We start from the raw sequence: 42,503 nt of genomic DNA, 5'->3' as shown, positions 1-42,503 counted from the left end.
GTGGGGGCCCCGGGGGGGCCTCGTGGGGGGGGGGGGCCCCGCGGGGGGGGTGCGGCGCCGGGGGGGGGGCGGGGGTCCCCCCCCCCCCCCGCCCGAAGTTCCGTCAGCGGTCAGGACCGAGGTCGATCCATGCGAGGGACGACACCGAATCCAGATACTCGAGGAGCGATGGCTCGATACCGGCGACGCGCACGGCAGCATAGCCGTCTCTGTTCCGCCAGGGAGCTTGAGGATCTACCGCCGGACCAACATTCGCGGCCAGGGAATCGTTCAGGAAAATGCGTTGATCTGGGCGAGGCCACTTCCAGCCTCTGAAACCGACTTCCTCCATCGGCGCGAGGATCTCGGGCAGAAATTCATCGGGCACCTGGGCACACAATCTGCCGAATTGTGTCAGTACGATCGTTTCACGCACTGTCGCATGGGCCAGGAACTCCGCAAGATTCTCGGGCGCCTGACTCCACGCGCCACCCGGCTCGCCCTCGTAGACGCGGTCCGGTTCCGCGGAGTCGAAAGCCCAGACCCAGTCGCCGGTCGAATCCTCCATGAATACTGCTTTTCCCCGATCGGGCTGGATATGGGAAGGCCTGTACATTCGATTGCCGCCCGACTGTAGCTCGGGCCAGCGCGACGCCAGGCCGTACCACTGCCTGAGTGGCTCGGGAAGCCAGGAGGCTTCGGGCGGCAACTGCTCCGAGGAGGCAGTCGGCGGGCCGTACCAGCGAGTCAGGAAATCGGGGATGTCGATGTCGGCTGGATCAATCACTTCGCCATTATGTCATACCGGGACTTTCCCAATCTTCGTAATCTACGAGGGCCTTGAGAACTCTTGGCCGCCGGAACGACGAAGCTCCTGGCCGAGTGGCTGTCGGCCAGGAGCTTCACTTTCGGAGGTTAGTTGTCGGGGCCGCCGATGAACATTCTGTTCCTGACGGCACCGCTTTCATTGCGCCAGATCATCAAAAGCCTGCCGCCGTCCGGAAGCATGGATCGCATGGATGACATGCAGTACCTGCACGCCCCATAGGTGCCCGTGATGTAAAGAGTGGCGTTCCTTGCGCCGGTAAGCCGCATAAGGGCAGCGGTCTGGTTCTCCAGATGGTGGAAGTTCTCCGCCGTCGTGCCGGGAGGCGCGACATGATCCGGCCGGAGATTCCGTCCGTCGCCCCCGGACGAAAGGTCGAAGGTCCGGCCGTTGCCGAGGTCGGCGTACCCGGACATCCCACCGGGGCTGCCGAAGCTGTTGGCTGCCTGCTGGGCCCTGTTGAGGCCATCCTCTATGTCTGGGCCGCAGGGGAGCTCGTTGTGGACCAGGATTGGCGTCCGCCCCGCCATCACCTGGTAGGTGTGCAGGCCCTCGACGGTCAGGTTGTGCACCGTTGCCCGCGTCGTCCGGACCTTCACCGCCGTGATCCGGACCCAGCTGCCACTGCCCGTGCTCAGCCACTGACCGGGTTGCAGGTCTTCTGCGTCGACCCAGCTGGCCAGGTCCGGCAGCCAGAAGCGGTGGCCGTCGGTGGCCGTGATCGTGGACGTCTTGCCACCCGCCTTGCCGTCGGTGTCGACAGTCAGGGTGACCAGGTGCTTGGTGCCCTTTCCAGTGATGGTGTGGGTGACGCCGCGGGTCTGGACGTCGTCGGTCTCCACGTCGGACGCGGCGACCTTGTCCCCGACCTTGACGTCCTCGATCGCCCTGGTGCTGCCGTCGGCCATCAGCACCTTGGTACCCGGCACGAAGCTGTTGCCGACCCTGCAGGCACCGCTGGCCGGCGGTGCGTCCGGGACCTTCGGCGCGGCCGGAGCCGGTGCCGGGGCGGGGGCAGGTGCCGGGTCCGCCGCCGGCGGGTTGCCGTTCGTGGACGGTGCGTCGGGGGTGTTGGTCGACGGCGGGTTGCCCGTGGACGGCGTCGTCGCGCTCGGCGGCGTCGCGTTGTCCACCTGGCGGCCGACATCGCTCGCCGTGTCCAGCGCCTCCAGCGCCTCGTCCCCGTACTTCGCGGCCTTCGCCGCCGTCGCCCCGTACCCCGCGAACGGGATCGCGGAGGCGCAGGACAGGGCCGCGTCCACGTACTCGCCCTCGGCGGCGTACCAGCCGCAGTTGGCGAGGTCGGCAACCTCGCCGACGACCGGGATGAGGCCGACGACATCCAGTGCCGCGTGCCCGATGTCGGACCAGGACAGACCGAACAGGTGGCCGTCGATCTCGATGAAGGAGATCGGGTTGCCGCCCGCGAAGGCGTAGCGGTTGCCGGTGAACGGGTCGGTCGACAGGCCCATGTCGGCGAGTGCCCCGCCGTACATGTCCCGGGTCAGGAAGCGGTTGAGGCCGGGGTCGTAGGTCCGGAAGCCCATGTCGTACGTGCCCGACGTGGTGTCGTAGCGCTTTCCGTTGAAGCGGTACGAGTTGTACGGATCCTCTGATTCCCCGCCGCCCGCACCCGGCTTGTCGGCACCCGTGAACTGGGCCGCGTCGTTCTTGCCGTACGCCGTGTACCCGTACGTCGTCTTGGTGTTGCCGTCCTTGTCGGTCAGCGCCTCGACGTCGCCGTGCGGGTGGTACAGGTACTGCGTGGTCTCGGGGTCCTTGTCCTCCTCGTCCTTGATCTGGGTCAGCTTCTGGCCCCAGGACGCGTACTGGAAGGACGTGACTCCCTCGTCCGTCACCTCCTCCTTCAAGGAGTGCGAGGTGATGCCCAGGTAGGTGAAGAGGGTCGTCTTGGCGTCGTCGCCGCTGCCGACCGCCTCCTTCACCGTGCGGTCGAAGGCGTCGTACGTCATGCGGGTCGTCTTCGCCGCGTCTCCGCTGCCCGCCGTGATCGACTCCGGGCGGTCGAAGCCGTCGTAACGGTACTTCTGGATCGTCTCGCCGCCGAAGGAGACGGTGTCGAGGCGGCCCAGCGGGTCGTAGTTGTAGGTGGAGGACGCGCCGTCCGCGGTGGAGGTCAGCAGGCGGTTGCGGTCGTAGCGGTGCGTCGTGGTCGTGTCGTCCACGTTCTGCCAGACCACGTTGCCGGCCGCGTCGTGCCGGTACTCCTCCGTCGCCTCGTCGTCGCCGGTCTTGGTGACCTTGGCGATGCGGTCCCGCGGGTCGTAGGCGTAGGCGTAGGTGTTGTCGATGGTGTCGCCGTGGTCGTCGGCGTCCATCAGCTTCAGGACGTCCTCGACCTTGTGCCCGTTGGCGTTGTACTTCAGGGCGTGTTCGGCGACGAGCGTGTCGTCGGACTGCTTCTCGGTGGTCTTCTTCGTCGACCCGTCGCGGTAGTAGTCGACGGAGAGGATGTTGCCGTTGGGTTTGGTCTGCTCGGCCAGTTCGCCGCGGGGCGTGTACTCCAGCTTGGTGATCTGCTGGTCCCCGGCCGTCGGCGAGGCGGCGTTGGTGATGCGCTCGACCCGGTCCAGGGGGTCGTAGTCCAGCTTGCTCCAGGTCAGGTCGTGCTGCGTGGTGAGCGTGTTGCCGTTCGCGTCGTACGTCAGCTCAGTGGTGTTGCGCACGGCGTCACCGTCGTGCTCCATGACCTTGCTGAGCTGGTTGAGCTCGTTGTACTCCAGGGCGTAGCGGTCGACCTCGACGCCGGGGCTGCGGTCGGTGATCTCGATCTGGTTGCCGTTGGCGTCGTAGCGGTAGGAGAAGTCCTTCTCCTCGTTGTCGGCGTCCCCTTCGTTGTCACGGACCAGGCGGACCGCGTCCGCGACGACCGTGCCGGTCGCCTTGTCGGTCAGGGTGATGGCCTGGCCGGTGTCCTCGGTGAAGGCGTACTTGCCCAACGACCGCCACTCACCGGGGAGTTCGGTCTGGTCGAGGGTTTTGGTCTCCGTGCCGTCCTTGTGCTTGATCTCGTACGTGGCGTCCTTGGCCGCCCCGTCGACCTTCGGGTAGTGGACGTAGACCGTGTAGTCACCGCTCTGCGGGATCGTCAGCTGCCAGACGAAGCGGTTCTCGCCCGAACCGGCCGCGTGCGTCTGCGTGTTGTAGCCGTACGAGCCCGCTGCGGCCGCCTCGTCCCAGGTGCCCTGGGTCGCCGTGTTGTTGATGTCGGAGTTGTCGACGAGCGCGACCTGGAGGCCGACCGGGACCCCGTTGTCCGAGCGGGACTTCAGGGCGCCGCTCGGGTAGAACGAGGAGTTGAGCGTCCGGGTGACCGAACCGCCTGCGCTGCTCAGGGTGTTCTGGATCTGCTGGCCGAGATCGTTGTACTCGTAGGTGTTCTCGATGTCGTAGGCGTCGGTGGACGTCCGGATCCAGCCGGTGTCGAAGTAGGTGTACTCGGTCTCGTTGCGGACGCTCTGGCCCTCCGACGGCGGCGCGCTGATCTTCTTCACCCGGCTCAGCGCGTCGTACTCGTACGTCGTCCGGTCCGGGGTGTTGTAGCGGCCGTCGTCCGGGTCGTAGGGGCTCAGGGTCTCCTTGACCCGGTTCAGCTCGTCGTAGACCGTCTCGGCGGCGAAGTCCTGCGGGTCGTCGCCGGTCTCCACACCGCGCGGGGTGATGACACGGGTCTGGTTGCCGGCCTCGTCGTACTCGAAGCGGGTCGTGCGGACGACCGCGTCGTCGCCGTCCCCGTCGTGCGGGACGCGTGCCTCGACCAGGGCCGCCCGGGCGTCCAGGACCATCTCGGTGCGGTTGCCCTCGGCGTCCGTGGTCGCGGTGGTCAGACCGTCCCAGTCGTACGTGCTGGTCGTCGACTCGCCGGCCGCGTCGGTGGTCTCCAGCAGACGGTGGTCGAGGTCGTAGCGGAACTTGGTGGTGTAGTCGTCCGGGTCCTCGGTCTCGTTCTTGCGGGCGTCGACGACCTTCACCAGGTCACCGACGTCGTTGTAGAACGCGGTGGCCCGCTTGCCCGCCGCGTTGACCGCCTCGATCGGCTGGTAGATCTCGTCGTACTTCGTCGTCGAGGTGAAGTCCCCGGGCGTCTGGGTCAGGTTGCCCTTCGGTTCGGTCGAGGTGAGCTGGTTGCCGACCTTGTCGTAGGTGAAGGTCGACACCCGTTCCGGCGAGCCTTCTTCGTCGCCCGGCTGGACGGACTTCACGAGCTGGTCCGCCGCGTCGAACTCGCTGGTGCTCTTCACCCCGTTCGGGGCGGTGAACTCGGTCGTGTTGTCGTTCTCGTCGTACTCCGGTGCGGGCGTGACGATGAAGACGCCGGCCTTCTGGTCCTTGGGCCGGCGGTTCTCCAGGGGACGCGCGAAGACGTCGTACGTCTGCGTGGTCGTCGCCCCGTCGGCTTCCTGGAGCTTGGTGACGTTGCCGCGTACGTCGTACGTGGTCACCGTGCGGTTGCCGAGCGCGTCGAGGATGACCTGCGGGTAGCCGGAGGGATCGTAGTCCTCGAACTTCGTGGTGTGTTCGTTGGCGTCGGTGGCGGCGGTGATCCGGCCCCGGTCGTCGTAGGTGTTGGTGGAGGTGTAGTCGCCCTCGGGCTCGCTCTGCACGCCCTTGGGGTCGGTGACCGACGTCAGGTTGCCGCGCGCGTCGTAGCCGAGGGTCCAGGCGCGCCCCTCCGGGGTGACGCGCCGGACCAGGTCGGCGATGTAGCCGTTCTCGCCAGTGGCGTAGGCGAAGGTGGCGGCGGGCCGGTCGTTCTTCACCGACTCCGCGTCCTTCGACTCCAGCGGATAGCCCGTCTTCGGGTCGTACTTCCAGGTGCGGGCCGCGCCGTTGTTCTCCTCCAGGCGCGTGACGTTGTTGTCCGCGTCCCAGGCCAGCTTGGTGGTCTGCTTCTTGGCGTCGGTGAGCTTCACCGGGCGGCCGTAGCCGTCCATCAGCTGGGTGGCCGGGTGGTTCTCGGCGTCCGTGACGACGGTCTGGATCGCCCTGCCGTCGTGGCCGTCGGCGTCCTCGTAGCGGTAGCGGGTGAGGCCGCCGAGCCGGTCGGTGACCGTCTTGGTGTACCCCAGGTAGTGCAGCTGGTCCTTGTCGTCGTGCGGACCGACGTAGTCCAGTTTGGTGGCGCTGCCCTTCGGGTCGGTGACCTGGGCCAGCTTCAGTCCCGGGTGGTCGAACTCCTTGCCGTAGCCGAACTTGAAGACCTTGCGCTGATCCGCGGGGGCGTTCGCGCCGTCGGTCAGATGCGCCAGCAGGCCCTTCTCGGTGAAGGTGAAGTCGATCCGCCGCCCCGAGATGTCGGTGACGGAGCGGACCTTGTCGATGATGAACGGGTTGAGGAGGTGCTTGCCCTCGCGGACCTTGCCGTCCTCGTCGACATAGGTGTACGCCTTGCCCTTCTCCCAGTAGTCGACGGTGAGCGTGCGCCGGCCCTCGGCGTCGGTGACGTGCTTCAGCAGCTTGGGCCCGAGCAGCCGGTCCTCGTACGTGAACTCCATCCGGTTGCCGTTCTTGTCCACCTGGGCGCTCGGATAGCCCTGGCAGTCGAAGAGGAACCGGGTGCGGTCCGGGCGCAGGAACTCCCAGGCCTCCCGCTCGTGCGGGTGGAGCAGACAGGACTTCTCCAGCTGCTTGACCCGGAAGTGGACCCCGGCCGGGGAGTCCCACTCGCCCTTCTTGTTCTTGCTGAAGACGTGGCTGGTGCCGTCACCGTCGGTCAGCGTGATCTGCTTGGGCAGCAGGGCGGCCGGGTGGAAGTCCAGCGGGGTGCCCAGCCGTACCGGCGAGGAGGCCTGCAGCGACCAGCCGGGACCGGCCGGAGTGCTGGAGGCGTCCTGCGAGTTGTAGGCCAGACGCAGGAAGGTCGAGAAGCCGAGCGACGGGTTCGTGAAGGCGTTGTACGACCAGACCGCGTTGCCGGCGTACAGGTTGTTCATCACGGACGAACCCGCGCCGGTGTTCTTGCCCGCGTAGGAGTAGAAGTCCTCCAGTCCCAGCTGGTCGGAGGTCGGGTACTCGGCGGTCACCTCGTGCTTGGACGGCGGCACGCCGTCGGTCTCGGAGAGCCACTTGCCGGTGGCCTTCTCCCGCAGGTCCCACTCCAGGCCGAAGGTCAGCCGCTTGTCGAGCGGGTCGATCAGCACCGGGGCCTTCAGCTGCGCGTCGAAGGTGACGGTGTCGCCGGGCGGCACGTCCCTCGGCAGCGGGGTGGCGTCCTTGTTGAGAAGGTTGGTGATGTCCTTGCCGTCCAGCGTCCAGCGGTACGACAGGACGCGCTCGCCCTTCTTCCACACCTTGGCGGTGGTGTTGGTGAGGGTGGCCTCGACGGTGGCCGTCTCGCCCGGGATCATCCGCGCGGGCGTGTACGGCAGGAAGTACGTCTCGCCCTCGGGCGCCGCGAGCAACTTGGCGCCCTGGGAGACCTGGCCGACGGCGGGCAGTTCGACCGTGCGCGCCGGACCGGTGAGCAGTTTGCCCTGCTTGGTGCGTACGGCGATCCGGTAGTGGTAGGTGCTGCCGTCTCCGTCCAGCGCCGGGGGCGCGGTGCGGTCCGTGAAGGTGCGGGTGTCGCGGTCGAGGGGCGCGACGAGGGTCTCGGCGGTCGGGGTGAAGTTCTTCGCCGTGGAGCGGTGGACCTCGTATTCCAGCAGGTCCTTGCCCTCGTACGCGGTCCAGGCGAGGTCGGCGCCGGTGGCGTGCGCGGTGCGGGGCGCGCTGATACGGACGCCGTCGGCCTTGCCCGCGATGCGCGGGTGGGTGAGGGAGGCGGCGCCGCGGGTGCGGTCGAGGGTGAGGCGGGGCGGCTTCTCGCCCTCGTCGCGCTGGTTGTCGTCCTTGTCGTCGTCGCCGAAGAGGTCGCTCCAGAAGCCGTCGTCGTCCTTCGCGCGTTCGCTGTGGGGACGCCAGCCCTCGCGCGGGTCGCTGGTGTCGGGTCCGGAGGCGGCCGCGGGTCTCGCCTCGCCCGAGCGGGCGGGGGTCGCTGGGGCCGTGCTCATGATCAAGGCCGTGGCCAGGGCACCGACCACGGCGGCGCGGAGGCGGAGGCTGCGGAGGCGGATATGGCGCAGGCGGTTGCGGGTGGGGCCTAAGGCTGCCATGAAGGGCTCCTTGGAAGGGCTCCTGCCCCCGTGGGGGTTTCTTGTTCCCATTGGCACAGGTGTCGCACAGGAATCGCCGGGCACACTCTTGTACCAAGGTCCTTCAAAGGCGTGTCAATGACATGCCAAAGTGCAAGGGCGAGTTCCGGACTGTGTGCGACATCTCGAAAACGTGCACGGATGCGCCACGATCGTGTGAACTCCCTTGGGGTTACTGCCGGTTGCCCCCCGGTGCGACATCCTTTCCGGGTCCCGACGCTTGTTCTCCCCGGGAGTCCCACCCTTGAACGGCAACACCTTCCGTATGCCCGCACGCCGCCTCGCCGTCATCGCCACGGCCACCGCGCTGGCCGCCGGTCCAGCGGCCCTGGCCGCCGCGGGCTCCGCCCACGCGACCGATGACCAAGGCCGTGCGAACGCCGTCGTCCTGCGCACCGGGATCGACGTGTCCCTGCTCAACAAGACCGTGAACGTCCCGCTCGCGGTCTCCCTCAACGAGGTCCAGGCGCCGCGGAGCGCCCAGGAGACCGTGCTGACAGCCCAGTTGGACGGGGTCGACGGCGGAAAGCCCTTCAACGTGCTGCGCGCGAACGCGGCGGACGCGAAGGCGACGGTCTCCGCGACCGGGGCCGAGGCCTCCACCAGCCTCGCCCACGCCAAGCTGCACGTCCCCGGCCTGCCACTGCTCTCGCTCATCGAGCTCGACCAGGTCACGTCCAAGGCGACCTGCGAGGCCGGCCGGGCCCCGGTCGCCTCCTCGAACCTGCTGGGGGCGGTGACCGTACTCGGCAAGAAGGTCACGCTGACGGCCGGCGGCACGACCGACGTCAAGGTGCCCGGTGTCGGCGAGGTGCGCCTCGACCTGTCGAAGGAGGAGACCGCCTCGCGCACGGCCGCCGCCACCGCCCTCGAACTCAAGGTCTCCATCAACCCGTTGAAGCTCAACGTCGCCGAAGTGGAGGGAACGCTGACCCTGGCCGAGGCCACCTGCGAGGCGCCGGCGGCGACGGTAGGGGAGCCGGCCGCGCCGAGTGAAGGTCCGGCGGGCGATGTGAAGCCCCAAGGCGCCCCGGGCGAGTCAGGGTTGGCCGATACCGGTGGCAGCTCGACGACGCCGTACATCGCCGGCGGTGCGATCGCGCTGGTCGTCGCGGGCGGGGGAGCGCTGGCCCTGGCGCGGCGCCGCAGGAGCTGACCCGTCGAGGCGCTCCTTCCGGTTCGGCGGTCAACAGCCCATCTGTGTCAGGGCTGTTGACTGCCGAATGAAAGCGTTTTAACTTCCCCTCACTCCGACTTCGAGATGTGAGGGGGCCCCGTGGCCGCTGTACTACGGGAACGTGCAGGTGCAGAGGAGGTCGGCACCGCTCGTCCACGGACGAGTAACCCTCGTTCACGGCGAAAACGCTTCCAAAGCCGAGGGCGAAGCCGGACGCTGGGCCTGCTCATGCTGCCCGGCCTCGCCTACTTCCTGCTCTTCCACTACGGCGCGCTGGCCGGCAACGTCATCGCCTTCAAGGAGTACGTGCCCTTCGACGGCCTCTGGGGCAGCCCCTGGGTCGGCATGGGCAACTTCCAGCGGATGTTCGAGGACGGAGCCTTCTGGGACTCCGTGCTCAACACCGTCTGGATCGCCGTCCTCCAGCTCGTCTTCTACTTCCCGGTGCCGCTCGCCCTCGCCCTGCTGCTGCACAGCCTCGCCTGGAGCTCGGTGCGCCGGTTCGTGCAGTCGGTGGCGTATCTGCCGCACTTCATCTCGTGGGTGATCGTCGTCGCCCTCTTCCAGCAGGTGCTCGGCGACACCGGTCTGCTCAACTCCTCGCTGGACGGCATGGGGCTGCACACCGTCGACATCATCGGCAACCCGGACGCCTTCAAGCCGCTCGTCGTCGCCCAGGTCATCTGGAAGGACGCCGGCTGGGGCACGATCATCTTCCTCGCCGCGCTGGCCCAGGTCGACGAGCAGCAGTACGAGGCCGCCGCGATCGACGGCGCGGGCCCCTGGCGGCGCTTCTGGCACGTCACCCTGCCCGCCATCCGTCCGGTGGTCATCCTGCTGCTCATCATGCGGCTCGGTGACATCCTCTCCGTCGGCTTCGAGCAGATGCTGCTCCAGCGCGACGCGGTCGGCCCGGAGGCCGCCGAGATCATCGACACCTTCGTCTACTACCAGGGCATCGTCGGCGGCGACTACGGATTCGCCGCAGCGGCGGGCCTGTTCAAGGGCGTCATCGGCGCCCTCCTCGTCTACGCCGCCAACAAGGCCGCCCACCGCCTCGGCGAACAGGGGGTCTACAAGTGAGCACCCAGGTACGTCCGGGTTGGATGGAGAAGCCGAGGCCGGTGACGCAGGTCGGCAAGGTCCTGGCCCTCGCCACCGTCGTCCTCCTGGTCTGCGTGCCGTTCCTCGTCATCGTCTCGACCTCGCTGGCCTCCACCGACGAGGTCGTCGAGAACGGCGGCTGGGTGCTGTGGCCGACCGAGCCGACCCTCGACGCCTACCGCGACATCCTCGACGGCGGCATCGTCACCCACGCCCTCGGCGTCAGCGCGGGCGTCACGATCATCGGCACGCTGCTCAGCCTCGTCTGCACGGTCACTCTCGCCTACGCCCTCTCCCGCCCCGGCGTCTTCGGCGGCAAACCCGTCCTGCTCCTCATCCTCTTCACGTTCCTCTTCCCGCCCGGCATGATCCCGAGCTTCCTGCTGGTCAAGGAGCTGGGCCTGCTGGACAACTACGCCTCGATCGTCCTGCCCGTCCTGGTGAACGTCTTCAACCTCGTCGTCCTGCGCGGCTTCTTCCAGGGCATCCCGGAGGAGCTGTACGAGGCCGCGCGCCTGGACGGGGCGGGGGACTGGCGGGTGCTGTGGTCGGTCGTCCTGCCTCTGTCGAAGGCCGCGCTCGCCGTCGTAGGCCTCTTCTACGCGGTGGCGTACTGGAACTCCTGGTTCTACGCCTCGCTGTACCTGGAGAGCGACCACTGGCCCCTGCAACAGGTCCTGCGCACCTACGTGGTGGCCGGCTCCGGACTCACCGACGCGACCACCGGCGAGGGCACGATCACCGCCCCGCAGACCGTGCAGATGGCGGTGCTGGTGATCGCCACCGTGCCGATCCTGCTCGTCTATCCGTTCCTGCAGAAGTACTTCACGAAGGGCGTGCTCACGGGCGCCATCAAGAGCTGACGAACCATCGAGAGCTGACCGAACCGAAGCTGACAAGTCGTCAAGAAACGTGCTCAGAAAGGTCTTCCGCTCATGCCCAGCATTTCCCGCCGTACCCTGCTGCGGTCCGCGGCCGCGGTCGGCGCCGCCGCATCCGCCCCCACCCTGCTGACCGCCTGCTCCACGAGCTCCGGCGACAGCGACGTCTCCAACGCCGGCAAGAAGCTCGCCCCCTGGCCCACCCATCGCCCCGCCACCGGCCCCAAGCCGGACCTCGCCCCCACCGAGGCAGGAGTCCAGGCCGGATACACCAGCTACCCCTCCGACCTGGTCAAGTCCGTCTCCCGTACCCCGGGCGACGGATCGACCGTCAAGGTCATGTCGATGTCCTTCGGCACGCCACCGAAGCCCGCCTCGGCCAACCGGTTCTGGGCCGCCGTGGAGAAGGCCCTCGGCGTGAAGATCGAGTACACGATCATCTCCCAGGCCGACTACCAGAAGAAGATGGCCACCGTGATGGCCGGCGACGCCGACACCCTGCCGGACATCATCAACATCTTCTCCGGGTTCGTCCTGCCCCGCGAGGCCGAGTTCGTGCAGCGGCGCGCCGAGGACCTCACGCCGTACCTCTCCGGTGAGGCGATCGCCGACTACCCCAACCTCGCGAACATCCCCACCCACGCCTGGCGCGACATGGGCCGCATCGGCGGCCGTATCTTCGGCATCCCCCTGGAGCGCCCGCTGCCCGGCTCCACCCTCTGGCTCAACCAGGACATGTTCACGGACGCGGGCATGAAGGAGGGCTGGACGTCCGAGGACTTCGCGGCCGTCGCCAAGAAGGCCACCAGCGGCCGCACCTACGCCCTCGGTGCCGCTCAGGGCTCCCTGTTCGGCAACGGCGTCCACTCCGCCGCCCATCGCGCGCCCCAGGAGTGGGCCGTCACCGACGACGGCACCTTCCAGCCGGGCTGGGCCGACGAACGCTTCAAGGCCGCCATCGCCTTCCAGGCGCAGCTGCGCAAGAACGGCTCGTACCACCCCGACGCCACGTCCATCTCCCAGATCGACCTGACCACCCTCTACTACAACGGCACGGTCGGCTCCATGCAGGACGGCTTCGGCGCCTACCTGCCCAAGTACCGTGAATCGCAGGGCAAGTTGACCCCGGCCGCGGCGCTGCCGTACAGCGTCGGCGGCGAGGCGGGCGGAATCGTCGCGGCCCGCCGCTCCTTCGGCTACACCGTGCTGAAGAAGGCGAAGAAGGAACGCATAGAGCTGCTCCTGCGCATCCTCGACTACCTCGCCGCCCCCTTCGGCAGCCAGGAGTGGGAACTCGTCCACTACGGCGTCGAGGGCACCCACTTCACCCGCGGCAAGGACGGCTCCCCGCAGCCCACCAAGCTCGGCGAGGTGGAGAACAACACCAACCTGCCGCTGAAGTACCTCGCCGAAGGCCCCCAGGTGCTGTTCGTGCCGGGCATGCCCGACGCCGTACGGGCCCTGCACGCCTGGCAGCAGAAGACGGTCCCGCACGCCATCCGCAACGCCTCCTGGGGCCTGCAGTCCCGGACGAAGAACTCCCAGGGCACCACGCTCAAGGCGCTCCTGGACGACACCGTCACCGGCATCGTCGCCGGCCGCATCCCGCTGTCGGAGTGGGACGGCGCGGTGAAGAAGTGGCGGGCCCGGGGCGGCGACAGAATGGCCGACGAGTTCGCGAAGGACTACGCGGCCAACACGTGAGCGGCCGCCGGGCGGAAGAGAACAGGAGACGCGGGGGATGGGGAACGACATGGAGTCCAAGCGGCGGGTCACGATCCGCGAGGTCGCCGAGCGGGCGGGCGTGTCGATGGCCACGGCGTCGCGTGCGCTCAGCGGCAACCATCCTGTGCCCGCCGCGACCCGGGCTCGCGTGCTGCGTGCCGCGCGTGACCTCGACTACGTCGCCAACGCCCACGCGCGTGCCCTTGTGGGCGGCGGCCGAAAGATGGCCGCCGTCGTCGTCCGCCAGGTCACCAGCCCTTTCTACGCCCAGGTCGCCGAGGGAGTGGAGGCGGAGGCCGCCGACCGGGGCTGGCTGTGCGTGGTCGGGGCGACCGGCGGGGATCCGCAGCGCGAGATGGAGTTCGTGCAGCTCATGCGGGAGGAGGGCGCGCGGCTGGTGATCCTGGTCGGCGGGGTCGTCGAGGACGACGCGTATCGCTCGCGCGTGGCCCACTACGCGCAGGCCCTGGACTCCTCCGGGGCCCGGCTCGTGCTGTGCGGGCGGCCGGCTCCTGATCCTGAGATCCCGGCGCTGGTCGTCGAGTTCGACAACGAGGCCGGCGCCCGGGCCATCACCGGGCACCTGCTTTCCGCCGGACACCGGCGGATCGTGTTCCTCGGTGGACTGCCCGGCAACACGGCTCTGGATGCCCGCGTCGTCGGTTACCGGGCCGCGCTCGCCGAACACGGGTTGCCGCCGACCGCTGCCCGCGTGGTCGACTGCGGCCTCGGACGCGCGGCGGGTTTGCGTGCGATGGGCGAGCTTCTCAAGGAGACGCGGGAGTTCACCGCCGTGTTCGCCGGGGACGACATGGTCGCCGCGGGTGCGCTGCGCGCTATCGCAGACGCGGGGCTGGGTGTCCCTGACGACATCTCGGTCGTCGGGTACAACGACATTCCGCTCGCCGAGGACTTCAATCCGCCGCTCACCACTGTTCGGACTCCCGCGGAGGAGCTTGGTCGCGCCGCCGTGCGGATCGCTCTGCGGGATCCCGACAGCGCCGCCGGGAGCCATCATCTGCTGGGCACGCACATCGTTGTTCGTCGCAGTGTCGCCGCGCCGGCCAGGCCGACTGGCGACTGCGGGTGATTCGTGGCTGGTCGCGCCCACGCGGCGGAGCCGCATACCGATGCAGCCCCGCGCCCCTGAGGCATGCTGCCCGACCGCCCCTTGACCGACACGGAGGATTCAGCCCCGTATGACCGCGCCGCATGTGTCGCTCCCCGACGACTCGACGCACCTTCCCGACCTGCCCGCACCCGACCCGGTGCTCTCGCCGATCACCGGCTGGACCCGCGCCCACTGGGAGGCGCTGGCCGACCGGCTCCTCGACGGGCTGCTGCCGTACGCCTCCCCGGGCTTCGCCCAGTACCGGCTGCCCGGCCCACCCAGCCACTCCGGCCCCTTGTCCGACGGCCTGGAAGGCTTCGCACGCTCCTTCCTCCTCGCCGCCTTCCGCATCGCGGGCTCGAACGGTCGCGTCGGCCCCGCCCTCATCGAGCGGTACGCCGCCGGACTCGCCGCCGGCACCGACCCGCACGGTGCCGAACGCTGGCCGCCCATCACCGACCGCGCCCAGCCCATGGTGGAGGCCGCGTCGATCGCCATCGCCCTGCACGAGTCCCGGCCGTGGCTGTGGGACCACCTCGACGACGGCGTGCGCGGGCGGGTCGCCGACTGGCTGGGCGGGTTCGTCGGCGCGGACGTCAACGACTCCAACTGGCGGCTCTTCCAGGTCATTTCGGAGGAGTTCCTGGCCTCCGTCGGCGCCCCGCACAGCCGTACCGAGATCGACGCGGGGCTCGCCCGCCTGGACGACTGGTATCGGGGCGGCGGCTGGTACACCGACGGCGACGGCCGCAAGTTCGACTACTACAACGCCTGGGCTCTGCACCTGTACCCGGTGCTGTGGCAGCGCATCGCGGGCCCCCGGGCGGACGGGGTGACCGTGGCCCGGCACCGGGCGCGACTGCGCGAATTCCTCGCCGTCCACCAGCACTTCTTCGGCTCCGACGGCGCCCCGGTCCACCAGGGCCGCTCCCTCACCTACCGCTTCGCGACGACCGCCCCGCTGTGGGCGGGCGCCCTCGCCGACGCCACCCCGCTGCCGCCCGGCCGCACCCGCCGCCTCGCCTCGGGCGCCCTGAAGCACTTCGCCGAGCACGGCGCGCCCGACGAGCGGGGCCTGCTCACGCTCGGCTGGTACCGCCCCTTCCTCCCCGTCACCCAGCGCTACTCGGGCCCCGCCTCCCCGTACTGGGCGAGCAAGGCGTTCCTGGGGCTGCTCCTGCCGGCCGACCACCCCGTCTGGGCGGCAACCGAGGAGCCCGCGCCCGTGGACAAGGAGGACGTCTGTCTGGCCCTGCCCGCACCGGGCTGGCTGCTGCACTCCACCTCGGCCGACGGGATCGTACGGCTGGTCAACCACGGCAGTGACCGCCTCCCGCCCCCGCCCGCGACCGCCGACGACAGTCCGCACTACGCGCGCTTCGCCTACTCCAGCGCCACAGCCCCCGAAACCCCCGGGACGACGGCGGGGGCCGACAACCACATCGCCCTGCTCACCCCCGACGGCACGCCGTCCCCGCGCGGCCGTATCCACCCCCTCGGCGCCTCGGGCGGCCGTGCCGCCTCCTGGCACCGGGCACTGGGGCATCGCATCGAAACGGTGAGCGTGGTGCGCGGGCCCTGGGAGGTGCGCGTGCACCGCCTCGACGTACCGCCCGGCACACCGGTGCGGGAAGGCGGCTGGGCCGTCGCCGACGACCTCGCGCCGCCGGTCGCCGGGACCGGACCGGGCCGGGCGTCGGCCCGCCGCGCGGACGGACTGACCAGCGCGATCATCGGCCTCCACGGCTGGGGCGACACCGAGGGCAGGGTCGTACCGGCCCTCGGCGCCAACGCCGTCGGACACCACTCCGCCACGCCCGTGCTCGAACTGGGCGCCGACGCCCGCCTGCTGGTCACCCTCGTGGTGCTCAGCGCCGACCCGCACGCGCTGTGCGCGGGAGCGAGCGCGTCGGTCGCCGCCGACGGCACCGTGGAGATCCGCTTCCCGGACGGCACCCGGGAGCGGGTGGCGCCCCGGCTCAGCGATGCGCCAGAGCCAGCGCCCGGTCCAGCGCCTGAAGGAAGGAGTTGACCGTCACCCGGTCCCGCACCGCCAGCCGCAGCCACTCCTCGCCCAGGCCCGGGAAGGTGTCCCCGCGCCGCACCGCGAAACCGAGGTCGCGCAGATGCCGGCGTACGGCGGTCGCGCGTGGCAGCCGTACGAGGACGAAGGGGCCCTCGGCCGGCTGGACCACCCGCAGCCCGTCGGAGGCGAACTCCTCCAACCCGGCGACGAGATGGGCCCGGTCCGCGGCGACACGGTGCGCCGCGTGCGCCGCCTCCGCCAGTGCCCGCGGCTCCACGCACGCCTCGGCGGCGGTGAGCGCCGGCGTGGACACCGGCCACAGCGGCTGGGCCCGCTCCAGGGCGGCGATCGTCTCCGGGGCGGCCAGCACGTACCCGATCCGCAGCCCGGCCAGCCCCCAGGTCTTCGTCAGGCTGCGCAGGACGACCAGCCCGGGCACGTCCGTCCGGCCGGCCAGCGCCTCCCGCTCGTCCGGCACCGCGTCCATGAACGCCTCGTCCACCACCAGGGTCCGCCCGCAACGGGCGAGTTGGGCGATCGCGGCGGCCGGGTGGAGGACGGAGGTGGGATTCGTCGGGTTGCCGACCACCACCAGGTCCGCGTCCTCCGGTACCGCGGCCGGGTCCAGCCGGAAGCCGTCCTGCTCGCGCAGCAGGACCCGGTCGACCGTGTGGCCCGCGTCCCGCAGCGCCGCCTCCGGCTCCGTGAACTGCGGGTGCACGACGACCGGTTGACGGACTTTCAAGGCGCGTGCGAGCAGAACGAACGCCTCCGCGGCACCCGCCGTCAGCAGCACCCGATCCGCCGGCAGCCCGTGCCGCGCCGCCACCGCAGCGCGCGCGGACCGCCCGTCCGGATAGGCGGCCAGTCCGGTCAGCGACCCGGCGATCCGCTCCCGCAGCCACGCGGGTGGGGTGTCCGCGCGGACGTTCACGGCGAGGTCGACCAGCGCCGACCCGTCGTCCCGCACCTCGGCGTCCCCGTGGTGCCGCAGGTCGTGGGCGTCCGGGCCGGCTTCGGTGCCGGTGTCGTCAGTGGGCATGGGTGTGTGCGCCATGGTGGTGGTGTCCGTGGTGGTGATGGTGGCCGTCGTCGTCCGGGTGGAAGTGCGGCTGCTGCGGCAGCCCCACCTTGTCCTCGAACCCGGGCAGCGCGATCCGGTACACGCACGAGTCGCAGTTCATCCGCAGATCGCCCTTGACGGCCTCCTCGTACCGCTCCATCACCAGGTCGAGCAGCTCCGGCTCCGGACCGATCACGTCCGCCGAACGCACCTCGACCTCCGGGTGTGCCTCCGCCCAGCCCTCCGTCTGCTGCCGCACCCGCTCCGGGAGGATCCCCGTGAACAGGAAGTACGGGAGTACGACGATCCGCCGCGCCCCCAGCTTCACGCACCGGTCCAGCCCGCTGGGCACGTCCGGCGCCGCCAGCGACACGAACGCCGTCTCCACGCCCGCGTACCCGCGCCCCTCCCACAGCAGCCGGGCCGCCTTGTGCACCTCGGCGTTGGCGTCCGGGTCGGTCGAGCCGCGCCCGACCAGCAGCACGGTCACGTCGGCCCGGTCGGCGGGCGTGCGTGCCGTCCCGCCGAGGGCCTCGTCCAGCCGCCGCTCCAGGACCGACAGCAGTGCCGGGTGCGGGCCCAGCGGACGGCCGTAGGCGTACGAGATCCCGGGGTGCCGCTCCTTCTCACGGGCCAGCGCCGCCGGGATGTCCCCCTTGGCGTGCCCGGCGGACACCAGCATCAGCGGTACGGCGGCGAAACGGCGCACGCCCCGCTCCACCAGCTCGGTGACCGCATCGCCCAGCGGCGGCGGGGACAACTCGATGAAGCCGCCCGCGACGGGCAGTTCGGGATGACGGTCGCCCAACTCCCGTACGAAGTCGCGGAACGCCTCGGCTCCGGCATCGTCCCGGGTGCCATGGCCGGCGATGAGCAGGGCGGGCGGCGGGGTGGTCACGATTTCTCCTCGGGCATCGAAAGGGGGTGGTACAGCAGGGCGTTGAGTGCGGCGGCGGCCACCGCCGACCCGCCCTTCTCGGACACGTTGCTCACGGCGGGCAGCCCGCTCTCGCGCAACGCGGCCTTGGACTCGGCCGCCCCGACGAAACCGACGGGCAGCCCGATGACGAGCGCGGGCGAGGCGTCCAGGGTCAGCAACTCCTCCAGCGCGGTGGGGGCACAGCCGATCACCCAGAGGGCGCCGGGCCCGACCCGTTCGTAGGCGAGTCGTATGGCGTGGGCCGAACGGGTCAGCCCGGGCCCGGACTTGGCCTCCTTGAGGCGACAGACGGTCTCCCGCCGGGTGATCCCCGCGGCCACCATCTCCACGTCCACGACCACCGGCGCCCCGGCGTGCAGCACGTTATGCGCCTTCGCCAACTCGCCCTCGTCCATGACGAGATCGCTCGCGTACTCCAGGTCGGCCGCGGAGTGGATGACCCGCTCCACCACCGCCCGGGTCAGCGGCGGGAAATGCGAGGTGTCCAGGCGGGCGCGCAGCCGCCGGAAGGACTCCTGCTCGATGGGATGCACCACGCGGTTCACCGGGCCTCCTCCTTCTCCGCCTGGTTCGGCTGGTTCTCCTGCCAGCGGTAGCCGCGCGGGGTCACCATGCGCCCCGCGATCCGCCGGGTCGCGGTGTTGCCCACGGTCACGACCGTCATCATGTCGACCGTCGCCGGGTCGAGGGCGGCCAGCGTCGTCAGCCTGCTGGACTCGTCCGGCCGCGACGCGTTCCGTACGACACCGACCGGCGTCGACGGCTCCCGGTGCTCCGCGAGGATCGCCAGCGCCTTCGGCAGCTGCCAGTCCCGGCCCCTGCTGCGCGGGTTGTAGAAGGTCACGACGATGTCCGCCTCGGCAGCCGCGCGCACACGTCGCTCGATGACCTCCCAGGGCGTGTGAAGATCGGACAGGCTGATGGACACGTGGTCGTGGCCCAGCGGCGCCCCGAGGATCGCGGCCGCGGCGAGGGCGGCGGTCACGCCGGGCACACCGATCACGTCGATGTCGTCGGAGGCCTCGGCGAGCGCGGGAGAGGCCATGGCGTACACACCGGCGTCCCCACTGCCGATCAGCGCGACGGCCTGCCCCTTCCGGGCCTCCTCCACGGCCGTCCGCGCCCGCTCCTCCTCGGCGCCGAGCCCCGACTCCAGGATCCGGGTCCCGGGCCGCAGCAGGTCGCGGATCTGGTCGACGTACTGGTCGAGCCCGACGAGCACGGAAGCGCGTCGCAGTTCGGCCTTGGCACGCGGCGTGAGCAGATCCCGGGCACCCGGCCCGAGCCCGACCACCGCGAGCCGCCCGCGCGCGGGCCGCCGTACGACGGCACAGGTCGCCATGGCGGGGGCGGCAGCCGATTTCCGCTTGGGGACGAGGAGTTCACCACCGCGTACCAGCGCGGCGGCCTCGGCGACGGAAGGGGTGCCGACGGCGGCGAGCGGGGCGTCGGAGGGGTTGGGCACGTCCACGGCGGCCAACTCCTCGGCGGAGTGGGTGACGAGGGGGACGCCGAGATGTTCGGCGGCCTCGACGATGCCGGGTTCGTCGGCCTTGGCGTCGACGGTGGCGAGTTCGGCGACGCTACGGGCGGACAGTCCCGCATCGCGCAACGCCGCCTCGATCAGCTCCAGCACCTCGTCGACGGGGGCACCCTTGGAGGCGCCGACGCCGACGACGAGGGACGGGGGCCGGAGGACGACCTCGTGCTCGGCGGGTCCGACGAGGCGATCCGTCAGCCGGATCACGTACGCCCCTTCCTCGGCGACCCGGAGCGCCGGAAGGGGCCAGGCGAAGTCCGCCTTCAGCGCCACCGGCTCACCGTCGAGCACAGCCCGGGAAACCCCGGCGACATCCCCCTCCGCCGGGAACCCGAGCGTATCCAGCCCGGGCACCCCCACCGCATCCGTGGCCGTGGTCACCACGGGCTCCGCGCCCAGCAACTCCCCGACCTCGCGGGCGAGCTCATTGGCACCGCCCCCATGCCCGCCCACCAGCGACACGGCGAACCGCCCGCCCTCGTCGACGCACACCACACCCGGGTCGGACGCCTTGTCACCCAGCAGCGGGGCGGTCAGCCGTACGACCGCCCCCGTGGCCAGAAAACACACGAGCTGCTCGCACTCGGCGAACGCCCGCCGTACGGCGTCCCCGACGGGCCCGTCGTACACCCGGACCCGGGAGGGCCACGCCGCGGCCAGCCGGTCCCGCGCCGCCGCGCCCGCCGCGGTGGCGGAAATGAGGCCGATCACTGGGCAACTCCTTCATCGGTACGTACTGGAGACCGGACGCCCCACAGCAGGAAAACGGGGTTCGTCGCCGCGAGCCGGGTCACGTCCCCCGGCAGCGGCGCGAGCCGGGACGACTGCAACAGCACCCCGTCGCAGTCGAACCCGGCGCCGGTGAGGGCGGCCCGCGCGGCCGGTACCCGGTCGAGCGCGGCCATCGCGACGACGACGGTCCGCCGGGCCCGCCGCGCGCACGCCGTGACGACGTCGGGCAGTTCACGCCCGCCACCGCCGACGAACACGGCGTCGGGATCGTCGGAAGCGTCGAGCTCGGACAGCACCGCGGGCGCCGCCCCGTGCACCACCCGTACGTCGACCCCGTGCGCGGCGGCGTTCGCGCGGATCCGCTCGACCCCGTCCAGGCTCTTCTCGACCGCCGTCACGGCGGCGCCGAGCCGCGCGCACTCCACGGCCACGGACCCGGATCCCGCGCCGACGTCCCAGACCAGGTCGCCCAGCCGCGGCCCGAGCCGGGCCAGGGCCAGCGCCCGCACCTCGAACTTGGTGATCATCGAGTCGCGGTGGCTGAACTCGCCCTCGTCCAGAGCCCATTGGGCAGGACCGGGCGGAGACCCGGCCACCGAGCGCACACCGCCCACCGCCCGCGACGCGTCCAGGCACAGCACCACGCTCACCGCCGGCCCCCAGTCACGGACGGCGGCCTCGGCCGGAGTCACCCGCTCCACGCGCTCGTCCGCGGAACCCAGCGCGCAGGCGACGACCAGGACACGTGAGTCGTCCCCGAGCGCGGCCCCCAGCTCCGCCGGACCCGCCCCCGGCCCCGTCAGCACGGCGACCTTCGGCCGCGCCCGGCACACATTCACCGCCGTACGCAGGTCACGCCCGTGCGCGCTGACGACGACGGCGTCGTCCCACGGCAGCCCGAGCCGCGCGAAGGCGGCGGCGACGGACGACACTCCCGGCCGGACATCCAGCCGCTCCGCACCGAACCGCTCGGCCAGCACCCGCACGATCCCGAAGAACCCGGGATCCCCCGAGGCCAGCACGACGACACGGCTCTGCTTGTCCAGGTGCCGCTCGATGACGTCCAGCGCCGGCGCCAACGCACCGAGGACGACCTGCTCGGCACCCTCCGGAACCGGCGCGGCGGACAGATGCCGCCGACCGCCCACGACCAGCCGGGCACCGGCCAGCACGTCCGCCGGCACCGGCGCCCCCGTCCCCGCCCCGACAACGGTGATCACGTGCTCGCACCCCGTGAGCGCAGCGCCTTCCGGGCCTCCGGGTCGGCCCTGCGGTAGCCGTGGAAGTGGCCGGGGTGGTAGAGGTGCGAACGGGTGCCGTGCGCGTCGAGGGCCGGGCCGACCAGGAACAGCGTGTGCTTCCAGAGCTTGTGCTCCTTGACCGTCTCCTCCAGCGTGCCGATCGTGCACCTCACCACCAGCTCCTCCGGCCAGGTCGCCTGGTAGGCGACGACGACCGGCGTGGTCGTCGGATAGCCGCCCTCCAGCAGCTCCCGTACGAGCTGCCCGCTGCGGGCGGCGGACAGGAAGATCGCCATGGTGGTGCCGTGCTTGGCGAACTCCCGCACCTCCTCCCCGGGCGGCATCGGCGTCTTGCCGCCGCCGAGCCGGGTGAGTACGACGGACTGCGCGACCTCGGGGATCGTCAGCTCGCGCTGCGCGAGCGCGGCGACGGCGGAGAAGGCGGAGACACCGGGAACGACCTCGGTCTCGACGCCGATCCGGGCACACCGGTCGAGCTGCTCCTGCGTACCGCCCCACAGGGCGGGATCGCCGGAGTGAATCCGGGCCACCTTCAGCCCTTCTTCACGCGCCCGCTCGTACACGGCGACGACGTCCTCCAGCGACATCGTCGCCGAGTCGAGGATCTCCGCGCCCTCGCGCGCGTGCTGGAGGACCTCCGCCTGGACCAGGCTGGCCGCCCAGATCACCACGTCGGCCTCCGCGATGGCACGCGCGGCACGGAACGTCAGCAGATCGGCGGCGCCGGGGCCGGCACCGACGAAGGTCACCTTGCCGGTGGGGGCATCGGCCATGGGAAATCGGTCCTCTCCTACGAAGTACTACGGACAGAGCCGCGCTGTGTGCTCAGGGCCATGCGGCGCTGCCGGATGTGCGTGAACGGGGCGGCTTGATCGGATACCAAGGGCACATGGCGGTCTTCGTCGCGCTCGGCGCGTTCCTGATGACGCTGGCCGGCGGCTGGACGGCACTGCGCGTGACCGACCGCCGCCATCTGGTGCTGGGCCTGGCAGGCGGCCTGATGCTCGGCGTGGTCGGCCTGGACCTGCTGCCGGAGGCGCTGGAGGCGGCGGACGCCGAGGTCTTCGCAGTACCCGCGGCCCTGCTCCTGTTCGTGGCCGGCTTCCTGCTGGCCCATCTGGTGGAACGTCTGCTGGCCGTGCGGCAGGCGGCCCACGGCGCCGAAGAGCACGACGGCCGTACGCCCGAAGTCGGCCTGACGGCGGCCGCCGCGATGGTCGGCCACAGCGCCATGGACGGCGTGGCGATCGGCGCGGCCTTCCAGGTGGGCGGCGGCATGGGCACCGCGGTCGCGCTGGCCGTCGTCGCCCACGACTTCGCCGACGGCTTCAACACGTACACGATCACGAGCCTGTACGGGAACGCGCGGCGCCGGGCACTCGCCATGCTGTTCGCGGATGCCCTGGCCCCCGTGGCGGGTGCGGCGTCCACGCTCCTGTTCACGATCCCGGAGCCGATGCTCGGCGGCTATCTCGGCCTCTTCGGCGGCGCGCTGCTGTATCTGGCGGCGGCCGAGATCCTCCCGGAAGCCCACCACGAACACCCCGCCCGCTCGACCGTGCTGTGCACGGTCGCGGGCGCGGCGTTCATCTGGCTGGTGGTGGCCGTGGCCGAATGATCCGGGGGTCGTCACAGCTTGCCGCCCCGCCCGCCGTCCCGCCGCGCGGGCGCGATGAGCGTGGAGAGGTAGGGGAGAGGAGCACCGTCGAGCTCGGCGGCCGACCGGACGGACTCCTCGGGCAACCCGAGCGCCGACCCCCACACGGCATCGTCGATCCGCCCGGTCTCCCGCAACACCTCGGCCACCTCCCGCGCATGCCGCCCGAACTTGTAGGCGACGACGGTCCCGGGCCCGTTCAGGGCGTCCTTGAGCACGGCGGCCCCCGCGGTCACGGGCACCAGCGTGAGCGGCTCGGTGCCTTCCGTCAGCACGGCCCCCGACCGCGCCGCGAGGTCCTGCATGGCGGTGATCCCGGGCACGGTCTCCACGACGACACCGGGCACCACCTCGCCGATGGTCTGCGCGAGATAGGTGAACGTGGAGTACACGTTCGGGTCGCCGATGGTCGCGAAGGCGACGCTGCCGTACTGCTTCAGCAGCCCGGCGACCCGCTCACCCGCCGCGTCCCACGCGGCCTCCCGCCGCGCCCGGTCGCTGCGCTCGTTGAGCGCGAACACGACCCGGACGACCTTCTCCTCGGGCACGTAGTGCAACACGGTCGCCTCGGCGCGCCCCCGCTCACCGGTGTCCATGACCGGTACGACGACCACGTCTGCCGCCCGCAGAGCATTGACGCCCTTGACGGTCACCAGCTCGGGATCACCGGGCCCGACCCCGACTCCGATCAGCCTGCTGCTCATGACGTCCGGCACCTCTCCACGAACCGACGGGCGACACCGGGCTCCGAGGCCCAGTGCGTGTGCAGATAACTCGCGTGCACACCTCGCTGTACGAAACCTTCGACCCGCCGCCGCGGTGCCAGCACACCCCAGGCGGGAGCGGCCCCCGAGCCGGGCTCGACGACCGTCCGATGAAACTCGTGCCCCCGCATCCGAATCCCGGCCACCGCGAGCACACTGTCACTCACGGCCACGGCGTCCCGGTACCCGAGGGTGAGCCGCTCGCCCATACGGGCCGTGGCGTCGAGCACGCCGCACATGGGCCGCCCGTCGAGCTCACGGCACAGGTACAGCAGCCCGGCACATTCGGCGGCGACGGGAGCACCGTCCTCCGCGAGGGCGGCAACGGCCTTGCGGAGAGGCTCGTTGGCGGACAGCTCGCCGGCATACACCTCGGGAAACCCGCCACCGATCACCAACCCCCGTGTACCGTCCGGCAGTCGCTCGTCACGCAGTGGATCGAAGGGAATGACCTCGGCACCGGCGGCGGTGAGCAGCTCGGTGTGCTCGGCGTAGGAGAAGGTGAACGCGGCCCCACCGGCAACGGCAATGACGGGAGCTTCCATGCCCGGCCCGACATCATCCAGCCCGTCCGGCACCTTCGAGCGCCGGTCCGCATCATCCAGCCCGTCCGGCGTTTGAGGACGAGGCCCGTTCAGGGCCGACAGCGGGGGTCTGGGGGCGCCAGCCCCCAGGGACGGGACGGGAAGGGGCGGAGGGGGCGAAGAAGCCAGCACCTCAGCCGCATCCCAACCCGCACACGACAACGCCCCCGCACTCCGCGCCAACGCGACCAGCGCCTCCAGATCACACCCGGAACGCACCTGCTCCGCCATCGCGGCAACAGCCTCCACGGCCTCGCCCCGCCGCTCGGCAACCGGCACCAACCCCAGATGCCGAGAAGGCGTATCCACCCGAGCCGCCCGCCGCAACACCCCCAACACAGGCACCCCGGCCGACCCCAACGCCTCCCGCAGCAACTCCTCATGCCGATCCGAGGCGACCTTGTTCAGAATCACGCCCCCGACCCGCACCTCCGGATCCCAGGACGCGAACCCGTGCACCAGCGCCGCCACCGACCGGGACTGCGACGAGGCGTCCACGACCAGCACCACCGGCGCCCGCAGCAACTTCGCCACATGAGCGGTGGACGCCAGTTCACCCTCCCCGGCAGCCCCGTCGTACAGCCCCATCACGCCCTCGACCACGGCGATGTCACACCCACGCGCCCCATGCAGAAACAGCGGCCCGACCAACTCCGGCCCACACAGATACGCGTCGAGATTCCGCCCCACCCGCCCGGTGGCGAGCGCGTGGTACCCGGGATCGATGTAGTCCGGCCCCACCTTGTGCGGAGACACGGCAAGTCCCCGCGCGGCGAACGCGGCCATCAACCCCGTGGCGACGGTGGTCTTGCCGCTGCCCGACGAGGGCGCGGCAATGACCAGCCGAGGGACGGAGGAGCTCACCACTCGATGCCCCTCTGCCCCTTCTGCCCGACGTCCATCGGATGCTTGACCTTGGACATGTCGGTGACGAGATCCGCGAAGTCGACGAGCTTCTCGGGCGCGTTCCGCCCGGTGATCACGACATGCTGGGTCCCGGGCCGATCGCGCAGCACGGAGACGACCTCATCGGTGTCGACCCACCCCCAGTGCATGGGGTAGGCGAACTCGTCCAGCACGTACAGCTGGTACGTCTCGGCGGCCAGATCCCGCTTGACCTGCTCCCAGCCCTCCCGGGCCTTGTCCTCGTTGTCCATCTGATCGTCGCGCTGCACCCACGACCAGCCCTCGCCCATCTTGTGCCAGTCGACGGTGCCGCCCTGCCCGGACGCCCCCAGCACCCGCAGCGCGTTCTCCTCGCCGACCTTCCACTTCGCCGACTTGACGAACTGGAACACCCCGATCGGCCACCCCTGGTTCCAGGCGCGCAGCGCGAGCCCGAAGGCGGCGGTGGACTTGCCCTTCCCGATGCCCGTGTGCACCACGACAAGAGGCCGATTCCTCCGCTGACGAGTCGTCAGCCCGTCGTCCGGAATCACACTCGGCTGTCCCTGCGGCATTACGCGGCCCTCCTCGAATTCCCCTGAACTTCCTTGACCAGCCCGGCGATCGAGTCCGCGCGCAGTTCGTCCAGCGTCACCGCCGTACCGCCCAGCTCACCCGCGAGCTGCCCGGCGAGCCCCAGCCGCACCGGCCCCGACTCACAGTCGACCACCACGGAGGCGACCCCCTCGGCGGCGAACAACCGGGCCGCCCGTCCGGCGAGCGCGACCGGCTCCGGGCCACCCGTGGCCCGCCCGTCGGTCACGACCACGACGAGCGCCCGCCGGGCCGGGTCCCGCAGCCGCTCCACCCGCAGCACGTCATGCGCCTTGAGCAGCCCGGCGGCCAGCGGTGTCCGACCACCGGTCGGCAACGACTCGAGCCGAGCGGCCGCCGCGTCGACGGACGAGGTCGGCGGCAATGCCACATCGGCGGCCGACCCCCGAAACGTCACCAGCCCCACCTTGTCCCGCCGCTGATACGCATCCAGCAACAGCGACAACACGGCCCCCTTCACGGCACTCATCCGCTGCCGGGCCGCCATCGACCCGGAGGCGTCCACGACGAACAGCACGAGATTCCCCTCGCGCCCTTCCCTGGTCGCCTGCCGCAGATCGTCCCGCCGCACCACCAGCCCCCGCCCGGACCGCCCCCGCGCCCGCTGATGCGGCGCCGCCGCCTGCACGGTCGCCGCCAGATGCAGCTTGGTCAGCGCCCCTCGGGGCCGCCGAGCCCCGGTCGTCCGCCCATGCTCGGTCCGCGCCCGCGACCGCCGCCCGGCGGCACCCTCACCGAGCCCCGGCACGCTCAGCACCTTCGTCCGGAAGGGCTCAGCGGCTCGCGCGGCCTGCTGCTCACCCGAGCCGGCACCGGAAGGCTGCGGCTCGTCACCCTCCCCGGCCTCGGGCCGTGCACCGGTGTCGCCCCCTTCAGGTTCAGGCCCCTCCGAAGGCGGCTGCCCACCACCCCCACCGGGCCCGTCCGGATCCGGATCGTCGTCGCCCTCGCCCTGCCCCCCGAACTCCTCCAGCGTCTCGTCGAGCTTGTCCTCGTCCAGCCCCGGTGCGTCGAAGGGATTACGACGCCTGCGGTGCGGCAGCGCGAGCAGGGCCGCCTGCCGCACATCCTCGGCGAGCACATCGGTCCGCCCTGCCCAGGCGGCCAGCGCGGTGGCCGTCCGGGCCATCACGATGTCGGCCCGCATCCCGTCCACCTCGAAGGCAGCACAGGTCGCGGCGATCTGCCGCAGCGCCCCGTCGCCCAGCCGCACCGACGGCAACAGCTCCCGCGCCGCCACGATCCGCGCCCGTACGGCGGCCTCTTCGTCCGCCCACCGCGCCGCGAAACCCGCCGGATCGTCGTCGTACGCGAGCCGCCGCCGTACGACCTCCACCCGCTGGTCCGGCTCCCGCGAGGCCGCGACCTCGACGGTCAGCCCGAACCGGTCGAGCAACTGCGGCCGCAGTTCGCCCTCTTCGGGATTCATGGTCCCGACGAGGAGGAACTTCGAGGCGTGCCGTACGGAGACGCCTTCCCGCTCCACATACGACGCGCCCATCGCGGCCGCGTCCAGCAGCAGGTCGACCAGGTGGTCGTGGAGGAGGTTGACCTCGTCGACGTAGAGGATCCCGCGGTGGGCGTCGGCGAGCAGGCCGGGTTCGAAGGCCTTCACGCCCTCGGACAGAGCACGCTCGATGTCCAGCGCACCCACGAGCCGGTCCTCGGAGGCGCCGACCGGCAACTCGACCATGCGCGCGGGCCGTTGGACACCAGCCCCCGGCTCGTGCGGACCGTCCGGGCACGCGGGGTCGGGCGATTCGGGGTCGCACGAGAAACGGCACCCGGGGACGACAGGCACCTCCGGCACGAGCGCCGAAAGCGCGCGTACGGCCGTCGACTTGGCGGTGCCCTTCTCGCCGCGCACCAGCACACCACCGACCGCCGGGGACACGGCGTTCAGCAGCAGCGCGAGCCGCAGGTCGTCCTGGCCCACGACGGCTGTGAACGGAAACGGGGTACTCACTTGTCGTCGCCCTCCAAGTCGCCTTCCAGCTCCAGGTAGGTGGCCCGCAGCCGCTCCAACGTGTCCGCGTCCGGCTCGGCCCACAGACCGCGGTCGGCGGCCTCGAGCAGCCGTTCGGTGATGCCGCGCAGTGCCCACGGGTTGGACTTCTTCATGAAGTCCCGGTTCTCCGGGTCGAAGACGTACTCCGCGCTGAGCTTCTCGTACATCCAGTCGTCCACGACCCCGGCCGTGGCGTCGTATCCGAAGAGGTAGTCGACGGTCGCCGCCATCTCGAAGGCGCCCTTGTAGCCGTGCCGCCGCATCGCCGCCATCCAGCGCGGGTTGACCACGCGGGCGCGGAAGACGCGGTGTGTCTCCTCGCCGAGGGTGCGCGTCTTCACCTGGTCGGGGGTTGCCGAATCACCCACGTACGCCTCGGGGCTCGCCCCCGTGAGGTGCCGCACCATGGCGACCATGCCGCCGTGGTACTGGAAGTAGTCGTCGGCGTCGACGAGATCGTGCTCACGCGTGTCGACGTTCTTGGCGGCGACGGCGATCCGCTTGAACGCCGTCTCCATGTCCCCGCGCGCCGCCCGCCCGTCCAGCCCGCGCCCGTACGCATAGCCGCCCCACACCGCGTACACCTCGGCGAGGTCGGCGTCCGATCGCCAGTTCCGCGCGTCGATCAGCGGCAGCAGCCCGGCCCCGTAGGCCCCCGGCTTGGACCCGAAGATACGAGCCGTCGCGCGCCGCCGGTCGCCGTGCTCGGTGGTGTCCTGCTCCACGTGCGCCCGTACGTAGTTGGACTCGGCGGGCTCGTCCAGCTCGGCCACCGCCCGTACCGCGTCATCGATCAGGCCCACCACGTGCGGGAACGCGTCCCGGAAGAAGCCGGAGATACGGACCGTGACGTCGATGCGCGGCCGACCGAGCTCCTCCACCCCGACGACCTCGAAGCCCGTCACCCGCCTCGACGCGTCGTCCCACACCGGCCGGCACCCCAGCAGCGCCAGGATCTCGGCGATGTCGTCACCCTGGGTGCGCATGGCCGACGTACCCCAGACCGTCAGGCCGACCGACTTCGGATACTCACCGGTGTCGGCCAGGTACCGCTGCACGAGTGAGTCGGCGAGCGACTGCCCGACCTCCCAACTCAGCCGGGAGGGAATGGCCTTGGGGTCGACGGAGTAGAAGTTCCGGCCGGTGGGGAGGACGTTGACCAGTCCGCGGGTGGGCGAACCGGAGGGACCGGCCGGGACGTAACCACCTTCGAGCGCCTTGAGGATGTGCCCGATCTCGTCGGTCGTCCTCTCCAGCCGTGGCACGACCTCCCGGCAGGCGAACTCCACCACCGCGACGGCGTCGGGGTGTTCGGTACCGAGGACCTCCCGGACGAGGGCCGGTGCGGCCGTGACGTCCCACGCCCGCTCTTCCATGCCCTCCGCGACCCGCCGGCACAGCTGCTCCAGCAGGTCGATCGAGTCGGCGGCCGTACGCGCCGGGCCCTCGACGAGATCCGTCAGCTCCACCGGCACCTTGACCGGTTCCCCGGGCTCGGCCAGCAACTCCTTCTCCACCAGCCCGAAATGAGCCGCCAGACAGGCCCTGAGCCCCGGCAGCGCGTTCGCCTGCCCGCCCCACACCTGCGAGGCACGCAGCACCGCGAGCACGAGGTTCACGCGCGGTTCGCCGACCGGTCCGCCGCCCAGAATGTGCAGGCCGTCGCGGATCTGCACGTCCTTGATCTCGCACAGATAGCCGTCGATGTGCATGACGAACTCGTCGAACGCCTCGTCGTCCGGCTGCTCGTCGACATGCAGGTCGTGGTGCAGCTCGGCCGCCTTCACCAACGTCCAGATCTGCGCGCGTACGGCCGGCGCCTTCGTCGGGTCCAGGTCGGAGACGAGCGCGTACTCGTCGAGGAGCTGTTCCAGCTTGGCCAGGTCGCCGTAGGTGTCGGCGCGCGCCATCGGCGGCACCAGGTGGTCGACGACGGTGGCGTGCCCGCGCCGCTTGGCCTGGGTGCCCTCGCCGGGGTCGTTGACGATGAACGGGTAGATCAACGGCAGGTCCCCGAGGACGGCGTCCGGAGCGCAGCCGCCGCTGAGCCCGAGTCCCTTGCCCGGCAGCCACTCCATCGTGCCGTGCTTGCCCATGTGCACGATGGCGTCGGCGCCGAAGCTGTTGTCCAGCCACCTGTACGCGGCCATGTAGTGGTGCGACGGCGGCATGTCCGGGTCGTGGTAGATCGCGATCGGGTTCTCGCCGAAGCCGCGCGGCGGCTGGATCATCACGACGACGTTCCCGAACTGGAGCGAGGCCAGCACGATCTCGTCCCCGTCGACGTACAGGCCGCCCGGCGGCTCACCCCACGCCTCCAGCATCGCGTCCCGCAGCTCGGGGTCGAGCTTGTCGAACCACGCCCGGTAGTCGGCGAGCGGCACGCGTGCGGGGGCGGAGGCCAGCTGCTCCTCCGTCAGCCACTCGACGTCGTGGCCGCCGGCCTCGATCAGCCGGTGGATCAACTCGTCGCCGCCGGACGGGTACGCGGTGACCCCGTATCCCGCGTCCCGCAGCGCGTCCAGCACTCGCACCGCCGAGGCGGGCGTGTCCAGGCCGACCGCGTTGCCGACGCGCGAGTGCTTGGTCGGGTAGGCGGTGAAGACGAGCGCGAGCTTCTTCTCGGCGTTCGGCTTGTGCTTCAACTCCGCGTGCCGTACGGCGATTCCGGCGACCCGCGCGGCCCGCTCCGGATCGGCGACGTACACCGGGACCTCGTCCGGCCCCTGCTCCTTGAAGGAGAACGGCACGGTGATCAGCCGCCCGTCGAACTCCGGGATGGCGACCTGCATCGCCGCGTCCATGGGGGAGAGAGCGGCGTCCGACTCCTCCCAGGCGCTCCGCGACGAGGTCAGGCAAAGCCCCTGCAGCACTGGGACGTCGAGGTCGGCGAGCGCCCCGATGTCCCACGCCTCCTCGTCACCGCCGGCCGACGCCTGCGAGGCGTGCGTGCCGCCGGCGGCGAGGACGGTGGCGACGAGGGCGTCGGCCTTGGCGAGGAGCTCGTAGAGTCCGGGGTCGGCACCGCGCAGCGAACCGCAGTACACGGGAAGTGCGTTGGCGCCCCGCGCTTCGATCGCGTCGCACAGCGTGTCCACGAAGGCGGTGTTGCCGCTGAGCTCGTGCGCTCGGTAGAAGAGGACGCCGACGGTCGGGCGCCCCTCGGCGAAGGGACGCTCACCATGGACGCCGTACTCGGGCATCTTCCGCGGCTCGACGAACCCCTCACCGGTCAGCAGCACGGTGTCCGACAGGAACCGCGCCAGCTCGGTCAGGTTGGCCGGCCCGCCCTCGACGAGATACCGCAGCGCCTCCGCCACGACTCCCGCCGGCACCGACGACTCGGCCATCAACTCCGCGTCGGGCACGGCCTCTCCGCCCAGCAGCACGGTCGGGATGCCGGACGCCTTCAGCGCGGCGAGCCCGTCCTCCCAGGCCCGCTTGCCACCGAGCAGCCGTACGACGGCGATGTCCGCGCCCGCGATGAGGGAGGGCAGCTCGCCCTCGACATCCACGCGGGTCGGGTTGCCGATCCGGTAGGAGGCACCGGAAGCGGCCCGAGCCGCCAACAGGTCCGTGTCGGCGGTCGACAACAACAACACTGTGCTCATGCGGGCGCTCCCGGTGGAAGGAAAGGCAGTCCTTGCGGCGCGCCGGACTCGATGAGCCGCCACAGCGCGTCCGTGTCCGCGTGCTGTTCGATCAGGTCGCCGAGCCGGTCGAGCTGCTCCTCGCGCAGCGCGGCGAACGAGGTGTCCGGGGCCGGCACGAACCGGCGGCCCGCGGCGGCCGCCACCTCACGCAGGAAGGCCCGCCGGAAACCGTCCGACTCCAGCGATCCGTGCCAGTGCGTGCCCCAGGTCTGGCCGACCCGGCAGCCGTCCAGGAAGGGCTCTCCGCCTGCGATATCGGCGACCCCGTGATGAATCTCGTACCCCGCGGCGTGCTCCCCGAGGGCTTCGCCCTCCGGCCGCGTGAGGGTCTTCTCCCGCGCGAACCGCACCCGTACGGGAAGCAGCCCGAGCCCGTCGACATGCCCCTGCCGGCTCTCGACGTCGTCCTCGATGTGCTCGCCGAGGATCTGGAAGCCGCCGCAGATGCCGAGGACCGGCAGCCCGGCCGCGGCCCTGCGGACGAGGGCGTCGGCCAGCCCGCGCTCCCGCAGCCACTCCAGTGCCCGTACGGTCCCCCGGGTCCCCGGAATCACCACGAGGTCGGCGTCGGACAGCTCCTCCGGCCGGTCCACGAACCGGACGACCACACCCGGCTCGGCGGCCAGCGCGTCCACGTCGGTGAAGTTGGACATCAGGGGGACGGCACAGACGGCGACGCGCAGTACGTCCGCGCCGACGGGCGGGGCGACGACCGACTCCCTGACCGTCCCCCGCAGGGAGACCCGGAGCCCGTCCTCCTCGTCGATGCCGAGCCCGTGCCGGAAGGGCAGGACGCCGTAGGTCCGCCGTCCGGTGAGCCCGTGCAACATGTCGAGCCCGGGTTCCAGCAGGGAGACGTCCCCCCGGAACTTGTTGACCAGGAACCCGGCGACGAGTTCCTGATCCTCGGGCGAAAGCAGCGCGACGGTCCCGAAGAAGGAGGCGAACACGCCACCACGGTCGATGTCCCCCACCACGAGCACAGGCAGCCGCGCGTTCCGCGCGATCCCCATGTTCACGATGTCGGTCCGCCGCAGATTGATCTCGGCAGGACTGCCGGCCCCCTCACAGATCACCGCGTCATACGTGCCCCGCAACTCGGCGAGACAGTCCAGCACGGTCCCGAGGAGCCTTTGCTGCCGCCCCCCGTGGTACCCGCGCGCGCTCAGCTCGCCGACCGGCTTCCCGAGCAGCACGACCTGACTGCTCTGCTCGCCTCCTGGCTTGAGCAGCACGGGATTCATCAGGGCGGTCGGCTCGACACGACAGGCCTGCGCCTGCATGGCCTGCGCCCGCCCGATCTCCGCGCCCTCCCGCGTCACGAACGAATTGAGGGACATGTTCTGCGCCTTGAAGGGCGCCACCTTGACGCCCTGCCGCACCAGCCACCGACAGATCCCGGCGGTGACGACACTTTTGCCGGCGTCGGAGGTGGTACCGGCGACGAGAAGCCCACCACCGGTCATGACACACGCCCCGACCGCCGGCGGCACCGCTGTGGGCAGTCGTTCCGCAGGGCGATGGGGGTCCCCCCGCTCGAGCGAAGCCGAGAGTGGGGGAGGGTGGGCACAGCCTGCGGTGCCGGGCGCCTCGCGACCCGCTCCCGCAGTAGCGCACCTGCCGCACTCACCCCCAACGCCAGCCACCCCACCCGCCGCGACAACCGAACAGCCCGCTCGATGTCCCCGACTTCCACAGAACGCCCCCCATCGTTCAGCACAGGCCGATGCTCGACCCGCCCCGCATACGACAACGTCCCCCCGAGCCGCACCCCCAGCGCCCCCGCGAACGACGCCTCCACAGGCCCGGCGTTGGGACTCGGATGCTTGGCCGCGTCCGCACGCCAAGCACGTACGGCCCCCCGCAGATCTTCGCCGGCCACCGCAGCCAGAACCGCAGTCACCCGCGCCCCCGGCCACCCCGCAACGTCGTCGAGCCGCGCGGAAGCCCACCCGAACCTCCGGTGGCGCAGCGACTTGTGCCCGACCATCGCGTCAAGGGTGTTGACGGCCCGAAACCCGAGAAGCCCCGGCACCCCACCAACGGCCCCCCACACCAGCGCCCCCACCACCGCGTCGGACGTGTTCTCGGCGACGGACTCCACCACGGCCCGCGCGATCCCGTCGGCGTCGAGTGCCTGCGGATCCCGTCCGCACAGATGCGGCAGCCGCGCCCGGGCCCCCTCGACGTCCCCCGCCTCCAGGGCACGTCCGACGGCCCGGGCTTCCCGGGCGAGCGAAGTCCCGCCCACGACGGCCCAGGTGGCGGCGCCGGTCAGCGCGACGGAGGCGGCAGGGGACGTACGTACGGCACGAGCGGCCACGGCCCCGAGCGCGACGGCGCCACCGGCACACACGACGGCGTGCAGCGCACCCCACCCGCGATGGTCCCGCCACAACACCCGCTCCACGGCACCCGCGGCCCGTCCGAACACGGCGACCGGATGCCCACGGCGCGGATCACCGAGAAGCAGGTCGCCGAGGAGGCCGGCGGCGGCGCCGTACGCGAAAACGCGATCGGCCCGCATCGGCTCAGCCGACCGCGGAGTCAGACAACGCGTTGGTACTGAACCTCAATCGGCAGCCGAGCATGGCGATATGTCCTCACTCAGGGTGTCCACGCCCTGGTTCGACGAGACCGGCGGTGAGAGTTCCTGGCTCCCGGGGCTTTCTACCCCGGTGACAGTGGCGGGACCGCGCCGGATTCTCACCGGCTTCCTCTCCTGCCGCCGTACATGGCTCCGGCAGTCCACCACGGGGTTGGAAGGGCCGTCAACTTGCTGTTGACCTGCGACGGGAGAGTGTGCGAAGGCCCACACATGCGTGAGGTGCGGGACGGTGATCCGTTCCGCACCTCAAGTGCTTTCGCGTGCTGTGCGTCAGGCCACGATCAGATAGATCCCGTACGCCACCGCCGCCGCGCACGCCGCGAAGCAGGCGTACGCGCCCGTGACCGCAAGCGCGGCGGAGTCCCCCTGGGCCGCCGCCCGTTCGCGTCGTGAGAGGCCGGTGATGCCGAGGGTGAACACGGCCACGAGGGCCACGGTGACCGCGAGGCTGACGCCGAAGACGGAGCCGAGGGCCGACCAGTCGATCTTCATGGTGATGCTTCCTTCTTGGCCGGATGCTTGACCGGGTGCGCGGGGGTCAGACCGTGGTGGCGGTCGACGTGGCGGGCTCGGCCGCCTGGGCCGGGATCGTGGTGGCGAGGTCCTCGGTCACCGTGCCCGCCGGCGGCGGGGTCACGGCGGCGATCGCCGTGGTCATCACGCCGGCCGGCTCCTCGGAGTCGCAGACGTTCGTGTGGTCGACGACCTCACGGCGGGAGATCTTCCAGATCGCGGCGCTGGAGGCGACGAGGAAGACGGCGACGACGGCCGTACCCCAGTCGCCGAAGCCCGTCACGTACTCGGCGAGCGCGCCGACCAGGGCGGCGGCGGGGAGCGTGAGACCCCAGGCGACGAACATGCGCGTCGCCGTGGACCAGCGGACGACCCCGCCCTTGCGGCCGAGGCCCGCGCCCATCACCGCGCCGGAGACCGAGTGCGTGGTGGAGAGGGAGAAGCCGAGGTGGGAGGAGGCCAGGATGACCGTGGCCGCGCTGGTCTGGGCGGCGAAGCCCTGCTGCGGCTGGAGGTCGGTCAGACCCTTGCCCATGGTGCGGATGATGCGCCAGCCGCCGAGGTAGGTGCCCAGCGCGATGGCGATGCCCGCGGAGAGGATGACCCACAGGGGCGGGTCGGAGTCGGGGGCGACGGCGCCGCCGGCGACCAGGGCGAGGGTGATGATGCCCATCGTCTTCTGCGCGTCGTTCGTGCCGTGCGCGAGGGACACGAGACCCGCCGAGGCGATCTGGCCGGCCCGGTAGCCCTTCTCGGCGGCCTTGCCGTCGGCCTTCTTGCCCAGCCTGTAGGAGAGGCGGGTGGCGAACATCGCCGCGAGACCCGCCACCAGTGGGGCCGCGATCGCCGGGATCAGGACCTTGGTGACCAGCGCGTCACCGTGGACGGCGCCCACGCCGGCCGAGGCGATGGCGGCGCCGATCAGACCGCCCATGAGGGCGTGCGAGGAACTGGAGGGCAGGCCCACGAGCCAGGTCAGCAGATTCCAGAGGATCGCGCCGACCAGGGCGGCGAAGATGACCTCGGGACGGATGCCGGTCTCGTCCACGAGACCCTTGGAGATCGTGTTGGCGACCTCCACGGAGAGGAAGGCGCCTACAAGGTTCAGTACGGCGGACATGGCCACCGCGACCTTGGGCTTGAGCGCACCGGTCGAGATGGTCGTGGCCATCGCGTTGGCGGTGTCGTGGAAACCGTTCGTGAAATCGAACGCGAGTGCGGTTACCACCACAATCGCGAGGATCAGCGAGAAGTTTTCCATTTACCCAGGCAATCGTTCGAGGTCATTGGCCGGACGAACGTAGGTAACCTGAGTGAACGGAAGATGAACTGAGGAGGGCCGCACGGTGTCCGGGGATGACGGTTCTCGCACCGCCGAGCTCCCTTTCTCTCGTGCGGCCCAGTCGCCGCACGGCTAGTAGCCTCGGGCAAACTTTCTCAGCTGGGTCAGGGACCCGTTGAAGAGATTTTGGTCACCCGGCAGGCTGCCGCCGTTGTCGTACTGCCAGATCGTCCAGGCCGACCATCCGGCCGGCAGTGCCCCCGTGCCCGCGGAGTTGTAACGGGCGACCCACAGGGGGTGGTTCGAGGCGAAGGCGCCGCTTCGGCCGGTGCACGTGTTCCACCAGTGGGCGGTGGTGTAGATCACCGGACGGCGACCGGTGCGCCGCTTGACCTCGTCGCTGAACGACTTGATCCAGCTGACCATCTTCGCCTTGCTCAGGCCGTAGCACTTGCGCTTCTTGTCGTACGGGTTGTACTCGATGTCGAGCGCGGGCGGCAGCGTCCAGCCGTCCGCGGTCCAGCCGCCGCCGTTGCGCACGAAGTGTGCCGCCTGTGCCTTGCCCGACGACTTGTTGGGCAGCGCGAAGTGGTACGCGCCGCGGATGATGCCCATGTCGCGGGCGCCGTTGTACTGCTGGCCGAAGTACGGGTTGCGGTAGGTGGTGGACTCGGTCGCCTTGACGTAGACGAACTTGGCGCCCTTCGACTTGGCCTTCTGCCAGTTGACGTTCTTCTGATGGGAAGAGACGTCGTGTCCTTTCGGCGGGCTCGCCGCCGAGGCCGGCGTCTCGGCGAGTGCGATCCCCCCGGCGGTGAGAGCCGCCACGGACGCCGCTAAGGCGCGGTTGTGGCGGCGGGATGGTTTGCGATCACGGGCCATATGTCCCCCCGGAATGGCGACGTGCACGACAAAACACCAGAGATTACTGGAAGATCATCGGATCTTCTGCGATCTCCGGCCAAGCGATCGAAGAAGGTCATATTTGCGCATACACGATCTTTCGGAGGGTGTGATTCCGGCCTGAAGTGTCTCCGCGCGGCGGCGGGTTGACGCCGTGCCTGGCAAGATCGCCGCATGGCTGAGCAGCGGCGGGACCCGCGGGGCGTACGAGGTGTACGGGAGGGCGCGCAGGATGTGCCGGAGTCGCGGGGGAGGGGCGTGCGCGCCGAGGAGGCGGACGCCTGGGAGGCGCTCGTCGCGACGGCCCGCCGGACCGTGTCCGACGGACTGGTCGTCGGCACCTCCGGCAACGTCTCGGTGCGCGTCGGTGACACCGTGCTGGTCACGCCGTCGGGTGTCCCCTACGACCGGCTCGCGCCGGACGACGTCACCGGCGTCGACCTCGACGGCCGGCAGGTCCTCGGCGGGCTCGTCCCCACCAGCGAACTGCCCATGCATCTCGCCGTCTACCGCAGCACCGACGCCCGCGCCGTCGTGCACACCCACGCCGTGCACGCGACGGCCGTCTCGACGCTCGTCCCCGAACTCCCGGCGATCCACTACATGACCGTCGCGCTCGGCGGGCCCGTCCGGGTTGCCCCGTATGCCACATACGGCACCGACGAGTTGGCCGAGAACATGCTCCACGCCCTCGCCGACCGCTCCGGCTGTCTCCTCCAGAACCACGGCACCCTCACCTACGGCGCCACCCTGGACCAGGCCTACGACCGCACGGCCCAGCTGGAGTGGATGTGCCGCCTGTGGCTGACGGCGTCCGCGGTACCGGGGTTGTCGCCGACTCTGCTGTCCGAGGCGCAGCTGGCGGAGGTGGGGGAGCGGCTGCGGGGGTACGGGCAGCGGGGGTGAGGTTTCTGCCGCGCCCTCCGGGCGACTGGCGCGACCGGCTGACTCGTCCCTGCAAGCGGCGTCACTCCGAGCCGTCCTCCCGCTGGCCGATAGCCGCGTCCGACAGGACACTGGAGCCGTGCGCACTGTCAAAGCAACGGCCGCTGCCGTCTCCGCGGCCCTGGCGGCCGGTGCGGCGGGCATCGCCGCCGGCCGGCTCGCCAGTGACGCCGCGCTCAAGGCGCCGCCGGGCCGCCCCCTGCCCACCGAACCCCGGCTCACCGTGCACGCGACGGCCGCGGGCCGGATCACCCTCACGCGTGACCTGGCCGCCCTGCGCCCCGGCATCTACGGCCTCGGCGGCGACGGCTCGCACGCGGTCGTCGGGCCCGTCCTCGGCGCGGAGTCCCACTCCGCCGACACCGTCGTCCGCCGCCTGGAACGCGTCTCGCACGGCACCCTGAAACCCGGCGACAAGGTCTGGCTCACCCCGAACCTGCACGTCGGCAACCCGAGCGCCGCCCTCGGCCTGCACCACGCCGACGTCGACGTCCCCGGCGAACTCGGCTCCCTGCCCGCGTGGTTCGTGCCCGGCGTGCGGGACACCTGGATCATCGCGGTGCACGGCCTGGGCACCACCCGCGAACACGCCATGAACGTCATGGAGTTCCTGCACCGCCACCGTTTCCCGGTGCTCGCCCCGGCCTACCGCGGCGACCTCGGTGCCCCGCGGCCGCCGGACGGACTGAACCATCTCGGCGAGACCGAGTGGCGGGACCTGGACGCGGCGATCGGCTACGCCGTCCGGTCCGGCGCGCGCCAGGTCGTCCTGCTCGGCTGGTCCACCGGCGCCACCATGGCGCTGCGCGCCGCCCTGCACTCCGGCCTGCGCGACCGGATCTCCGGGCTCGTCCTGGACTCCCCGGTGCTCAGCTGGGAGACGACTCTGCGCGCCCTCGCCGCCGCCCGCCGCACACCGGGCGCCCTGCTGCCGCTCGCGGTGCGCGCCGCGCAGGGCCGCACGGGCATGTACGGCGACCGACTCGCCGACGCCGAGGCCGACGCCGCCGACCGGCTCCGGACGCCGACCATGATCTTCCACGGCCCCGACGACAGGGTGGCCCCCTGGGATCACTCCCGCCGCCTCGCCGCCGCCCGCCCCGACCGGGTCGCCCTCCACACGGTGCGCCACGCTCCGCACGCGGCCATGTGGAACGCCGACCCCACGGCCTACGAAGAGGCGATGCGCCGCTTCCTCACACCGCTGATGTGACCGACGGCGCCGACACCGCGCCGCCACTGTCCCGACACCCTGCCGTCGCCCGCTCCGCCCCGGTCCCACAGGTTCCGTTTAACGCCGTACCACTGGCCTGATCTCGGCCTCCAGCGGCCCGCACGGGCCCGGCGTCGGCCCTCCTCGTCGCCCGCCGTGGCATTCCGTTTGGGTTTTCGGACCGTCAACCGGAAGACTGCACCCGTGACGTCCCGTATCCCGCGCGACTCCAGGCTTCGACTCGTCCGCCCGCGACCCCTGGCCGCCGCTCCCTCAGCTGTGAACCAGCGGCGCCCGCGCCGCCCCGCGCCCCGCCCCCCGGAGGGCACACCGGCACCCGCGGAGCTGGCCGGAATGGCACGCTCCGGCCTGGCCGCCGCGGCCCGCGTCGCCCACTGGGCCGACGCCGCCCTGCGCCCCGTCCGCGACGGCGCGAACCCCGACGGCAGGGGCACCCTCTCCGACGAGACCGCCGAACGGGCCGCCGCCGACCTGGGCCTGACCCCCGCTCAGGTCCGCGCCGACTGGGACACCGCCCGCCTCGCCGGCCTCGTCGAGGTGCACGGCGACACCGCCCGCCCCGGCTGGCGGCTGCGCGCCTGGAACCGCGACGACAGCGCCGTACTGCGCGGCTGGGTCGCCCTCTTCGACGCCTGGTCGCTCGCCTGCCCGGAGCCCGCCGACCACGAGCCCGCCGCCCTCGCCGAGGTCGTCTCGGCCATGCCTCAGGTGCTCTCCTTCCTCCAACTGTCCGCCGGCCCCGTCCCCGTGGAGCAGCTCCTCGACCTCCTCGAGCAGCGGGTCACCGAACTGCGCACCGAGCGCTGCGAAATCCCCTACGGACCGCAGCCCGAACCAACGGAGCACCAGGCCGCCGACGCCCCCCTCGCGCCCCTCCTCGACTGGGCCCTGCGCGCCCTCGCCTCCGTCGGCGCCCTCACCTACGGCGACGGGCATGCCACGCTCACCCCGCTCGGCAGCTGGGCGGTCTGGGTCAAGCTGGAGCAGATCTGCGTGGCCGCGCAGAGCCCCGCCGGGAACATCGAGCAGGGCGCCGAGGACATGCTCCGCGGCTGCGCCCAGCTGCGCCCCAACGCGGCCCGCGCCGAATACCGCGCCTGGCTCGCCGCCCGCCCCGTCGGCAACGCTGTCACCGAGCTGCTCGACGCCGCCCGCGGCGAGGACGCCCTGCTGCGCGGCCTCGCCTTCGAGGCCCTGCGCGTCGTGGGCGCCCCCGCCGAGCCCGACGTCCGCTCCGTGGCCGACGACCCGACGCTGCGGCCGTACGCCCTGCTGTGGCTCGCGGAGCACGACGGCATCGACCCCGAGGACGCCCACGAGGTCCTCACCCGGGAAGAGGCCACCTGGCTGTGGGTCGACACCGCCGCCGCCGTCGCCGACCACGGCGAGGCCCCGATGCTGGTGCGGCACCTGGAGTCCGCCGTGCAGCCGACCGTCCCCTCGCTCCTCGACGAGGTACGCGCCGTCGGCCACCCCCGCACCGTGCAGGTCCTGGTCGCGCTCGCCGCCGCACACCCCGACCCGGCCCTGGCGAAGGCCGTGCGCCGCGCTGCCTTCCAGGTGCACACCGGGGGCAGTTGACGCCCGGCTCTCAGCCGCCTATCTCGGGGGCGTACGTGCCGAAGCTCCAGACGTTGCCCTCGGTGTCCCTGGCCATGTAGTCCCGCGAGCCGTAGTCCTGGTCCGTCGGGGGCATCAGGATCTCCGCGCCGTGGTCCACGGCTCGCTGGTGATGTGCGTCGACGTCGTCCACGACGACGTACACCCCGCTTGTGCCCGCGTCCTTCATCGCCGTGTCGAAGACACCGCCGCGGCCCTTGGAGCCGAGCATCACCCCGCCGTTTCCCTGCACCAGTTCGGCGTGCAGGACCGAGCCGTCCTCGCCCTCGTACACCGAGAGCTCCGTGAAGCCGAAGGCCTCCGTGAGCTGCCGGATCGCCGCCTTCGCGTCCGCGTAGAGCAGGGTGGGGTAGATGCTCGGACGCCCGCCGCTCGTGCCTGCCATGCCGATCACTCCTTCGTGATCCCTTGCCGGAACATCACCTGCTGTCCAGTCTCGCAGCGACCACCGACATCGCCCCGGTGATGGTCCGGACGGGGAATCCGCCCCGCCCGCCGTGTCACCGACAGCGCGCCGAGCCGCCCGCCCCGGCCGTGGCCACGCTCTGCGCCAAGCGCGCTCCACTGGCGGCACCCCCGCGAAGGCCGGCGCCCGCTCACCGTGCTCTCCGCGCGCGGGAAGGCGAGCACGCTCTGGGACGACGGGTTCGTCACCGACACCGACGGCACCTCCGTGCGCCGGCACCGCGCCCGGCCCGCGGCCGCCGCCTGGCTCCGGCCACCGCATCGCGGACGGCGTCCCGCGCAGGGTGCTGCCCGCCCGCGAGGGCTGCTCCCTCGACCCCGCGCGTGCCGTACGTCACGCCGTAGTGCTGCTCATCGTCCAGCCCTGCACCGGACCAGCAGCGGCAGCCGCCTGGACCGCCCAGCTCATAGCCGTCGACGACCTCGGCCGTATCACCCCGCACCGCAGACCGCTCGGCAACGACGTCCCCAAAGCCCGGCTCGAACACCCGAACGCAGAAAAAGTGGTTGCACGGCCCCGTTAGACTTGGCCCATGGCCATTCTCCTCGCGCATTAGACGGCGGGAACGTCCTCAGCCGCCCATCCCGCCAACCACCCCCGCCCTGGAGTCTGTCCGTGATCTCCGCATCCGGTATCGAGCTGCGCGCCGGTGCGCGCGTCCTCATCGAGTCCGCCACCTTCCGTGTCGCCAAGGGTGACCGCATCGGCCTGGTCGGCCGCAACGGCGCCGGCAAGACCACCCTCACCAAGTGCCTCGCCGGCGAGGGCATCCCCGCCGGCGGCACCATCACCCGCTCCGGCGAGGTCGGTTACCTCCCGCAGGACCCCCGCACCGGCGACCTCGACGTCCTCGCCCGCGACCGCATCCTCTCCGCGCGCGGCCTCGACGCACTGATCCGCAAGATGCGCGAGAACGAACAGCGCATCGCGAACGGCCAGGGGGCCACCCGCGAGAAGGCGCTGCGCCAGTACGAGCGCCAGGAGACGGAGTTCCTCACCAAGGGCGGGTACTCCGCCGAGGCCGAGGCCGCCACCATCGCCGCCGCGCTCAACCTTCCCGACCGGGTGCTGGGCCAGCCGCTCCACACGCTCTCCGGCGGTCAGCGCCGCCGTGTCGAACTGGCCCGCATCCTCTTCTCGGACGCGGACACGCTGCTCCTCGACGAGCCGACGAACCACCTGGACGCCGACTCGATCATCTGGCTGCGCGACTACCTCAAGACCTACCGCGGCGGCTTCATCGTGA

31 protein-coding genes and 1 riboswitch (1 of these 32 running past the window's edge) are annotated in these 42,503 nt (G+C 71.3%); of the genes, 12 read left to right on the top strand and 19 right to left on the bottom strand.

Annotation, left to right across the window (positions count from 1 at the left end; all coding sequences use genetic code 11):
- Window positions 1-103 precede the first annotated feature (103 nt).
- Both ABT063_RS37460 and ABT063_RS37455 read right to left on the bottom strand, forming a co-directional pair.
- On the bottom strand, window positions 104-766 hold the full coding sequence (locus ABT063_RS37460; RefSeq protein WP_351064856.1) for a hypothetical protein: 663 nt from the start codon (window positions 764-766) through the stop codon (window positions 104-106).
- Window positions 767-894: 128 nt separating this feature from the next.
- Window positions 895-7,920, bottom strand: coding sequence for a golvesin C-terminal-like domain-containing protein (locus ABT063_RS37455; RefSeq protein ID WP_351064854.1), 7,026 nt, complete (start codon window positions 7,918-7,920; stop codon window positions 895-897).
- A gap of 283 nt (window positions 7,921-8,203) precedes the next feature.
- On the opposite strand from ABT063_RS37455, the gene ABT063_RS37450 reads away from it, so the two are divergent.
- The 6 genes from ABT063_RS37450 to ABT063_RS37425 all read left to right on the top strand — a co-directional run bounded on the left by ABT063_RS37450 (window position 8,204) and on the right by ABT063_RS37425 (window position 15,989).
- Entirely contained in the window at window positions 8,204-9,115 is a 912-nt protein-coding gene (locus ABT063_RS37450; protein WP_351064852.1) for an SCO1860 family LAETG-anchored protein, read from the top strand.
- Window positions 9,116-9,364: 249 nt separating this feature from the next.
- Window positions 9,365-10,219, top strand: coding sequence for an ABC transporter permease (locus tag ABT063_RS37445; RefSeq protein WP_351064850.1), 855 nt, complete (start codon window positions 9,365-9,367; stop codon window positions 10,217-10,219).
- Window positions 10,216-11,103 (top strand): carbohydrate ABC transporter permease, encoded by an 888-nt coding sequence (locus ABT063_RS37440; protein WP_351064849.1) that lies wholly within the window; start codon window positions 10,216-10,218, stop codon window positions 11,101-11,103. Before ABT063_RS37445 ends, ABT063_RS37440 begins: the two co-directional genes overlap by 4 nt.
- 72 nt (window positions 11,104-11,175) lie before the next feature.
- Complete coding sequence (locus ABT063_RS37435) at window positions 11,176-12,825, top strand: type 2 periplasmic-binding domain-containing protein (RefSeq protein ID WP_351064847.1); 1,650 nt, start codon at window positions 11,176-11,178, stop codon at window positions 12,823-12,825.
- A gap of 37 nt (window positions 12,826-12,862) precedes the next feature.
- Window positions 12,863-13,936 carry a LacI family DNA-binding transcriptional regulator gene (locus tag ABT063_RS37430; RefSeq protein ID WP_502990960.1) on the top strand — a complete coding sequence of 358 codons (1,074 nt, stop codon included), beginning with the start codon at window positions 12,863-12,865 and terminating at the stop codon, window positions 13,934-13,936.
- 109 nt (window positions 13,937-14,045) lie between these two features.
- Entirely contained in the window at window positions 14,046-15,989 is a 1,944-nt protein-coding gene (locus ABT063_RS37425; protein ID WP_351064846.1) for a DUF2264 domain-containing protein, read from the top strand.
- On the opposite strand, the gene cobC is transcribed toward ABT063_RS37425, so the two are convergent.
- The 6 genes from cobC to cobM are packed head-to-tail and all read right to left on the bottom strand — an operon-like array spanning window position 15,937 to window position 22,293.
- The gene (gene cobC, locus ABT063_RS37420; RefSeq protein WP_502990959.1) at window positions 15,937-17,040 is read right to left on the bottom strand and encodes an Rv2231c family histidinol phosphate aminotransferase CobC; all 1,104 of its coding nucleotides are present in this window, start codon (window positions 17,038-17,040) and stop codon (window positions 15,937-15,939) included. The two genes, ABT063_RS37425 and cobC, sit on opposite strands and share 53 nt — an antisense overlap.
- Window positions 17,015-17,944 carry a sirohydrochlorin chelatase gene (locus tag ABT063_RS37415; RefSeq protein WP_351064842.1) on the bottom strand — a complete coding sequence of 310 codons (930 nt, stop codon included), beginning with the start codon at window positions 17,942-17,944 and terminating at the stop codon, window positions 17,015-17,017. The genes cobC and ABT063_RS37415 overlap by 26 nt, the downstream gene beginning before the upstream one ends.
- The gene (locus ABT063_RS37410; RefSeq protein ID WP_351064841.1) at window positions 17,941-18,531 is read right to left on the bottom strand and encodes a precorrin-8X methylmutase; all 591 of its coding nucleotides are present in this window, start codon (window positions 18,529-18,531) and stop codon (window positions 17,941-17,943) included. The genes ABT063_RS37415 and ABT063_RS37410 overlap by 4 nt, the downstream gene beginning before the upstream one ends.
- Window positions 18,528-20,237, bottom strand: coding sequence for a precorrin-3B C(17)-methyltransferase (cobJ, locus tag ABT063_RS37405; protein WP_351064839.1), 1,710 nt, complete (start codon window positions 20,235-20,237; stop codon window positions 18,528-18,530). Before cobJ ends, ABT063_RS37410 begins: the two co-directional genes overlap by 4 nt.
- Window positions 20,234-21,478: a precorrin-6y C5,15-methyltransferase (decarboxylating) subunit CbiE gene (cbiE, locus tag ABT063_RS37400; protein ID WP_351064837.1), complete on the bottom strand. Its 1,245-nt coding sequence runs from the start codon at window positions 21,476-21,478 to the stop codon at window positions 20,234-20,236. The genes cobJ and cbiE overlap by 4 nt, the downstream gene beginning before the upstream one ends.
- Window positions 21,475-22,293: a precorrin-4 C(11)-methyltransferase gene (gene cobM / locus ABT063_RS37395; protein ID WP_351064836.1), complete on the bottom strand. Its 819-nt coding sequence runs from the start codon at window positions 22,291-22,293 to the stop codon at window positions 21,475-21,477. The genes cbiE and cobM overlap by 4 nt, the downstream gene beginning before the upstream one ends.
- A 116-nt stretch (window positions 22,294-22,409) precedes the next feature.
- On the opposite strand from cobM, the gene ABT063_RS37390 reads away from it, so the two are divergent.
- Window positions 22,410-23,138: a ZIP family metal transporter gene (locus ABT063_RS37390; RefSeq protein WP_351064834.1), complete on the top strand. Its 729-nt coding sequence runs from the start codon at window positions 22,410-22,412 to the stop codon at window positions 23,136-23,138.
- Between the two features lie 11 nt (window positions 23,139-23,149).
- Here ABT063_RS37390 and cobI read toward each other — a convergent pair whose 3' ends face one another.
- The 10 genes from cobI to ABT063_RS37340 all read right to left on the bottom strand — a co-directional run bounded on the left by cobI (window position 23,150) and on the right by ABT063_RS37340 (window position 36,971).
- Window positions 23,150-23,881, bottom strand: a complete 732-nt coding sequence (gene cobI, locus ABT063_RS37385) for a precorrin-2 C(20)-methyltransferase (protein ID WP_351064832.1) — start codon at window positions 23,879-23,881, stop codon at window positions 23,150-23,152.
- Window positions 23,878-25,389: a cobyrinic acid a,c-diamide synthase CobB gene (locus ABT063_RS37380; protein ID WP_351064831.1), complete on the bottom strand. Its 1,512-nt coding sequence runs from the start codon at window positions 25,387-25,389 to the stop codon at window positions 23,878-23,880. The genes cobI and ABT063_RS37380 overlap by 4 nt, the downstream gene beginning before the upstream one ends.
- On the bottom strand, window positions 25,386-25,985 hold the full coding sequence (cobO, locus tag ABT063_RS37375) for a cob(I)yrinic acid a,c-diamide adenosyltransferase (protein ID WP_351064830.1): 600 nt from the start codon (window positions 25,983-25,985) through the stop codon (window positions 25,386-25,388). Before cobO ends, ABT063_RS37380 begins: the two co-directional genes overlap by 4 nt.
- Complete coding sequence (locus ABT063_RS37370; protein WP_351064828.1) at window positions 25,985-27,991, bottom strand: putative cobaltochelatase; 2,007 nt, start codon at window positions 27,989-27,991, stop codon at window positions 25,985-25,987. The genes cobO and ABT063_RS37370 overlap by 1 nt, the downstream gene beginning before the upstream one ends.
- On the bottom strand, window positions 27,988-31,644 hold the full coding sequence (gene cobN / locus ABT063_RS37365; RefSeq protein ID WP_351064826.1) for a cobaltochelatase subunit CobN: 3,657 nt from the start codon (window positions 31,642-31,644) through the stop codon (window positions 27,988-27,990). The genes ABT063_RS37370 and cobN overlap by 4 nt, the downstream gene beginning before the upstream one ends.
- Window positions 31,641-33,152, bottom strand: a complete 1,512-nt coding sequence (locus ABT063_RS37360) for a cobyric acid synthase (RefSeq protein ID WP_351064824.1) — start codon at window positions 33,150-33,152, stop codon at window positions 31,641-31,643. The genes cobN and ABT063_RS37360 overlap by 4 nt, the downstream gene beginning before the upstream one ends.
- The gene (locus ABT063_RS37355) at window positions 33,149-34,213 is read right to left on the bottom strand and encodes a cobalamin biosynthesis protein (protein ID WP_351064822.1); all 1,065 of its coding nucleotides are present in this window, start codon (window positions 34,211-34,213) and stop codon (window positions 33,149-33,151) included. Before ABT063_RS37355 ends, ABT063_RS37360 begins: the two co-directional genes overlap by 4 nt.
- Before the next feature lie 101 nt (window positions 34,214-34,314).
- A riboswitch (cobalamin riboswitch) is annotated at window positions 34,315-34,454 on the bottom strand.
- 110 nt (window positions 34,455-34,564) lie between these two features.
- Window positions 34,565-34,786 (bottom strand): hypothetical protein, encoded by a 222-nt coding sequence (locus ABT063_RS37350; RefSeq protein ID WP_351064820.1) that lies wholly within the window; start codon window positions 34,784-34,786, stop codon window positions 34,565-34,567.
- Between the two features lie 46 nt (window positions 34,787-34,832).
- Window positions 34,833-36,068 (bottom strand): inorganic phosphate transporter, encoded by a 1,236-nt coding sequence (locus ABT063_RS37345; protein WP_351064818.1) that lies wholly within the window; start codon window positions 36,066-36,068, stop codon window positions 34,833-34,835.
- Window positions 36,069-36,221: 153 nt separating this feature from the next.
- Window positions 36,222-36,971 carry a lysozyme gene (locus ABT063_RS37340; RefSeq protein ID WP_351064816.1) on the bottom strand — a complete coding sequence of 250 codons (750 nt, stop codon included), beginning with the start codon at window positions 36,969-36,971 and terminating at the stop codon, window positions 36,222-36,224.
- Between the two features lie 195 nt (window positions 36,972-37,166).
- Here ABT063_RS37340 and ABT063_RS37335 point away from each other — a divergent pair, with 195 nt between their 5' ends.
- The 3 genes from ABT063_RS37335 (at window position 37,167) to ABT063_RS37325 (ending at window position 40,752) form a co-directional block, all read left to right on the top strand.
- Window positions 37,167-37,898, top strand: coding sequence for a class II aldolase/adducin family protein (locus ABT063_RS37335; RefSeq protein ID WP_351064814.1), 732 nt, complete (start codon window positions 37,167-37,169; stop codon window positions 37,896-37,898).
- A gap of 118 nt (window positions 37,899-38,016) precedes the next feature.
- Complete coding sequence (locus ABT063_RS37330) at window positions 38,017-39,150, top strand: alpha/beta hydrolase (protein WP_351064812.1); 1,134 nt, start codon at window positions 38,017-38,019, stop codon at window positions 39,148-39,150.
- A gap of 204 nt (window positions 39,151-39,354) precedes the next feature.
- Window positions 39,355-40,752 carry a hypothetical protein gene (locus ABT063_RS37325; protein ID WP_351064811.1) on the top strand — a complete coding sequence of 466 codons (1,398 nt, stop codon included), beginning with the start codon at window positions 39,355-39,357 and terminating at the stop codon, window positions 40,750-40,752.
- Between the two features lie 10 nt (window positions 40,753-40,762).
- Here the strand turns inward: ABT063_RS37325 and ABT063_RS37320 are convergent, their stop codons facing one another.
- Complete coding sequence (locus ABT063_RS37320; protein ID WP_351064809.1) at window positions 40,763-41,176, bottom strand: VOC family protein; 414 nt, start codon at window positions 41,174-41,176, stop codon at window positions 40,763-40,765.
- A gap of 364 nt (window positions 41,177-41,540) precedes the next feature.
- On the opposite strand from ABT063_RS37320, the gene ABT063_RS37315 reads away from it, so the two are divergent.
- Both ABT063_RS37315 and ABT063_RS37310 read left to right on the top strand, forming a co-directional pair.
- Window positions 41,541-41,780 carry a hypothetical protein gene (locus ABT063_RS37315; protein WP_351064807.1) on the top strand — a complete coding sequence of 80 codons (240 nt, stop codon included), beginning with the start codon at window positions 41,541-41,543 and terminating at the stop codon, window positions 41,778-41,780.
- A 92-nt stretch (window positions 41,781-41,872) separates the two neighbouring features.
- A protein-coding gene (locus ABT063_RS37310; protein ID WP_351064805.1) for an ABC-F family ATP-binding cassette domain-containing protein crosses the window boundary here: on the top strand, window positions 41,873-42,503 show its beginning. The gene runs 968 nt beyond the window's last position; only the first 631 of its 1,599 coding nucleotides appear in the window; it begins with the start codon at window positions 41,873-41,875; the stop codon falls past the right edge of the window.

Source organism: Streptomyces sp. NPDC002838 (genome assembly GCF_040295365.1).
Taxonomy (GTDB): domain Bacteria; phylum Actinomycetota; class Actinomycetes; order Streptomycetales; family Streptomycetaceae; genus Streptomyces.
This window is presented reverse-complemented; position numbering and strand designations above follow the sequence as displayed.

Coding starts and splice junctions, on each gene's coding strand:
- ABT063_RS37455 (WP_351064854.1), bottom strand. CDS start 7,920: ATGGCAGCCTTAGGCCCCACCCGCAACCGCCTGCGCCATATCCGCCTC.
- ABT063_RS37445 (WP_351064850.1), top strand. CDS start 9,365: ATGCTGCCCGGCCTCGCCTACTTCCTGCTCTTCCACTACGGCGCGCTG.
- ABT063_RS37435 (WP_351064847.1), top strand. CDS start 11,176: ATGCCCAGCATTTCCCGCCGTACCCTGCTGCGGTCCGCGGCCGCGGTC.
- ABT063_RS37430 (WP_502990960.1), top strand. CDS start 12,863: ATGGGGAACGACATGGAGTCCAAGCGGCGGGTCACGATCCGCGAGGTC.
- ABT063_RS37425 (WP_351064846.1), top strand. CDS start 14,046: ATGACCGCGCCGCATGTGTCGCTCCCCGACGACTCGACGCACCTTCCC.
- cobC (WP_502990959.1), bottom strand. CDS start 17,040: ATGGCGCACACACCCATGCCCACTGACGACACCGGCACCGAAGCCGGC.
- cobM (WP_351064836.1), bottom strand. CDS start 22,293: ATGGCCGATGCCCCCACCGGCAAGGTGACCTTCGTCGGTGCCGGCCCC.
- ABT063_RS37390 (WP_351064834.1), top strand. CDS start 22,410: ATGGCGGTCTTCGTCGCGCTCGGCGCGTTCCTGATGACGCTGGCCGGC.
- cobI (WP_351064832.1), bottom strand. CDS start 23,881: ATGAGCAGCAGGCTGATCGGAGTCGGGGTCGGGCCCGGTGATCCCGAG.
- cobO (WP_351064830.1), bottom strand. CDS start 25,985: ATGCCGCAGGGACAGCCGAGTGTGATTCCGGACGACGGGCTGACGACT.
- cobN (WP_351064826.1), bottom strand. CDS start 31,644: ATGAGCACAGTGTTGTTGTTGTCGACCGCCGACACGGACCTGTTGGCG.
- ABT063_RS37360 (WP_351064824.1), bottom strand. CDS start 33,152: ATGACCGGTGGTGGGCTTCTCGTCGCCGGTACCACCTCCGACGCCGGC.
- ABT063_RS37355 (WP_351064822.1), bottom strand. CDS start 34,213: ATGCGGGCCGATCGCGTTTTCGCGTACGGCGCCGCCGCCGGCCTCCTC.
- ABT063_RS37350 (WP_351064820.1), bottom strand. CDS start 34,786: ATGAAGATCGACTGGTCGGCCCTCGGCTCCGTCTTCGGCGTCAGCCTC.
- ABT063_RS37345 (WP_351064818.1), bottom strand. CDS start 36,068: ATGGAAAACTTCTCGCTGATCCTCGCGATTGTGGTGGTAACCGCACTC.
- ABT063_RS37340 (WP_351064816.1), bottom strand. CDS start 36,971: ATGGCCCGTGATCGCAAACCATCCCGCCGCCACAACCGCGCCTTAGCG.
- ABT063_RS37335 (WP_351064814.1), top strand. CDS start 37,167: ATGGCTGAGCAGCGGCGGGACCCGCGGGGCGTACGAGGTGTACGGGAG.
- ABT063_RS37320 (WP_351064809.1), bottom strand. CDS start 41,176: ATGGCAGGCACGAGCGGCGGGCGTCCGAGCATCTACCCCACCCTGCTC.